Genomic DNA, 57671 nt, shown 5'->3' on the forward strand with positions numbered 1-57671 from the left:
CCCATGCAACTTTCACAACGCACAAAACGAACCCCCTCGCCATCTGGCGAGGGGGTTCGTTCACTTTATTCCAACGTAATGTTGTACGTTACGATATACGATTCCTGTTCCGATTGGTCCACCTCAACATCCCCTTGCAGCAGATGAATGATTTGGAGCAACGGACCGGTCAAGCGACCGTTGTAGATCTTCGTAGGCGTCTCTAATGGCGTCTCGGTGCCGTTGACGGTGGCCATGTCTGCACCAACCGCGACCTTGACCTCCCGGTCGCCTCGGGTTAAACTAGCGGTCTTATTGGCGGCGTCGTAGTTGAACTCGATGCCGGCTGCCAAAGCGAAGTCCTTAAGCGGTACGCGGACTTGATCGTCATCGGCGGGCGGCAGTTCACTGAAAGTGACCTCCTGGCCGTTCACGTTGACGACTACAGAATACACCGGGCCGTCCTCATTGATCACGAGACTTTGCACCTGTTCTTGCAGCAGTCGGTTGTTTAACTCCACGTTTGCCGCGGTGACCTGATGGGTGCCGTCGGCGATTTCTTCAACGATCCGGCGATTGATCGCGGCGGAGTGGTGCGACAAGTCCTTGTATTCGTCCAGATCGTAAGTGATCGTACTATCGCTCTGGAAGTCATACACCCGGACATTGTCATAGGCGCTAAATCGCTCGTACATGTACTTCTTCATCTCCAGCTGGTTGTCGAAGCGCTCAGGGTTCAAGCTATACCACATCTGCTGGCGTAATACCGAATAAGGAGGATAATAGATGATGAATTCGATGTCTGGATGCGCTTCGATGAAGCTCATCGTATTTTCCTCGAAATTTTGTTTTACGACCTCCAAAGCGGGCTCGTAATCTGCCGTCAACTGCTCTGACAATCTGGCTTCCTGCCACTTGGCGTACACCTGAGCCGGACCATAGTTGGCGGAGGCATCCCAATTGTTCAGCAGATCGAGGTTACGCAGTTGGGGCATTTGATCCTTTGGCAGGAGCAATGCGCCGAGGGCATGCTTAACATCGGACACATTGAGCAGATATTTATAATCGTTCCAGACCTTATCGTCGTACAAATAAAACGGGAAATTCGCCTCGTCCCGCACCGCATTGTCCCGGAACGAGAAATAGTCGATCCCCCAAAGCACCTTCTTAACCTGACCGGTGCCTACTGCAACATCGGCGATCATCCGCTGTTCCTTGGCGGTAGAGCCCTCCATCGACAGCTTCATGACCTTGCCGCCAAGTAGCTCGCCTACTTCCGAAGGAACGAAGTTCTCCGTCATGGAGCTGCCGAGAATGATGGTGTCATAAGCGTAACTTTTGGCCAAACCCGGGTTTTGATATCGCTGCTGCTTGGTAAAGAGCGGCGAGTAGGAGGCCTTCCGGTACAGCTGCAACGGATCGACGGCGTAAACGAACGAGCCGACCAGGACCGTAAACAACAGGACAAAGGCCATAAACCAGATGACGAAACGAATATTTTTCAAGGGGATTTCTCCTTTTGCCAACGTCAAAAATTAGAACGTAAAATACAAAAATTCGCTGACCTGGTTGAAATACAGGATCGAGAATACGAACAATCCGGCGATAAAAGCGGCATAACGTAAATTCGGTTTGAACTTTAACTTGAGTTCCATCGAATTACGTGCGAACATCGCCAGGGCGAAGGCAGCGAGGATCAACAGCACTTGACCGGCCAATGTCAGGGACACGTGGATTTCTCCGATGCTGATCATGCCGCGCAAGACCTTAAGCGCATCGTCCCAAGAGGTCGCTCGGAAGAATACCCAGGTGAAGTTGATGAACAAGAAGGTGATTAACCAGCCGCACCAGCGCGGCAGGGCAACCCCTGTCTTTTGCCATAATCGCTGGATAACCTGGGCGACGCCATGCATCAAGCCCCACATGATAAACGTCCAACCCGCGCCATGCCAAAAGCCGCCGATCAGGAAGGTCGCCACCAGGTTGAAATAAGTTCGGAATTTCCCCTTGCGGTTTCCGCCAAGCGGGATATAGATATAATCCTTCAGGAACCGGCTTAACGTCATATGCCAACGGCTCCAGAAATCCTTGATGCTCACGGCTTTATAGGGTGAATTGAAGTTGATCGGCAATTTAATGTTAAACAGCAACGCGATCCCGATGGCCATGTCCGAATATCCGCTGAAATCGAAATACAGCTGGAAGGTATAAGCCAAGGAAGTGATCCACGCTTCGACAAATCCGAGATGCGTCGAAACATCAAAACCCTGGGTGGCAATAGGGGCCAGTGTGTCGGCGATCACGACCTTCTTAAACAGCCCGACACAAAAAACAAAGAAGCCGCGGGCTACGTTGCCCGGGATGATCACTTTGCTCCGAGGCCGGTCGAATTGGGGCATCATTTCCTTATGGTGTAGAATCGGGCCGGCGATCAGGTGCGGATAAAACGTGACGAACAAGACATAACTGACGATGCTGTATTCCTTCGCCTTGCCGCGGTAGGCATCGACGAGGTATGCGATTTGCGTGAAGGTGAAGAAGCTGATCCCCAGCGGCAGTGCCAGTTCCAGCAGGTTAATATGCGAAGCGAACAGCGAATTGATATTTGTAATGAAAAAATCGGCATACTTGTAATAGCCCAGCAGCAGTACGTTGCCGGTGATGCCGAGGGTCAACAGCAGCTTCCGCAGCCGAATCGGCTTGTCAGCGGAATGGCTGATCGATCGTCCCATCACATAGTTGAAGGCGATCGACGCCAGAATCAGCGGCAGCGACTTGATGCTCCAATAGCTGTAGAAGAACAGCGAGGCCGCGGCGAGCCACAACTTACCGAATACGGGCGGGCATAGCCGGTTTAACAGGAAATAAACGATAAACGAGATCGGCCAAAACACAAAAATGAATTCGTAGGAATTAAAAAGCAAGACTACTGGCACCTCTCTCAAGCGAGAATCATAACTAATTAATCATATAATAGAATAGTAGGAGCGGCAATGACATTTCCGCCCAGGTATCGACAAAAAAAGCGGCCCCGCCGGAGCGGAGCCCAAAGTAACGCTATATGAAAAATTAGGAGGAACCACAAAGATAGGAATAAGATGTCGAACCTGGAAGCTTAAAAGTGCAGAACCGCAATAAGCATGGGAGCAACTCCTAATGTAAACAAGGCAGCCAAGATCATAGAGATGCTGGAGATCGTCCCGGTTAAAGAGCTTAGTTCGAACGCTTTGGACGTTCCCGTCCCGTGAGCGCTGGTGCCGAACAGTACGCCTCGAGCGACTTCCCCTTCGATGCGGAACAACTTCATGACCAGCGGCCCCAGCATGGCGCCAAGCAAGCCGGTCAGAATAACGAATACGGCGGTGATATTCGGTACGCCGCCGATGACCTGGGATACGTTCATGGCAATCGGCGTCGTGACGGAACGAGGAATCAAGCTGGTGATGAGCTGATCATCCAGGTGCAGCCATTCGGCCAAGAACGCCGAGGAGAACATGGCAACCACGGAGCCGCTCAGCACGCTAATGAGAATTTCCACAGCGTGTTTTTTCAGCACATTGTAGTATTTGTACAACGGAATCGCAAAGGCGATCGTGGCCGGCTGCAGCATGCTGCTCAGCCATTTGCCGCCGGTATGATAGGTTTCATAGGGAATTTGCGCCCACAGCAAGCCGATGACGAGAACCAACGGGGTGATCAGCAGAGGGGACAAGTAGACCTTTGGCCGAATCCGATACAACCGTTTCGATAAACCGTAAATGAACAGGGTAGTAGCTAAACAAAGTAGGCCTGCAATGATCATGAGATTCGGCCCTCCTTTCGTTTTTCGATACGTGAGGCGATCAGCCCGGAACAAATCATAACGATGACAGTGCTAAGGATGACAACGATCATGATTCGGAAGCCTTCGCTTTCGAGCAATGGGATATATTGCATAACGCCGACGGCGGAAGGAACAAAGAACAGCAGCAGCTCGGCCAGCAGCCAGTTCGCGCCACGTTCGATCCAGTTCAGCTTGACGACGCCTGTTTTCAATAGAGTAAACAAAACGGCAATCCCTAGAATCGAACCTGGAATCGGTAAATGGAGCAGCTCCGCGACCTTGTTCAGGGCCATTGAAACGAAGAACAGAATGGCGATCTGAAGGATCCCAATGCCAATCTCTTTCATCTTTTTCATATGAGCAGCTCCTTTCTGTTTTTGGTTGGTAATGAAATCTTACACCGATTGTTTTCATGAGTAAAATGAATATACTGAATGAGAAGCATTCCATTTGGTTATAGATAAAACGAATTAAAGGAGCGCAGGCTGTTGGATATTAGGCAAATGCAGGTTCTAATTGAAGTTGCCCGGCAACGAAGCTTCACCAAGGCCGCCGAAGTAATGTATATCACCCAACCGACCATCAGCAAAACGATCAAAGCGATGGAGGAGGAACTCGGGGTTGTGTTATTCGACCGGGTTGGCAAAAAGATCGAACTGACCGACGCCGGACGAATCATCGCCACGCAAGCCCAGCAAATCGTGACCTCCTTCCAGAATCTGACCGCGGAGCTCGACGATTTGCGCAATTTGAAGAAAGGACATCTTCGCATCGGGCTTCCGCCGATGGTGGGTGCGAGTTTTTTTCCGAAGGTAATTGGAGAATTCCATCAACGGTATCCCGATATTACGATTCAGCTGTTTGAGGACGGGGCCAAGAAAGTGGAACAGGACGTCGCCGGCGGACTACTGGATGTAGGGGTAGTCGTGCTGCCAACGGTGGAAGCGGAGCTTAGCTGTTTTCCTTTTGTCGAGGAGAAGTTGAATCTGGTCGTACATCCTTCCCATCCGCTTGCAGCGCGGGAATCGGCGGATTTGGCCGAGCTCTCCCAGGATGGATTTGTGTTGTTCCGCGAGGACTTTACACTGCATGACCGCATCATCGGAGAATGTGCGAAAGCCGGCTTTCAGCCTCATGTCATCTACGAGAGCTCCCAGTGGGACTTGATCAGTGAGATGGTGGCCGTCGGCCTTGGCATCACGCTGCTGCCGGAAACAATTTGTCGTGAGATCGACGATGAAGGCGTGCGGATCATCCCACTCGTGAAGCCGGTAATCCCTTGGAAGCTTGGCATCGTATGGCGTGACGATCGGTATCAGTCTTTTGCCACCCGCGAATGGATTCGGTTTGCTCAGGAAGTGTTGAGGCCACATATTGGTTAAAAATAACCAAATTGTCTGAGTTCTGACAAACAATGGGACACCAGACTACTTGTGCAACCGGTGGAGCCTGCCTATAATAGCGAAATGATTCATAAATTGTAGATTAGGGGACAAAGCTTAATGAGTTTGCTGCGAAAAAAATCGATCGCTTCCATGTTACTAGAGAAACAAAAGGCCGGATCCGGCGGAGGTATGAAAAAGGAGTTGGGCGTCTTTGACCTGGCTATGCTGGGCATCGGCTGTATCGTGGGTACGGGGATTTTCGTACTGACCGGAGTGGCTGCCGCCCAACATGCCGGTCCGGGCCTGATCCTATCCTTCATTCTGGCCGGCGTCGTCTGCGCCTTCTGCGCGTTGTGTTATGCCGAATTCGCCTCCATGGTTCCTGTGTCGGGGAGTGCCTACACCTACAGTTACGCCACCTTTGGCGAGCTGATTGCCTGGATCCTCGGATGGGACCTGATCCTGGAATACGGTTTTGCCGCTTCAATGGTGGCGAGCGGATGGTCGGGATATTTCCAAGGTTTGATCGCCGGTATAGGAGTTAAGTTGCCAACCGCGCTTAGCAGCGCCTTTGATCCGGCGAACGGCACCTATGTCGACGTCCCGGCGATCTTGATCGTGCTGGTGTTGACGTTTATCGTGTCCCGCGGTTCCAAGGAGTCTTCGCGACTGAATTCGATTATGGTTATCGTAAAAATCGCGGTCATCCTCCTCTTTATCGTGGTGGGTGCGTTTTACGTCAAGCCGGGCAATTGGACGCCATTCATGCCGTATGGATTCAGTGGAGTTGTGACCGGGGCGGCGACGGCGTTCCTGTCCTATATCGGGTTCGATGCAGTGGCCACCGCTGCGGAAGAAGTGAAGAATCCGCAAAAGGATTTGCCTCGCGGGATTTTATGGTCTTTAGTCGTGTGTTCCCTGCTGTACGTGCTTGTGACGGCTGTGCTGACCGGGATCGTACCATATGCCGAATTAAACGTGAAGAATCCGGTTGCCTTTGCCTTGCAATATATCAACCAGAATTGGGTGGCCGGTTTTATTTCTCTAGGAGCGATTGTTGGAATCACGACCGTGTTGTTCGTGCTTTTGTTTGGGCAGACGCGTCTGCTATACGCCATCGGACGCGACGGACTATTGCCGAAGCCGCTCGCCCGGCTCAATTCGAAAACCGGCGTACCGACAAACAGCACCTGGGCGACCGGCGTGGTTGTAGCGATATTCGCCGGATTGATCCCGCTGCGTAAGCTGGCCGATCTCGTCAGCATCGGGACTTTGTTCGCGTTCATTTCGGTATCGCTGGGCATCATTATTTTGCGCAAGGCTCGTCCGGATCTGGAACGGTCGTTTAAAGTTCCATTAGTGCCATGGATTCCGGCGCTGGCCGTGCTGACCTGTGGGTATCTGCTGATCAGCCTGCCGGCGGTGACCTGGATCGCTTTCCTGATTTGGATGGCCATCGGACTCATCGTTTACTTTGCTTACGGGTACAAACACAGCGAACTTTCGAAGTAAACGACGCTGGATGACGGCTGAATATTTCCCGGGAATTTAGCGGATCATAAAGGGGCATGTCGAAATTTGCATCACCCTATAAGCTACGAAGGAGAGACAGCTGTGAAGTTTGCCGTAATTTGTGCATTGCTGGCCAGTCTGCTGCTCGGAACGGGGATTCCCATCGCGTCAGCTCAAGCGGACGTTGCTCACCATTTCGGATTCAAAAAAAGCGTTGGCGGCCAGCTTCCCTCAATTAACGAGGAAGGTTTCAAAGACATCATCGACAAAAACGGCGCGATCTTCCTCGCAGATCCCTCGCGCAAGGAATTGTTCCTGACGTTCGATAACGGCTATGAGAATGGTTTTACCGCTCCAATTCTCGATACGTTAAAGGTGAAGAAGGTCCCGGCAATCTTCTTTGTCACGGGCCACTATATCAAGGACCAGCCGGAGCTGCTTAAGCGCATGGTTGCAGAGGGCCACTTGATCGGGAATCACTCCTGGAGCCACCCGGATATGACAACGATATCCGACACGCAGATCCGGGAGGAGCTGGAGAAGGTAAAAAGCGCGACCACCCAGGTGACGGGACAGTCCAAGATGGATTATCTGCGCCCGCCCCGCGGGATCTTTAGCGACCGGACGTTACGCGTGACGAAGGCGCTTGGGTATACGAACGTTTTCTGGTCCGTCGCATATAAGGATTGGGATGTCAACGACCAGCGCGGGTCCGATTATGCCTACCAGAAGGTGGTATCCCAGTTGCATCCCGGCGCGGTCATCCTCCTGCATTCCGTTTCCAAGGATAATGCAGCGGCCCTCGGAGCGATCATCGACGAGGCACGACGGCAGGGATACGAATTTAAAAGCTTATATGAGCTGAAACCGGAACAAGCATCTCCACAACCCTAAAATCTAGACCGTTACAGGTGGGCGATATGCCCCGACGTACGGTCTTTTTTTGCCTTATTTGTCTGAACTTTGACGGCGCTTGACTTCGCATTTGCAGGCTCTTATAATTAGGCATGCAAATTAATAGTGGCACTAATTATTAAACAATGAAAATAAATAGGGAGGGATTGGTTTGTTCACCGGTGATAACCCGCAGGCGCAACGGCTGCTGAAGGCTTTTCACCGCTTTCGGAGGCTTGATCTCAGCAAACTGACGCCGTCGGAGTTTAAACCTAGCGAAGTCAGATTGATGTTTTACATCTTACATGGCATGGAGAAGGATGAACGTGGGGTAACCGTGTCAGAACTCAGCGCGATGATGGAGGTTGCTTCTCCAACCGTCACGCCGCTCGTTCGCAGTCTGGAGGAGCGCGGACTGGTCCTGCGTTACAACGATAAGGAGGACCGCCGGGCGGTTCGAGTTAAGCTGACGGGGCAAGGGCTGGACCATGTCAAGAAGACGGCCAAGAAACGTTCGGCCCAAATCCAGGGACTAGTTGAGTTTCTAGGCGAAGAGAAGAGCGGGCAGCTCATTGAGCTGTTGGAGCAGGTGTATGATTACGTGGATATAAAACTTAATACAGACAAAAGCCAAGAGTAGTTCAATGAATAGAACAAGTGGAGTTGATGGGAATTGATTAAACTTTTCCGCAATTTGAAACCATACCGCTGGCTTGTGGCCGCGGTGCTTATCTTCGTCTTCTTCCAGACGTTATCTGAGCTGTACTTACCAACGTTGATGGCGGACATCGTAGACAAAGGGGTAGTGAACGGAGATACGCCGTACATCTGGCGCATCGGCGGGCTCATGCTGTTGGTCGCGCTGGGTGGGATGGCCTGTTCGATCGCAGCCAGCTACTTCTCGTCAAGAGCTGCAACCGGCTTTGGGAAGCTCTTACGCGGCAAGGTGTTCAAGCATGTCTCGAACTTCTCGTTAGAGGAATTTGATACGATTGGCACCGCTTCGCTGATCACCCGCACAACCAACGATATTACGCAGGTGCAGCAAGTATTGATTATGATTCTGCGCATGATGGTCATGGCGCCGATGATGTGTTTGGGCGGCATTATTATGGCCGTTTCCAAGGATGCGACGCTGTCTCTGGTGTTGGTGGTCATCTTGCCGGTCTTAGCTGGGGCGATCTTCCTGATCGCACGCAAAGGGTTGCCTTTATTTAAAGCGATCCAGAAGAAAATCGACAAATTGAATCTCGTCATGCGCGAAAGCTTGACCGGGATTCGCGTCATTCGATCGTTTAATCGGACCGATTATGAAAGCAAACGATTCGACGGAGCGAACCTTGACTTGACGGATACGTCGATCAAAGTGAACAAAGTTATGGCTTTTATGATGCCGATTATGATGCTGGTCATGAACTTGTCTTCCGTGGCGATCATCTGGTACGGCGGATTGCGGATTGACGCTGGGGATATGCAGGTCGGTGACCTGATGGCGTTCCTGCAATACGCGATGCAAATCATGTTCTCGCTGGTGATGGTGTCGATGATGTTCGTGATGATACCGCGGGCGTCGGCTTCGGCCATCCGGATCAACGAGGTGCTGGACATGGTGCCGGTGATTAAGGATTCGACAGTGAGCAGCCAAGCAACGGAATCCAAAGGACTCGTTGAGTTCCAAAACGTCTCCTTCAGCTATCCGGGTGCGGAGCAGCCGGCCGTTCAGGATATTTCGTTTACCGCCAGGCCGGGCCAAGTGACAGCTATCATCGGCGGGACGGGTTCTGGGAAATCCACGATGATCAGCTTGATCCCGCGGTTCTACGACGTGCAGGAAGGCAGCGTACGGGTTGACGGAGTGGACGTTCGCGAGCTGACGCAGGAGGAACTGCGTAACAAAATTGGCTTTGTTCCGCAAATGGCGGTGCTCTTCTCCGGAACGATCAGCGAGAACATCCGCTATGGGAAAGAGGATGCTTCTGATGAGGAAGTACGCCGCGCAGCGGAGATCGCCCAAGCGAGCGACTTCATCGGCAAGATGGAGCAGGGCTTCGAGTCGCCCATCGCTCAAGGCGGTACCAATGTGTCCGGCGGACAGAAGCAGCGGCTATCGATTGCTCGCGCGCTGGTCCGGCCTGCGGAAGTTTATATCTTTGACGACAGCTTCTCGGCGCTCGACTTCAAGACCGATGCGAAGCTGCGGGCAGCTTTGAAGCAGGAAACAAAGGAATCTACCGTTATCATCGTTGCGCAACGTGTGAGTACCGTGCTTGATGCCGATCAAATTATCGTGATGAACGATAGCCAAATCGCCGGAATTGGCACCCATCAAGAACTGATGGAGACTTGCGACGTCTATAAAGAAATCGTCTATTCACAGCTTTCGGAGGAGGAGATCGCATGAGTCAAGAGCAAACCGAGAAGAAACGCGGACTCGGCGGCCCTCGCCGAGGGCATGGCGGTCCAGGCGGACCTGGAGGTCCTGGTATGGGGATGCCGGTGGAGAAAGCGAAGGATTTCAAAGGAACCTTAAAACGGTTAATCCGATACTTAAGACCGCATAAGGTTCAGTTGGCCGCGGTATTGGTCATGGCCATTTTGAGCACCTTATTCAGCATCTTCAGCCCGAAGGTGATGGGGAAAGCGACCACCAAACTTTTCGAAGGGATCGTGGCTAAGTTTCAGGGTGTTCCCGGCGCGGAAATTGACTTCCAGTATGTCTGGCAGATTATCATGATTCTGGTTGGCTTATATGTACTAAGCGCGTTGTTCGGGTATGTCCAACAGTATTTGATGGCCGGCGTTGCCCAGAAGACGGTTTATGACCTGAGGAAGGACGTCAATGCCAAGCTGAATAAGCTGCCGCTGAAATACTTCGACGCCCGGACGCACGGGGAAATCTTGAGCCGGGTCACCAATGACGTCGACAACATCGCCGGCACTCTGCAGCAAAGCTTAACCCAGCTGATCACGTCGATCCTGACGATCATTGGCGTTATCGCGATGATGTTGTCCATCAGCCCGCTGATGACCTTGATCGCGGTACTGACGCTGCCGCTGAGCATCGTGGCGATCACCTCGATTGCCAAACGGTCGCAGAAACAATTCGTCCGCCAGCAAAAGGAACTCGGCCAGCTAAACGGTCATGTGGAGGAAATGTACACGGGTCACAAGATTATCAAGGCGTTTGGCCGCGAGAAGAAGTCATTGGAGCAGTTCGACAATATTAACGAACGGCTGTATGAGGCGGGTTGGAAGGCACAATTCATCTCCGGTGTCATCATGCCAATCATGAGCTTTATCGGGAACATCGGATATGTACTCGTTTCGGTGGTCGGCGGGATTCTCGTGACCAAGAAAACGATCGAAATCGGCGATGTGCAGGCGTTTATCCAATATTCCCGTCAATTTACGATGCCGATCACACAAACGGCGAACATCGCCAACATCATCCAGTCCACCGTCGCTTCAGCGGAGCGGGTGTTTGAAATCCTGGATGAGGAAGAACAGGTGCCGGAAACGGCGAATCCAGTTGTATTGGAACAACCTCGCGGCGATGTGGCGTTCAATCATGTCCAGTTCGGCTACGATCCGGAGCATCTGCTGATCGAAGACATGAACATTGACGTGAAAAAGGGTCAAACAATCGCCATCGTCGGGCCAACCGGCGCCGGCAAAACGACGCTGATCAACCTGCTAATGCGCTTCTACGAGGTGAACGGCGGATCGGTCACGGTGGATGGCATCAACATCGCCGAGATGAAACGCGGCGACCTGCGCAGCTTGTTCGGCATGGTATTGCAGGATACGTGGCTGTTTAACGGCACGATCCGGGATAATATCGCCTACGGCCGCGAAGGTGCAACGGAAGAGGAAGTTGTGCGCGCCGCTAAAACGGCTTACGCCGACCACTTTATCCGTACGTTGCCGGGCGGGTATAACACGGTCCTCAACGAGGAGGCGTCGAACATCTCGCAAGGACAGAAGCAATTACTGACGATTGCCCGCGCCATCCTTGCCGATCCGGCGATCTTAATTCTTGATGAAGCCACGAGCAGCGTCGATACCCGGACCGAGGTGCATATCCAGAAGGCGATGAACGTGCTGATGAAGGGCAGAACGAGCTTTGTCATTGCCCACCGGTTGTCGACGATTCGGGACGCCGATCTCATTCTCGTAATGAACCACGGAACCGTGATCGAGAAAGGTTCACATGAGGAACTGCTGGCACTTGGCGGTTTCTATGCCGATTTGTACAACAGCCAATTCACCAAAGGCGGCTTCGAGCCAGAAGCAGTATAAAACTGTTGATTGATAACAAACGCCCCCGCATGTGCGGGGGCGTTTGTTATTGGACGTGCACTCCTCGCGCCCGGACCGCGGGCGGCGCGAGGGGCCGAGACCGAACCCAGGTCCGGGTGTGCCTTTATGGCTCCTTTGCATCATTATCCCTTTTGTTAAGGTACGTGGGAGGTGGAGTGTGGAGTGTGGAGTGTCGTCTCTCCTCCATCAGTCTTGTCTGTTCGCAGTGAGCTGATCAAACGGGATAATCGTGCAAAGCTCCGGACAGAGGGGGCATCTGCTCGCGAACCGTCCTGGTTACAACTGTGCGTTCAAGCTTCCCCAGCCAGGTGGCGAAGCGCCGCCTCATCACGGAGAAGCAGCTGCCGCCGAGAAACGGTGAGCACTCCGTCATCGCTTAACTGACGCAGCTTGCGGCTGAGCGTTTCCGGCGTGGCGCCGATCAAGCCGGCGAGTTCTTTTTTGGATACAGGCAAGGTGAATTCCCGGGAATTCGGTGCGGCTTTGCGCCGGAAATATAACAGCATTTTGGCTAAACGCCGATCGGCCTCAAGCAAGGTCAGCACGGCAGCCCAAGCATCGGCCTCCTCCAGCTGTGCACTGAGTGCGGTCATAAAGCGGGCAGCGGTATCTGGATCACGGCGTAAGATATCGAGGAAATCGCTGCGGTGAATTCGACAGACGCCTGTCGTATCGGCTGCGATAGCGCTGGCATAATGGGGTTTCTCCTGCAGCAAGGCGAACTGGCCGAAAAAATCTCCGGGAAACAGCAACCGAATGATATGTTCCTTGCCGTTGTCTTCCAGCTTGGTCAGCTTAATGATTCCGCGGTTGACCACAAACAGCGCATCCGAGAGATCGCCTTCACGGAAGATGGTCTCGCCCTTGGGGTACTGGGAGGTCCGCATCACGGAATGAAGCAGCTCGACTTCCGCTTCGCGCAGCTGCGCAAAGACGGGAACATGTGCCAGACAGGACGGAGCATTAGCCGTATCTCTGGCGTGGCAGGCGCAGGAATTCATTAGTAACCCCTTCCTTTCTCAGGTTGACAGTGTATTTTACCTTTAAAATTAACAGTCTATGGATCGAAGGATAGTGATTATTATCACAATATTTCTGTTGAATTCTTGATCCATATCAAGGTGTAGTGTGCGTGGATATGGCAAATTAAACCTATCAACGGCAGCAATAGCCGGTTATCCAAGGATAGGGGGAAGTAGAATGAGAGGATATACGTTTCATGAACTGCGGCAAATTGACCGCTCACGGCTGGGGGACGAGGTGCCGCTGGAGTTGTTCCGGGCGATCCGCTTGATCGGGATGCAACAAGGACTGCCTTTGGAAGGGAAAGGAACCACCGCATCGATCGGTCGCAAAATCGGTGAAAGCCTTCCTGTGAAGACGTTAGACGAGTTGCTTGGCTTATTCGCAGAGCTGCGCATCGGGTTGCCGCGGGTGTTGGAACAAGGCGAACGATCGATTCGGATCGCCATTGACGATTGCTTTTGCAAAGGATTGCCTGTGATCGAGGAAAAGAAGGTGTGTGACCTGGAGGGGGCGATTCTGGAAGGGGCGCTTGGCAAAATACTGAACCGGAAAGTCAGCGTACGGGAGACGAAATGTAATGTTTGTGGGGACGAGCACTGCGAGTATGAAATCCGAATCTACGAGTGATATCGAATAATGTCGAATAAGACGCTAAATTTAGTAAATTATTCTACATAATACGACACGACCTGCCGATATTGATTTCATACGTCAATACTTCTAATGAGATGCGCAGGGGGTTATGGAAATGGCAGGACATGATGTCAGTGATTTTTTGTACAAGGATTTACGAAAGAGGAACCTGTTGATCTGCTCGACGTTAACGACGACGGTGATTCTCAGCCTCGCCATACTTCTGGGACTGCATACGAGCACAAAGATCATTACATTGATCGTGATCCCAAACTTGTTGATCTTGTTTCTGGTTTGGGGGGGATACTTGACCCGGAAGAAAGAACATTGGATTCCTTATACAGCGATCGTGGGCATGTTGATCACTTCGTTGATCACCGTTTTCCAGGGTGGCGGAGGGCCGCTCGGGGCGGTGTCGGCTTTCTTGGTGCTTAGTGTCGGCATTATGTACAACGATTTCAAGGTAGTGATGACCGCGCTTGTTGCGGCTTTGGTAGTCATTGTGGTTAAGTATACGGTATTCCATGAGCCGGCGGGCGAAGGCTCTAATATTGCGGTACTGATGTATTTCTTTATCGTGACGGCCTGGGTGTTGATGGCTCAATCTTCGCTGGGTCGCAAGATGCTGGCTAACTCGGCGAAAATGAACCAGGAGACGACGGAGCTGTTAGCGCGTGAACTGGAACGGGAGAAAATCACATCGGAAGCTACCCAGACAATCGCGGTTAGCATCGGAGAGATACGCGGAAACAGCCAGGATAACTACCACGCGTTTCAGGAGATGGCTACGGCATTTCAAGAGATGGCTTCCGGTGCAGCGGCACAAACGGAAACGATCGGAGGAATTTCGGAGAACATCGTCACCTCCAATGGGTATATCAACCGGATGACGAGCGCTCTGGGTGATCTGGTTACAACGGTGTCGGAGACGAAAGTAGCTTCCGATGAAGGTGCGGCCGTAATCGGGCAATTAACAGGGACCATTGATCGTTTCCATGCGAATATGAATGGTATGAAGGAAGATATCGGAGCATTGATCGGAAATATTCACCTGATTGCCGAACTTACCGCCTCTATCCGTGAAATTGCGGAACAGACCGGGCTGCTGTCATTAAATGCAAGCATCGAGGCGGCTAGAGCGGGTGAGCAAGGTCGCGGTTTTGAGGTGGTGGCGAATGAGATTCGCAAGCTGGCCGATTTAACGAACGAATCCGCGAAGCGGATTACGGACAATGTGGGACAAGCTACACGGCAGGCCGATTTGTCACAGGTACGGCTGGAGGAAAACGTAAACGACATGGAACAGAGCTTGGCCTTGGTGAGGAAAACGGAAGGTGCGTTTATGTCCATCAACGCCAATGTGGAGGAGCTTGCGCAGGGGGCGTCTGATATCAGCAGCGTGGCCGGTTCGGTGCAGGAGAAAACCGATGAAATCGAGCAGGCGGTCAATGACTTTGTGGCCGTGGTAGAGCAGTCTTCGGCCACGCTGCAGGAACTCTTGGCCACGGTCGACACCATGACCTCGCAGAATCTGCCGATGGTTCGTCGGATCGAGGAAACCGACCAGGCGGTCAAACAGTTGGTTGCCACGAAATCACAGGGGGAATAAGGTTAGGCATGTGCCTCGAAAGAAACGGCTTGGTCCAAGGGACCAGGCCGTTTGTGTTTGTTATTTGGCAAGCAAAAATACGCCGAGCAATATTACGGCCACGCCGGCTAGTTTGGTCAGTGTGATCGTTTCGTGGAACAGGAAATAGGCGGGAACCAGCGCCAGGACGTAAGCGAGTGCCTGGAGCGGATAGGCGACGCTTAGCGGAAGCCGAGACAATACGGCGAACCAGAGTAATGTAGCTAGACCGTATAGCGCTACGCCTCCGATCACCGCAGGTGAGGTGGCGAGCTTCCCCCAGTGAAGACCGCCGGAGCGTCCGAGTCCGATCTTGAACAGGATTTGTCCGGTCACGAGCAACAGGATATTGCCGAATAGCAGCAAGTAACTAATGGTTTTGTCCATGTTCGTGGACCGCCTCCCGTTCTTTAAGAATGACGATTTCTTGGGTTAAACGCAGCACTTGGGCCGTTAGTCGGGTGATGACGATCGTTAGATGCAGGATAAACGCAAAGCAGAAGAGCAAGCCGAACAGAAACAACACGGCAGGGGCATATTTAACCCCCAACTGGTTGGCCATCCATTCGACGAGCTGGACGTTCATCGAGCAGATCAGAAGAATCACGCTGAACAGAATCCAAAGCAGGGAATATTGCTCCCGCAGCTTTTGGCGACGAACCAGTTCCAGGACGAATACGAGAAATAACGCGGCAACAGAAACCGAGAGGATATAAATCGTCATTTATTCCGTCACCGCCGTCCGGTTGAGCGGTCGACGCAGTGCGCTCATGAGCACAGACAAAGTCACCTTCACCATGTAATAAGCGGAGCGCCATGGTGTAATGGACGATCTCCCGGTTGTGCGGGGGCGCATTTCGACCGGAATCTCCGCAATCCGGCATCCTTGGCGTTTCAAATACACGATCGATTCCACCTCGGGATAATCGGTCGGATAATATCTGGCATACAATTCAATGACCTTACGCCCTGCGGCGCGATAGCCGCTGGTCGTATCGGTGAAGCGTTCGCCGGTCACCCAGGAGACAAGCCGGGAGAAAAAGGCGATCCCCACCCGTCTCGCCGCAGATGACCGGAAGGAGGCGGCTCCCAGGAATCGGGAGCCAATCACGAGGTCCTGTTCTGCGACTCCGGCAATCAGACTCCGCAATTCGCCAGCCGGATGCTGACCGTCGGCATCCATTTGCACGGCGATGTCATAGCCCATTTCTTTGGCGTAGAGATAACCGGTCTGCATTCCTCCGCCAATCCCCACGTTATAGGGAAGCGTCAGCACCTTCGCCCCGGCTTCCCGGGCACAATTCGCTGTGCGATCGGAGGAACCGTCATTCACGACAAGGATGTCGGCTTCCGGTACATGGTCTTGAATCTCCCGGATCACGGCGCCGATACTGGCCTCCTCGTTGTATGCGGGTATGATGACGAGAATACGCTGTGCGTTCAAGTTCATGAGGCGGCCGCCTCCTTTCGTTCCGGCCGATGATGCGGGCGCCGTAGGAATCGAGAGGTTAGATCGCCGAGAAGGAAAGAACCGAACAGAATGAGTAACGTTATATTCGGATAACCGTAGCGGTTAAACGCAACGAAGGGAATGTAAATGATCGTGAAGTAAGCCAAGGCTAATAATAGCGGCAGCAAGCGGTCCAGCTTCAGGCGGTGCGTTATTACTGCCCACAGGATACCTGCCATGTTCACGTACATCAGTACCTCTTGGGCAATGTTCATCACCGGACGGCTCACCGGCCAAAAGGGCCGTGAATAAAACGGATGGAAATACAGCTCCACCCATCTCCCCAGTGTGTACCAATATAGGTATTTCATCGGCTCATGCGTAAAACCGTAACGGAGAATGTCCAGACCTTTGCGGATGGCCGTTGAATCGGCGCCTTCGAATATCGTCTTGGGATCGTACTGAGGGTAAGTATCGAAGAAGCCGGCTGGCGGCAATTGCCACCGGATGCGTGTGCCGAGCAGAAACGGGCTTCCGCCGGAGTTCGTAAACAGGATGAATTCATGAAACGTCACCCAATTGCGAATCCACCAAGGCGTCAGCAGAAGCGCATAGGTCAACCCCATCAGCAGGGTGTATTTCAGGATCGTCGGCCAGGGCACTTTCATCCGCAGCCACATTACTAGCAGCACAGCCGGATATAAAGAGGCATGCGGCTTCAAGTAAGCCGCCGCAGCAGTCAGGAAGCCGATGAGGAGGTATAGGGCTGGTCCGCGGCGTTCCCTGGCCAGGATCGTACAGCAGACGAGCAGCAGGAGCAGCGTGCGGAAGGTGGTTTCCGAAAGGATAACGCCAGACGAGAAATAATCGGGTGGATATAAGGCCGACACCGTGCAAGCGACCAATGCTACACGGGTATTGAAGATCCGCCGGCCGATCCAGAAGATGAGGTAGATGCAAAACGCTTGCTGAAGACACTGAAATAGGCGAAAAGCGACGATGCCGCCCTGCTCCTGGCCGAACACGGCCATAAACCCGGACAACATCAGCGGCAGCCCGGGCATGATAAAGGCGGACGGCGCCTCCTTGGTATTGTATGCCAGTACGCCTTCGTTCAACAGGAGGCGGGAGGACTGAATGTACTTCACGTCATCGTTGTTTGGGCGAACCGGGTCGCCTAAGAGGAAGTAATCGTTGTACATCAGGACGACAAGACTCGATACAATTCCCACAAATGCCATCAGACCGAGCAGATACCACTTGACCGGACGACGGACTTCGGTTAACGAGAACACAGCGATTCAACCCCACTTTAATTTATTTTTGTCTCTAGAAATAGGCAGGATCCCCTTCTAATTTATATTATATCCAATATCTTCCTGTGACAAGCTTAATCTGCTTGGACGCCGCCCAGCCGTTCACTAAAGGTTTCTCCGGAATCGACATGGCCCTGATTGATGGCTTCCCACAAATAAAGCGAGGCGATGGAACCGTAAGAAGGCCACCGTGTGGCTGCTTGCTGCAAGTATTTTCGATCGTCCCGTTCCTCCATGTCATACACCCATTTGGCCGCTCGCTGTAGACCGGCATCTCCATAGGACACGACATGCTCCCGGCCCAGAGCGAAGATCAGGAACATCTCCGCCGACCAGCGGCCGATGCCTTTGACGGAGACAAGCTTCCCGATGACTTCCTCATCTTCAAGCTCCTGCAGCCGGTCGAGGTCGAGCTGTCCGGACAACACTTTATCGCTTAGATCCTTCAGGTAAGCGACCTTGGAAGCGGACAACCCGGCGGCCCGCAGGTCGGCGTCGCTTTGGGCCAAGAGGGCGGCCGGGGATAATTCCCCGGCCAACTCAATCACCCGGCCGCGAATGGTGGAGGCAGCCTTGACCGAGATCTGCTGGCTGATGATGGATCGAGCCAGCTCCGTGAAGAGGGGGCCTTGCGGTTTGGTCGCAAGGCTTCCAATCAAGGCGATCAGCCGCCCCATCCGGGAATCGGCGCTGGCCAGCGCCTGGGCCCGGGGTTCGTTCGGGTGTAGCTCAAATACGGGTTTCCCGAGGTTCATGGGATAACCTCCTTCAGTTTGGATTCTCCTCCAGCAGGGTCACGTACTGCTGGAGGAGTTCGTCGGAGCGGAGCTGCAGGGCGTCTCGCCGCTCCTGCAGCTCCGCGAGCCGCGCGGCGTCGCAGGCAGCCTCCGGCTCCTGCATCGCCGCGTCCACCGCCGCCAGCTCCGCTTCGGCGGCGGCGTAGTCGGCCTCCAGCTTGCGCACGGAGGCCGGGTGGGCCCCGGGCTTGCGCGCCGCTCCTGCGGCCGCATCGCCTTCTGCGCCGCCGGCGCTGCCGCCTGTGGCGGCCGGGCCCGCTGCGCGGGGCCCTTCTGCCACGCGGCCCGCAGGCCCCGCGTCCCCGGCGGCGGCGGCCTTCCGGGCGAGCTCCGCCCGGTAATCCTCGTAGCCGCCGAGGGTGACGGTCAGGCGTCCGCCCGCCAGCGCCCACACCTGCCCCGCTACTTTATTGATGAAGTAGCGGTCATGGGATACCGCGAGCAGCGTGCCCGGGTACTCCTCCAGCGCCTCCTCCAGCGCTTCGCGCGAATCGATGTCCAGGTGATTGGTCGGCTCGTCGAGCACCAGGAGGTTTGGCTTGCGGTGCATCAGCACCGCCAACCGAAGCCGCGTCCACTCGCCGCCCGACAGGCTGCTCACCTTCTTGAATACGTCGGCGCCGTAGAAAAGGAAGCGGGCCAGCTGCCCGCGGGCTTCACCCGCTTCGAGTCCGATTTCGTCGCGGAAATACTGCAGCACCGTCTCGTCGTGATCGGCGGGGGCCGCCTGCTGGGCCAGGTAACCCGGTTCAATGCGCGCGCCGAGCCGGACCTCCCCCTCCTGCGGCGGTTCCTGGCCCAGGATGTTCTTGAGCAGGGTGCTCTTGCCGGCCCCGTTGTCACCGATCAGTACAGCCGCCTCGCCATAGCGTAGCGTGTGGGTCAGACCGCGGTATAAGACGCGCCCGCCACGGAAGTCACCCACCTCCTTAAAGACGATCACATCCTTACCGGAACGGTCCGCATGATCCAGTTCCAGATCGATGCGTTTACGTTCCAGTATCGGCCGTTTGAGCTTGACCATACGGTCCAACGCCTTTTGCATCGAAGCCGCCCGGCGGTGAAAGCCGGGATTCGGCGGATTGGAACGGTTGCCCCATTCGATCAGTTGCTTAATCGATTCCTGCATCTTCTTGATCTTCTTCTGCTGCTCCTCGTATTCGGCAAACTGCTGAAGCAGGCGGCGTTCCTTCTCCTCCTTGTAATAGCTGTAATTGCCATGGAACGTAAACGCTTCTCCATCCTCCAGCTCAATAACCTTGCCGACAACGGCATCAAGGAAATAACGATCATGGGAAATGATCACACATGTTCCCGGGAAGGCGCGGACGTATCCCTCAAGCCATTCTGTAGCCGCCATGTCCAAATGGTTTGTTGGCTCGTCGAGCAGCAACAAATCCGGCTCCCGCAGCAAAATGACCGCTAAGCCCACCTTCGTTTTCTCGCCGCCGGACAGCGAGGCGAACGGCCGGTCGAACTGTTCCTCCGGGATGCCGAGACCTTCGGCGACCCGAGCGATCGATGCTTCGATTTCGTAGCCGCCGCCGCGCTCGAACGTTTCCTGCCGCCGGCCGTATTGCCGGAGCAGCGAATCTAACGAACCAGTTTCACTAGCTCCTGCCATTTCTGCTTCCAGCCGCCGCATTTCTGCTTCCAAGCTCCGCAAATCCGCAAAAGCCCCCAGCAGGACGTCGTAAACCGTTTCTTCCCGAGTATAATCAGGGATTTGCGCCAAACTTCCGATTCGGGCGTTCTTTCGAACCGACAGCAGACCTTGATCCGGCCGCTCTCTGCCGGATAGCAGCTTCATCAGGGTGGTCTTGCCCGCGCCGTTGCGGCCAATCAGCCCGACAGTTTCGCCTGTTTTAATTTCGAACGTCACATCACTCAGCACCAACTCGGCGCCGTAATACTTCTGTATATTTTGACCTTGGATCATCATGGTAATGTTCTCCTTTAATCCCATGCCGTCCATACAAAAAAAGAAGGCAGCAGAAAATCCTGCTGCCTTCAAAGCTCACGCGTAAGTGAGGTTAAGGTAGGAGCGGCATTTCGCAATTTGGGTTGGATATCGAGTTTCCGAAAAAGGACAGACTTCTCCCGTTGTTGGCTGCTGCATGAACATTGCCAAACATTGCCATCGGCAGTTGGCTCACTCGACTCCACGCAAATTTGCGATCCACTTCCACCCACCTCCTTCACGAAATAATTACGACAATTATATTCGTTCATTTATGGAAAATCAAGTATTCCTCTATTGTGCGTACTAGATGGATTAAAAAAACAATCCCTATGAGTGATGGATGAACGCATTTGGAATATAATCGTGGACTCATTTCTACCTCTGCTTAAAGCAGGGGTAGCCTTTACGGTTCCGCTGACGTTGATTACGTTTGCGCTAGGGCTGGTGGTGGCGGTCCTGACCGCGCTTGCGCGGTTATCGAGCATCGGGCCGCTGCGGCAACTCGCCAGATTCTACGTTTGGATTATTCGGGGGACGCCGCTGCTTGTGCAGCTATTTGTCATTTTCTACGGTCTTCCGTCGATCGGTATTATATTGGACCCGTTTCCGGCGGCAGTGATTGGTTTACGCTCAGCGTCGGCGCTTATGGATCGGAAATCGTGCGGGCGGCAATCCTGTCCATTCACGAAGGCCAATGGGAAGCGGCTTATTCCCTTGGCATGACCCGGCTGCAGGCGCTGCGGCGGATTATACTGCCCCAAGCTTCGCGGGTTTCCGTACCGCCGCTGGCCAACTCCTTCATCAGCTTGGTCAAGGATACCTCACTGGCCGCTACTGTGACATATACGGAGATGTTCCGTACGGCTCAGCAAATTACGGCGACGACCTATGAACCGCTGATTGTCTACACCGAAGCGGGTTTGGTTTATTTATTCTTCAGCACCATCCTTTCGGCGCTGCAAAATCGGTTAGAGAAGCGATTGGATCGCTTCACTGCCCGATAAGGAGGTCTGACCATCTTGATACGAATCCAAGATTTGCATAAATCGTTTGGCGCACAAGAGGTTCTCAAAGGGGTAGATCTTGAGGTCCAGCAAGGGAAGGTGTTGATGATTATCGGCCTTCCGGTTCGGGAAAAACGACCCTGTTACGCTGTTTGAACCTGCTGGAAACCCCGACAAAGGGGACTCTTCGGATCAGCGATGTCCAGCTGGAATTTGGCGATGGCCGTAAGCCGAAGCAAAGCGAAGTGCTGGCCCTGCGCAAGAAGACGGGGATGGTGTTCCAGGCTTATTATTTATTCCCGCATATGACGGCGCTCCAGAACGTGATGGAAGCCCAGGTTCAGGTGTTGAAGAGGAGTAAGTATGAAGCGCGCCGGGTCGCCTTAGAGCTGCTGAGTAAGTTGGGACTGGGCGATCGGGCGGATTTCTATCCGCATCAGCTGTCAGGCGGCCAGCAGCAGCGGGTTGGCATCGCCCGTGCTATGGCGGTCAGCCCGGACGTATTGCTATTCGACGAGCCTACCTCGGCGCTGGATCCCGAGCTGGTCGGCGAGGTACTGAAGGTGATGAAGGAGCTGGCACGAGAGGGTCGGACGATGGTTGTGGTCACCCATGAGATGAAGTTTGCCGCCGAGGTTGCTGACCGTGTGGTGCTCATGGACGAAGGGAAGATCATCGAATCGGGGACGCCGGACCAGGTGCTAAATCATCCGTCCAGTGATCGAGCCCGGACGTTCCTGAACCGGATTGCACAGCGAGAATCGAATAAATAACAAAGAAGGGGCGGAGATCACACGATCTCCGCCTCTCTTTGACGTTCTTAATGAATGCGAATGTTGCCGGAAGTCGTCCGAACCTTGATCAAATCCTGCGTTTGCCGTAAGGAATCGGGAGCGCTGATGTTCCCGGAACCCGTATGCAGATCATAGAAGCCTTTGAACTGCGCATCGGTCGACAGCGTCGCATTGCCGGAGCCCACGGTGATGTCCAGATTATCCGACCTTTGCTCTGACAGGGTGATATTCCCCGAGGTGGACTTAAAGCTGCCGTCTCCTGTAAACCGTTCAAACCGGATATTCCCGGAGCTGACTGTAGCTTGGGAGGTTCCTTGAACCTGGTTTGCAGTGATGTTGCCGGAGGTCGATTTGGCCATCAAATCGCCTTGCAGCGAATCGATCCGGATACTTCCTGAGGTCAATTTGATCTCCGTATTTCCCTGAATGTTCTCTGCCGTAATGTTTCCCGATGTACTGGCTAATTTCAACTGACCTGCCGTGACATTCTCCGCCCGGAGATTCCCTGAGCCAATGGACATATCGATGTCGCCAGCTCGCAGTCCTCGAAATGTCCCATTGCTGGAATTGGACTTGTAGTCAATCCGATCCAATTTGCTCTTGTCGCTTAGCGCTACGGTGATCCGCTGTTTGGTGGACTGGAAGTTCACCGAGAAGAAGGTCCAGTCGAAATCATCCTGCAGATCTAACTTCAGCGTGTCCCCTGAGATTTGAGTTACTTTCAGCGTGTCGATCGTCCTCTGCTCCATATTCCCGTTGATTTCCACGTAGTTCGTCCCATCGGGGCTGTCGATCAACTCCAGCTCGACGTCATAGTCGCTGTCGATCAGCAACTTCTTCAAGGCGCCTTGCTCAAACGTCCATTTCTGCTGATGGGCCGGCAACTGATCGCCGAAATCAAAATGCTGGTAAGCCATGCCGGCAAACCCAGCCAGAATCAGCAGAATCCCAATGAACGACCATCTCTTCGTATTCATGCTTGATGATCCCCTTTCGCTACCCGGACATTCCAGCGCAGGTAAGCAGCGCTCAGCCGGAGCATTCCTTTATAAACGTATCGCGTGACGACAGCGAGCAAAATGCCCAATCCGACGGCAGCGACCGAGGCAAATATTTTTGACGTGAAGAGATCCCCATGCCATACATACTCAAGTCCGAGAAGAAGGGGACTTAATATTCCGGCTGCGGCACTGGCGGCTAGGCTGACGACCACCGCCCAGAAGGAGATCAACAACGGGACAACGATGATATTAAGAAAGAACAGGCCGATGTAAACCATCATGCTGGTAAAACCGCCACGCCGCCGAACTCCGCCTTCGTTCCGATAGGCTGCGGGAGCATCTGGTACTGAAGCAGGCTCTGCACCGCCAAACCAGTACACATGCTCGCGAGGCACGTAGCGATTACCAATGGCCTCCTTGGCTAGCTCCGCCGGGTCGCCCAGCTCCAGAACGATGTCTTCCTCCGTCCGTCCGCTTTCCAAACCAAAGGCGAAGTGGGCCTCGTAATCCTCCAGCAATTCGTTTTGCTCCTCCGGCGGAAGAACCGACAAATGGGCCCGGAGATTCGCCAAAAACTCGCTTTTATTCATAAACGGCTTCCTTTCTCGATTAATGTCGAAACATTATGCACGAACTGTTTCCACTCTACGACAAGTTTCTGGGTGTACGCTTCGCCTTCGGGAGTCAGCTTGTAATATTTACGCGGGGGACCGCCTGTGGATTCCTGCAGGTATGTCGTGCAATAACCTTCACTGACCAGCCTGCGCAGCAGAGGATAAAGGGCCCCTTCGGCCACCTCGATATGCTTCGATACCGATTGGGCCAGTTCGTAACCGTACCGGTCGCGGCCTTGGATCAACACCAGCACGCATAGCTCCAAGGCGCCTTTCTTAAACTGGATGCTGATATCCAACCATGCTTCGCCTCGTTTCCTCTGAAATTGGATGTTCGTTTTGAAATTCCGCTAGTACTGAACATTAATTAGTATCACTGAAAGCATAATATCACACAGTACTGATTAAAGCAAGGTAGTGAATGAAAAAAGGCATCTGTTCCGTTGATCCCCTCACCATTCAAGGAAATCGGGTGGACAGATGCGCTTTCATTTAGGGTTCAGCTTGGCGCTTGTTCGGGCTGGCGGCGGAGAATAGGCAGCGCCTCCGTGGCCGGTCCTTCGATCACTCCGCCCTTGTAATCAAATCTGGATCCATGGCAAGGGCAGTCCCACGAACGTTCCGCCTCGTTCCATTTGACCTCGCAGCCCATATGGGTACAGGTCGTGTCCACCAGGTAGAGCAGACCGTCCTCGTCGCGGTAGGCTCCGGCGCGTTTGCCTTGGTGCTTCACCACACCGCCTTGGCCGGGGACTAAATCCTCCGGTTTGAGGTGGACGAGTTCGATTTTGCCGGTCACGAACTCCTTGGCTACATCCGCGTTCTGCGTCACGAAATGCTTGATCGAAGGGTCCGCTTTAAACCGGGAAGGCGTAAACAGATCGGTATAACGGTTTTCCTTCTCCAAGATAAGGTCGCGGATCATCATCGCAGACAGCGCGCTGGTGGTCATCCCCCATTTATAGAAGCCCGTGGCGATATAGACATTCGGATGACTCGACGTAATCCGTCCGATATAGGGCACTCCGTCCAGCGTGACCAGATCCTGCGCGGACCAGCGAACCGGAATCGATCGAATCCCCAACGTCTCCCGTCCGAATTTCTCCAGAGTTTCGTAGGACTGAATGGTACAGTCGTTCTTACCGGTCTTATGTGACTCTCCGCCGACGAGCACAACCTCCTTTCCGTCCAGCTCGGTGGAACGGAGCGAACGCTTGGGCGAGCCGCAATTGATGTACATTCCGCCAGGGTAGGCTTTCTCCGGTTCAATCGCAACCACATAAGAACGTTCCGCATGCAGCCGGGTGAAAAACAACCCCATTCCGTCAAAAAACGGATAATGGGAAGCGGATACGGCATGGCGACAAACGATGTGGTGCCCGTCTTCTGTGGTTAATCGAAGGCGTCCTTCCGCTTCCGGCTCGGCGGCATCCTGCAGGGTTGTTCTCGCAAAAACGGAGCCGCCGTGGGAGGTGACATACGCCAGCAGTTCTCGCGAGTAGTGCAGCGGGTGGAACTGCGCTTGATCCTTCATCATGATGGCGCCTCGGGCTTGCAGCGGCAAATCGAGAGAGTCCCGCCATTCTGCGGGCAAACCTAATCGTTCGTAGGCCCGCCATTCGGTCTCCAACTGCTTGAGCTGCTCCTCGGAATCGGCATACAAGTAAGCATCCTCCGGGCGGAACTGACACTCGATCTTCCGTTCCTTCACTGTCTCGGCGATCCAACGCAGCGCTTGGTCATTGGCTTCGAAATATAGTCGCGCGCCTTCCTCACCGAAATGGTTGATCAGCTTGTCGTAGATCAGACCGTGCTGAGTTGTGATTTTTGCCGTCGTGTACCCGGTCGTACCATCCAGGATTTGGCCGGCCTCCAGGATGACGACCTTAACCCCGGCTTGCACTAGTAAATAAGCGGTGGTAATCCCGGTAATCCCAGCACCGACCACGGCCACATCGGCCTCGATGTCCTCGCTTAGCTTGCCGAAATCCGGCAAAGGTGCTGTCCTCCGCCACATCGATTCCGGGAACCTCGGAAGTCCACCGGACATGAAGGGAGTTTCCTCCATTATTCGCTTCCTCCTGTCAACTTGATCTCCTAATATAGGGAGCCGTTTCGGATACATTATTTCCCGCTCTAGGTCAGAAAAACCGCCAGACGGACGCAGGTTGTCGATGTCGACTCCTGTCGCATGAAAAAGGCAAGAGAAGCAAATAATGGAGATAAGATATGCAGAACAGGAGTTGCTGACATGCTGCGCCATTTATCCCGAGGCCGTTCCGGCCGGCAGAACAAAAGCAACGAACAATCCCAAATTACCGGTGATCTGCAGCAAATGCTGGACCGCGTCGTAGCGGAGTCCGGGCATAGCCCCGATATCGTCATTCGCCATATCAAGCTGGGGGGGCCTGTTCCGGTTCCTGTGAAGGCCGCGATCGTTTATCTGAATGCCCTCAGCAACCAGCAAATGATCAATAACTTCGTGATCAAGCCGTTAATGGGGCTGGAACCCGAGAAAGTGAACGCTTATCCGACCGATCGACTTATGAAATATATCCTGGAGGATGCGCTTAGCTTGGGGGAAACCTCGGTCGTGAAGGAATGGACCGACGTGATGATGGCGGTCTTATCGGGAGACACCGTACTGCTGGTGGAGGGGAGCGATCAAGGGATCGTTTCGGGTACGGCCGGCGGGGAATGGAGGGCCGTCAACGAGCCGACTTCCCAATTGGTCGTGCGCGGTCCCAAAGACAGCTTCGTCGAGTCCATCTCGACAAATATTTCGCTGATTCGGCGGCGCATCAAATCGCCAGACCTATGGTTGGAGTCCATGAAGATTGGCTCCGTCACGCATACCCATGTGGCGATGATGTATATGAAGGGCTGCGCCGATCCGGATCTGGTAGAGGAAATCCGGCAGCGGCTAAAAGCAATTCGAATCGACGGAATCCTGGAGTCGGCGTATATCGAAGAGTTTATTCAGGATAAGACGATCACCCCCTTTCCGACCATATTTAATACGGAGCGACCGGATGTTGCCGCCGGGAATCTACTTGAAGGCCGAGTCGTTATCCTGGTCGATGGTACGCCGTATACGCTGATTCTTCCGACGGTATTTGCCCAGTTCATGCAGTCGCCGGAGGATTATGCCCAGCGGTTTGATATCAGTATCCTGATGCGCATTATTCGCTACATCTGTTTCGTGATCTTACTGCTCGGGCCGGCGGTTTATGTCGCTCTGACTACCTTCCATTACGAGATGATTCCTACACTGCTACTGGTCAGCTTAATGGCACAACGCGAGGGGGTGCCATTTCCCGCCTTTGTAGAGGCGGTCATCATGGAGGTGGTGTTTGAGATCCTACGGGAGGCGGGGGTCCGGATGCCGCGGGCGATCGGTCAAACCGTGTCCATTGTGGGCGCGTTAATCTTGGGCCAGGCGGTCGTTGAAGCGGGGGTTATCACGCCGATTATGGTCATTGTCGTAGCGCTGACGGGGATCGCGAGCTTTGCTTTGCCCTCTTACAATTTGTCTATCGCAGGCAGGCTGTTCCGGTTCTATTTCCTGGTCCTGTCCGGTCTGTTTGGCTTTTACGGGATTACGCTCGGGTTGATCATGCTGATTGCGCACATGAATAGTATCCGCTCGTTTGGCGTTCCCTACCTGTCGCCGTTTAGCCCGTTTATCCCCCAAGCCCAGAAGGACGCGATTTTGCGCTTACCCATCTGGATGCATGGGTGGAAACCATTGATGTCCTCAAGTCAGCAAGATATGAAGAAAACGGGGGAAATCAAACCGCAGGGTTCCGCTAATTCTGAGGGCGGAGAGCAGACAAGTTCTAACGAGAGACAGAAGGGCCAGAACCAAGGCAGCGATCCTGAATCCAGACAAGGAAAGCAGGAGGAACCGAATGAGAACTAGAGGACTTTGGTTACTTGCCATCCTGTGCGCTATGCTGCCCCTATCCGGCTGTTGGGATGCGGAGGAACTTAATCGTCGGGCCGTTGTTGCCGGAATTGGGATCGATCTGTCCCCCGACAAGAAGGAATACCGGGTGTCCTATCAAGTGATTATTGCCGACGAGATTTCCGGGAAGACCGGGAGAGGCGGAACCCCTACGATGGTATATAGCGCCCAAGGGCGTTCGATCATGGAAGCCACTCGCAAGGTGTCCATGCTTGTGCCGCGGCTGGTCTCAACCGCCCACGCCCGGATCGTTGTCATCTCTGAAGAGCTGGCTCGCCAGGGAATCTCCGATATTGTTGACTTTCTGGACCGGGATTCAGACATCCGCCTGACGGCAAAAATTTTCGTAGCGAAAAATGGAGCTCGGGCACACGATATCCTCTCCGGGCTCTCCGCAATGGGCAAAATTACGGCTTACACGCTTGCTCAAAAAACCGAAATGACCTCCAAGGAATACGGGGCCAATTATCCGGTTGAAATCGATGACGTGATTCGGGATATTCTTGTGCCAAACTCAGGGCCGATCATCAACGGCGTTGATATTTTGGGGAATGTCGAAGATGTTCGAAAACAAAGCAATTTGGAGAAAACGGACGCCCTTGGCATTCTTCGGATGTCTAATATTGCGGTTTTTAGAGGAGCTAGGCTGAAAGGTTGGCTGACGGAGGACGAAAGCGTGGGGCTGCTCTGGGTCAAAGGCAAACTGAACAAGACGTCGATCGTGATCACGCCGGAGGAACAGGGGGAAATCACGCTTGACGTGCGCAGAAGCAAGACCTCGACGCAGGTCCTCCTCAAGGATCCGGAGCACCCGGTCGTCCTGGTGAAGGTCACGGCCCAATTGTCGGTTCGTGAAATGGACAGCACTATCGATTTGCGCGACCCGGCTACCTTAAATGAATTGGAAGTTTACGTCAATAAGGAGATCAGGAAGAAAATGAAAGCCGTCGTCGACAAAGCCCAATCGTTGAACAGCGACATCTTCTGCTTTGGACAGACGCTGGAGCGTCAGCATCCACAGAAATGGAAGTCATTGAAAGGGCAATGGAACGAGCTCTTTCCCAAGCTGGCGGTTGAATACCACGTCGACTCGATCGTTCGCAATTCCCAAATGAGGGATCGCTCCTTCAAATACGACCTCAACAAAGAATAGGAGGCGGGATACGATGGAAACCACGAAATTCAGTCCGCTGCAATTTTTCTCCATGTTGATCATGTTTCAGTTGGGGACCGCTCTGGTTGTGAACCTGGGGATGGAAGCCCGCAAGGACGCCTGGATCGCAGTATTATCCGGCATGATCATCGGGATGCTGCTCTACCTGGGATACGCCTTCCTGTACACTTCGTTTCCGGATAAGCTGCCCACCCAGTACAGCCGTATTCTTTACGGTAAATATGTCGGCTGGCTGATAGGTTTTGCTTACACGGTATTTTATATGAACAAGGCCTCCCGCGATTTAATGGACGGCGGGTTGCTGGTCTTCGCTTCGACCCTGAAGGAAACTCCGCTCTTCATCATCAATACGATGATGATGTTGTCGATCGTCTATGTCCTGCACAAAGGGATCGAGGTGTTAGCTCGGACGGCGTTTATCCTCCTTTGGGTCGTGTTTCTGATCGGAATGACCATATTGCTGCTGGTGTTGTTTTCCGGCATTCTGGATTTCACCCGGATTCTGCCAGTGCTCAGTGATGGAGTCCAGCCTGTGTTGAAATCCGTTTATCGCCAAAACTATCAATTCCCGTTTGGGGAGATTATTTGTTTCACCATGATCATGCCGTTTTTGAATAATCAAAAAGCGGGGGTTCGAGTGGGGCTGTTATCCATTCTGTTGTCCGGACTTATATTGTCGGCCACGGTGGTGACGACGATTTCGGTTCTTGGCGTGGAGATCGCGGAGCGTTCGATTTTCCCGCTCTTGACGATGGTCGGCAAGGCCTCCATTGCCGATTTTATTCAACGGATGGATATCTTAGTGGTGATGGTGCTGATCATCGGCGACTTTTTTAAGATCTCGGTGTACTTCTACGCAGCGGTGATCGGAATATCAGACCTCCTGCAAATTCCCTATCGGAAAATTCTATATCCGTTGGCCTTGATCGTGTTATTCTCATCGTTAACGATCGCCCGAACCTACAGTGAACACGTCAAAAAGGGCGGCGAGGTCCTGTATATGATCGACCCTTTATTTTACGTTATTCTGCCCGCTGCTCTGATTATTGCTGCCTTGATTTACCGAGCCCGCTCCCGTCGGCAAGCCGGGACCTGAATCCTCCAGTGCCGTGGAGGAATCATTGTTCGTCGAGTCAGATAGAGCCCCCTCGTGCATACCGGGCCCTTGGCTGGAGTGTTGCCCACTCCCCTTCCGCTTGCGACTTATGAGATGCTGAATATCCGGCACAACCAGAAACAGGACCAGGATATAAGCAAAGATGCGTTCGGCAGGATCTGTCAGCGAGTAATTCCAATTAATGAGAAAGTTATTCCATGGAAGCCCGATCAGCACATCCACCCAGATGGTATAGCCTATCGTAAACGCGGCGATGAGGAGGGTTGTCAGATATTTACGAATCAGCATGGAGGAACACTCCCTCTTAAATAGTGATGGTACGGTTTTAGTATGAGGGAAAGTACGATGGAACATGCAGGATTTGGGGAGATCAAGGAATTGACGAATCCTAAAATAAGACTTATACTAATTCTAAAAATAACTACAGGGATTGATGATAGATGAAAGCCTTAAATTTAACGACGCAACGCCAAGCGGTTTACGATGTCGTCCGCCATGCCAGCGACCATCCTACGGCGGCAGAAGTCATGAATCGCCTGGTTGAACAAGGATATAATTTTGCTTACGGTACCGTTTATAACTCGCTGCGGTATTTGACTGACAAAGAATTGATTCGCGAATTGAAGCTGGGCGAGGCGGCGAGCCGGTATGATGCGAAGCTCGACGACCATCAACATATCTTATGCGAGGTCTGCGGCCGAGTGGATGAGGTGATGTCTCATGTGCCTGAGGAGTGGAATCGTACGGTGGCCGAAGAAACGGGTTATGACGTGCATCATGCCCACGTCGTATTCGGGGGGGTGTGTCCACATTGCCAGCAGAAGAAGTGATCAAGGAGGGAATCTCCGGTAAAGCCGTGCCTTTCCGCCGGCCGTCGGGTGTCGAAGTTGCCGAGCAAGAGGAACAGACGGCAGAACGAATAGCTTGCCCGGTGACACAGCGCGTCATTCTGATCAGTCCTTTCCCAAGCGACGTTCATGAACTGGTTCGTGATCTATCCGAGAATTGTTTCGACGTGCTCGTGTTCCATCATTGGGAGCAAGGTATCCGCAACGCCTTGGCTGCCGACTTGTTGATCTTCGATCTAACCTCCTACCGGGAAGATGAAGAGATGGCGGCCATCCGTGCGCTTGTGGGGCAGGAAACCGGCGGAACCCCGTCGCTTTTGCTTGTAAGAGAGTCAATGCTGGGGCAATTGGACCAAGGTCTGATGAATCAAGAACTCTTGGTTTGGCCGACTAGACCGATGGAGATCGTGTACCATACCCAGCGAATTATCCGCAGCAGCGGTCCTCGACCATTGTCTTCCCGTTTGCTCGCCGGCACTTCGCCGGCCATCTTCAAAGATCTATGGATCGACCGTAAGAAGATGGCTGTTTATCGGAGCGGCGCAAAGATCGAATTGACTAAAACGGAATACGAACTGCTGATCAAGCTGCTTGAGCAGGAGGGAACTGTGTTGTCCCGTGAAGAGCTGCTGTCCGAGGTGTGGGGGACTTCTTTTCTAGGAGGCAGCAATGTCGTCGATGTTCATATCAAGAGTCTGCGCAAGAAGCTGGGTGACAACGCAGCGAATCCAACCTACATTACCACAGTTCGCGGCGTTGGTTATCGACTGGCGGATTGAGACACAATACCTGATCATAATGAAACCGTCTGTCTTAGGACTGACGGTTTTTTGACATCTATATCCAAGCCCCGGAGGAGCGAGTATAATTTAGGGTATAACCTATTAATCTGTTGAAAGAAGGATCTGCTATGAAGAAACGCGTAAGGCTATCTCTGTTACTGACAACCATTCTTGTGGCGATTATCCCATGTATTCTGGATGTGGTACTGAACGGCGAAATCGAGCCGACCTGGTATCTGATTGCGGGGACTTCTGTTGTACTGGCCGCCGTGGCCGCCTGGTTTACGATTCGTATGATCGCCGTTCCACTGGATCGTTTGACGGAAACCACTCGACAAATCAGCGAAGGGGATTTAACCAAACGCGTAGCTTATTTGAACCGGCCGGATGAAATCGGTGCCCTGGCGACTCAATTTCAGCGGATGGTCGACCATCTTCGGGAGATGATTGTTAACGTTCGAGATACGACGAACCAGGTGGTAACCTCGTCGGAGCAGCTGTCGGCTGGAGCGGAGCAAACGACGAAGGCCATTGAACATGTCCATGAGGCAATCCAGGAGATCGCAGTCAGCAGCGAACGGCAGCTGTCGGAGCTTGAAGCCGGAGCCCAGGGGATGGGAGAGATGTCCAGTCAGGCCAACCTCATGTCTGAGCAAATTCATACCGTTAGCGAATCGATGGAGAAGACGACTGTAGTTGCGGAGGAAGGGAACTCGTCCGTGCTGAGTGTGGTGGAGAAGATGGAACGGATTCAGCAAACGGTTGATGAGCTGGGTGTGGTCATTCAGACCTTAGGCGAGCATACGGCGAATATCGGCGGAATTGTCGAAGTGATTACCGGCATTGCTCAGCAAACGAATTTGCTGGCGCTGAACGCCTCGATTGAAGCCGCGCGGGCCGGCGAGGATGGCCGGGGGTTTGCCGTGGTTGCTTCGGAGGTACGTAAGCTGGCGGAGGGCTCCGAGCAATCCGCGAAGCAGATTGCCGAGCTGATTAGCAGCGTCCAGGCTGAGGTTGAGCGGGCGGTTGTGTCCATGGAGGACGCGAAGCAAGGCGTTCATGAGGGGATTCTCGCCGTCGATACCTCCGGGCGTTCCTTCTCGCGGATCCGCAAAGCGGTTCGCAGTGCCGCTGAGAAGATGGAAGGGATCGTTGCTGGCGCCAAGGGGATGACCATCGGGACTGAAATTGCAAGGAACTCCATTAAGGGGAATCGGCAGGTTTCTGAAGATCTTGTGAGTCAAACGCAGACGATTTCTGCCGCAACGGAGGAACAACTCGCTTCCGTTGAGAGAATCGCGTCGTCTGCAGCCCACCTGACCCAGATGGCCGAACAATTAAAGACGATGGTGGACAAGTTCCATGTAGATCGGAAATAACCAATACCCATTGGATACATCGCTCTTCGGCGGATCGCCGAAGAGCTTTTTTTATCTACATAGATTTCCCAAAATGGTACATTCTACATCATGTCAACGAAGAATCGGCAGAGTGGCAAGGAGTGTTCCCATGAAGACCAAGGAACGTAAACAAGAGGATAAAATCAACCGAGATTTGGCGGAGAATATCAAGCAAGTGAAAAAGGTGTTTCAGGACTGCTCCGACGTGATCTACCGAGAGATTCAATTGTCAGAGCATATCCAAGGGCTGCTGGTTTATATCGAGGGAATCATCAAGGTCGAGGATGTTCAGCAGCATATTCTGCGTCCATTAATTGAGGGACTGGCCCAACACCCGCAAGCGGACGGAGAAATCTACCCCTTGTCGTTCACGCGAGTTTCCTTAAGCCAAGCGCAGTCCGCCACCGATTGGCCGGCGGTGATTAACGGAGTACTGACGGCAAACGTCGCTATTTTTGTCGAAGGCATGGACGAGGTGCTGCTGTTCAGTGTAAAAGGCGGTTCGCGGCGGAGTGTGACGGAGCCGCAGACCGAAGCGGTGATCCGCGGTCCGCGCGAAGGATTTACGGAGTCACTGCGGATCAATACCGCCTTAATTCGGTTTAAAATCAAAACCGAAAAGCTGAAGCTGCTTGATATGGTCATCGGTAAAGTGACCAAGACCGATGTCGCGTTAGCCTACATCGAAGGATTGGCCGAGGAGAATCTGATTGCCGATGTGAAGGAGCGGCTGGAGAACATCGATATCGATGGGATCCTGGAATCCGGATATATTGAGGAATGGATTGAAGATAATCCTTCCTCTCCGTTTCCGCAGATGCAGTATTCCGAACGTCCCGACTCGGTTGCCGCCCAATTGTTGGAGGGACGAGTTGCCATCTTCGTGGACGGTACGCCGTTCGTGTTGATCGCGCCAGTGACGTTATGGCAGCTTCTTCAGGCCAGCGAGGATTACTACGAACGATTCTTCATCAGCAATATGATCCGTTGGATCCGGTTCTTCTTCCTGTTCTTGGCCTTGTTCCTGCCAAGTCTCTATATTGCGGTAACCACGTTTCATCAGGATATGCTGCCCTCGACTTTGATCTTGAGTATCGCGGCCTCCCGGGAGGCGATTCCTTTCCCCGCCCTGGTGGAGGCTTTTATCATGGAAATCTCATTTGAAGCGTTGCGCGAGGCCGGCATTCGCCTGCCTAAGACCGTAGGGCAAGCGGTCAGCATTTTAGGCGCACTCGTGATCGGCCAAGCCGCGGTGCAGGCCGGTATCGTCTCCGCCCCGATGGTCATCGTCGTTTCATTAACCGGGATTGCTTCCTTTACGGTTCCCCGGTTTGGTCTCGCCGTCACGGTTCGAATGCTGCGGTTTCCCATCATGCTGCTGGCCAGTGCATTTGGTCTGTTTGGTATCGTAATCGGGGCGGTTTGGATTGTTGTTCATCTGACGCAACTCAAATCGTTTGGTGTTCCGTATATGAACGGGATTGCCCCCTATGTTCCGGAGGATACGAAAGACATCTTCAGCCGGGTACCGATGTGGAAGATGAAGAAGCGGCCTTCCGACGCTAGCCGGGCCAATATGCAACGGATCGGAAAATCCAGGCCTTTGGGGAGTGATTCCAATGAGGGTTGGTAAACTCATCCCCGCGTTCTTGCTTCCTGCGCTCGTACTGACCGGCTGCTGGGATCGCGTCGAAGTGAACGATGTAGCCTTTGTTCTGGCAACCTCAACGGACCTGGACCAAGGCCAAATCCGCTCTACCGCACAAATCGCCTTACCCAGCTCCTTGGGAGGAGCTGGCAGCCAAGGCGGAGGAGGCGGGACATCGGGAAGCAAAACCTACTTGATGGTTTCCCAGACAGCTCCTACGCCATATCAGGCCAATAAATCAATGCAGGGTAACCTATCCCGGATACTTAACTTCTCGCATCGACGCGTAACGATCTTTGGAGAAGAGTTCGCCAAATCGGGAATCGGAGAGATGGTGGATGTATTTGCCCGGTTTCCGCAAAACCGATTGACGACTTATATCGTGATGGCCCGAGGTCCGGGTTATAAATTGCTGGGGGTCGACGCTCCAATCGAGCAATCGCCTTCGGAAATGATCCGGGAGCTGACCAAGTCGGCGATGAAGGACCCGGTTAGCGTCCAAAGCATGGCCAACACTTTGCTGACGGAAGGGATTGATTTGGCGATCCCGGTCATGGAGACAAAGGAGAGTATTCCGAAGAAGGTCGGGGACGGGCAGAGCTTGGTTAAGCTGAACGGATTAGGTGTGTTCCGCGACAGCAAGCTGGTGGGCTATCTAACTCTGGAGCAAGGTCAGATGGCGATGATGGCAATGGGGCAAGCGATGAATCCCAAAGTGTCTGTCACGGTCGATGAGAAACGTCCGGAGGAGGGGGTTACGGTCGTGCTGAATCAAACCAGCGCAAAAACTCGCCCTCACCTGAGGGGTTCTAACATTTCGTTTGATATTAAAGTGAAGGCCAGAGGGTTGATCCTGGAAAATACGACCCGCCAGGATATTCAATCGACGATGATGGGGATTGTCGAGAAACGCTGCAATGAATACATCACGGAGGGGATACAGGAGGCGGTTAATGAGGCGATACGCAAGAACCGATCCGATATTTTTGGCTTCGGCGTTGCCTTGAATAATAAGTATCCTAACGAATGGAAGAAGATTCATGCCCGTTGGCATGAATTGTTGCCGGAGGTTGAGGTGAATGTCAGCTCAGATATTCGTCTGGAAAGCAGCGGTGAAATTATCAATTCGTTTGGTGTGAGGGAGGATCGTCTCGAAAATGACTAGTACCCATATATCGATGTTGCTGCTGATCGCTTTCAGCTTCTGGCGGGACAAAGAGGCGCTGCGGGAGGGAGGGCCGCTGAGCCGTTATGTGTTCTATACGCTCATGGCGGCTTCCTTCTTGATTCTGATCTATACTTCATGGGAGTCCGCCCCCTTTAATCCTGCAGAGTGGCTGGGCAGGATGTTAGCGCCGATCGCTCACTTCACCAAACCCTAGAGCGCTCGCCCGCATGAAACCTCGAGGAGTGAAGTTTTGTAATGAAAATAACCCAACGGCAAATTTTTCTGCTTGGACTCTTGTGCATCGGGTCGATAACTTATATGCAAACCTTCTCCTTGGTCAGCCAAACGGCGCATCAGCATGCGTTTATCTCTTATCTTGTCAGCGGATCGGTATGTCTCTTCGCGTTGTGGCTCGTTTCGTTTACGTTAAAGCGATTCTCCGACCGCAATTTACTGCAGGCCCTTACGGAACGGTTTCCACTAATGGGCCGGGTGCTGCTGGCACTGTACCTTCTGTTCCTGTTGTTTATCAGTGCGAGGGATATTCGAAGCATCTCCGACTTTACCAATACGGTGCTGCTTAATCGGACACCCATCCCCATTCTCGGATTAATGGTTACCGCGACGGCCGTTTATATCTGCCAAGGGGGAATCCGGGCCTTCTTAGGGCTCAGCGAAGTATATATCCCCGTTTTTATCGTGGTCCTGGGTTGCGTGATTCTAGTACTGGCGAGGGACCTTCACCCTCATTATCTCGTTCCTTATTTCTCACCGGATTGGCCTGGCATCATGAAGGGAGCTTGGTGTGCCTTCCCTTATCAGGCTGAGATCCTTGTGCTCCCACTCGTCATATCCGGCAAATACTTTAAGGCATCGGCGGGTTACATCAGTCTGGCAGTGGGTACAGGGATGATGATTGTCTTGCTGCTCCTTACGCAGCTTGTACTAGGTGTGCCCTTGTCAGGCAAACTGATTCATCCAGGCTATGAGATGATTCGACATATTCAAATTACCGATTTCATCGACCGCTTTGATTTACTTCTGATGGCCCTATGGTATCCGCTGGCGCTCGGGAAAATCGCCTTTGACCTTTATGTGTTCTGTTACACGCTGCAAATGGTTGTTCCCAAGCTGTCCGGCCGTTTGATGACGGCTCCTGTGGGGGCGCTAGCCTTCGCCTGCTCCATCTGGTTCTTCAAAAACGCCTTGCAGCTGTTTGATTTCAATTTTGTTTGGCCGATCATTGCCATCGTTTTTGACTTGGCTTTTCCGATTCTGTTCTTAGCGGTGCTTCGACCACGCCGGGGCAAACCCAAACTGAAGACGGGATAATCCATAATTTACTTCGCCCTCTCCCTCGTATAAGCTGAAGGTAGCAGAAATAGGATAAACCTGGGAGGTAGACGATGGCACGAAGACTGGAAGGAAAAAGAGTAGCACTAACCGGGCCCCGACGGGCGGAGGAATTAGGTAAGCTGGTGGAGAACATGGGCGGCACGCCGCTATATCGTCCGGCACAGGGAACCGTGCTTCTGGACGATGTGGCCTTGCGAAACGGCATTGTCGACTGGGTGGAGCATCCGCCGGATTGGTCCATCTTTACGACAGGAATGGGCCTTGATGCATTGTTTGAGATGGCAGGAGACATGAACGTCGCGGAGCGGTTGCAGGAGCATCTTCGAGCGGGAAAAATTGCGGCGCGGGGCTACAAAACTGTGAACGCGCTGAAAAAGCGAGAGTTAACGCCCATCGTCCGCGACGATGACGGCAGTACGGAGGGATTGATCCGCGGACTGTCGGAACATGAGCTGCGTGGAGCCAGCGTATTGTTGCAACTGCACGGGGATCCAGCACCGCGCCTGGTCGCCTGGCTGGAGGGACAAGGGGCACAATGCCGGCAACTCCTGCCGTATCGGCATATTGCTCCGCCTGCTGAAGAGCTGGAGCAGCTCTTGAGCGATATCCTCGCCGGTGAGGTGGATGCCGTGACGTTTACAAGCGGGCCGCAGGTGCGTTTCTTGATGGAGCACGCAGAGCGTCAGGGCCGACTCGCCGACTTGATGAAAGCGTTGGAGGGTCCGGTGTTGGCGGTGGCCGTCGGCAAGGTGACGGCAGCCGGTTTATACGAAGCCGGGGTGCCCCGGGTACTGGCACCTAAGGAGGAGCGAATGGGCAGCATGATGGTCGAGTTGGCCCGCTATTACGCAGGCGAAGTCAAGCCGCTCTATGGAGCCCATCACGGCGATGAGGAACAACAGGCGTAAATTGGGTAATGATAAGTGTAAGCAATATCCAAACCTCAGATGGAAAGGATGATGGGTAATGAGCGATTTACTGAAAAAAGCGATTTCCCTGGGATGGGGTTTGACAATCATGAGCAAGGAGAAAGTCGAGAGCATCGTAGAGGACTTGGTCAAACGCGGTGAACTGGCCCCTTCTGAATCGAAACAACTCGTGGAGAAGTTGATAGATCGCGGGGCCGAGGAGCAGAGCAAATTCAAAGAACTGGTGAATGAGCAAGTTCGGTCTGCATTGCAAGGGATGGGTTTAGCCTCGGCTAAAGAGGTGGAGGAATTGACGCGGCGGGTAGCGGAGCTGGAGATTAAGCTCGCCGAGATGCAGCAGCCGTAGGCGATGAGCAGCTTTGTTCGTCATACCGGCCGTTATCGTGAAATTGCCATGGCGCTTGGGCGTCATGGCTTTGGCTATTTAGCCGAAGAAGTAGGGCTGACCCGGCTCATTCGGCTGCCGCTGCGCCGACTGCGTAAGTCTGAACCGAGCTCCCGGACCTTGGCCGAACGGATCCGGTTAGTACTGGAAGAGCTAGGCCCTACCTTCGTTAAGGTGGGACAGCTGGCAAGTACACGTTCGGATTTGCTGCCGGAGGCGATTATTCAAGAGCTCGTCAAGCTACAGGATCAGGTGCCGCCTTTTCCGGCGGAGGAGGCCCGCCGGATTCTGGAGGCGGAATTGCACCAGCCGCTGACGGAGTTGTTCCAGGGCTTCGATGAAACCCCGCTGGCCGCCGCCTCCATTGGCCAGGTGCACCGGGCTCGATTGACGACGGGCGAGCGGGTTGCGATCAAGATCCAGCGGCCCGAGATCGTGCCGGTCATCGAGCTGGACCTCGACATTTTGCAGCACCTGACGATGCTGGCAAACAAACGCTGGGCCTGGGTCTCCCGGTTTCAAATTCCGCAGATGGTCGAAGAATTCGCAAGGTCGATCCGCGCGGAGCTGGATTATAGCTTCGAGGGCCGGAATATGGAGAAGATACGCCGGCAATTTAAGGCGGAGGAAGGCATATATATTCCCGGGGTGCATTGGCCCCTGACAACCTCCCGCGTGTTGACGATGGACTTCGTGGAGGGGGAGCATTTGAACCGTTTGCTGGCGATCGATGAGTTGGGATACGACCGCAAGGAGCTGGCGGAGCGATTGGTAAACGCGCTGCTTCGGCAAATTTTCGAGGGAGGCTTCTTCCACGCAGACCCTCACCCCGGCAACCTGCTGGTGACCCGCGAGGGCGAACTTGCCTTCATCGACTTCGGGATGGTCGGGCGTCTTAGCAGCGAGATGAAGGACCATTTATCTTCGCTGGTGATCGCCTTGATGCGGCGAAGCACTGAGGGGATGGTGCGGGCGGTTCTGCGTATGGGCCTCGTCGGAGATGATGCCGATACCGCAGGGTTGCGTCAGGACCTGGAACGGCTTCGCGAACGCTATTATGACATCCCGTTTGCGGAGATTCAGATCGGGCAGGCGCTTCAGGATCTGTTTGCCACGGCTCAGAAGCATCAAGTTGTACTGCCCGCAGACCTCTTATTGCTGGGCAAAGCGCTTTTAACCGTCGAAGGGGTGGCGCTGGCGCTCGACCCTGACCTCCGTATTCTCGATTTGGCGGAGCCCTTTGGGCGCAAGCTGCTGCGGGAGAAATACGCCGCACGTCGGCTTGGTAAGAAGCTGTTTGACGAGGCCGCAGAGCTGACGGATTCGCTGGTTGATCTTCCGCATCAGGTGCGTAAGTTATCTAGTACGCTGGCCCGAGGCAAGCTAAAGATGGACATGAACGTACCGGAGATGGAGCAGTTTCTCCGCAAGCTGGACCAGATCAGTAACCGTTTATCGTTCAGCATTGTGTTGCTGGCGTTCAGCATTATTATGGTCGGACTAATTATCGGCTCCTCTCTTGCACGCATGCCCACTCTGCTCTGGGACATTCCGGCGATCGAGATCGGCTTTATCGTTGCAACGCTGATGTTCTTGTGGCTGCTCTTTTCCATCTTCCGTTCGGGAAGATTCTAACGATGTGTTACAATAAGGAAGCTGAAGAATATGAGGTGAAACCTGTTGACAACTTTTGAAAATTTAAATGTATCGCCCATCCTGCTTCGCAAACTGCAGGGACAAGGGATTGTAACTCCGACACCGGTGCAGGCTGCTGCGATTCCCGTACTGCAGTCAGGCGAAGACGCCATCGTGCAGGCGCAGACCGGTACGGGCAAGACGCTGGCGTTTCTGCTTCCGATCCTGGAGAAAATCCGCCCTGATCGCACCGAGGCGCAGGCGTTGATTATTACCCCGACGCGGGAGCTGGCGATTCAAATTACCGCGGAAGCCCGCAAGCTGGCGGAGGCCCGTGAGGGATTATCCGTGTTGGCCGCATACGGCGGCCAGGACGTGGAGCGGCAGCTGCGCAAGCTGAAGAATGGCACGCAGCTGGTCATCGGCACGCCAGGCCGGCTGCTCGATCATTTGCGTCGAGGTTCCCTGAAGCTGGGCGCGGTCCGCATGCTGGTGCTGGATGAAGCCGACCAAATGCTGCATATGGGCTTCTTGGCCGAGGTGGAGGAGATCATTTCGCTCGTTCCGCGCAGCCGCCAGACGATGTTGTTCTCGGCGACGATGCCGGACAATGTGAAGCGCTTGGCCAAGACCTACATGGACAAGCCGCGCGACATTCGGATCGCCGAAACCTCGCGTGTCACGCTGGACAGCATCCGGCAGATCCTCGTGGAGTGCACGGATCGGACCAAGCAGAGCGCGTTGATCGAGACGATCCGCAGCCAGCGGCCTTATCTGGCCGTGATCTTCTGCCGCACGAAACGCCGGGCGAGCACGCTGAACGAGGCGCTGCAGGCCGCGGGCTTCCAGTCGGACGAGCTGCACGGCGACTTGTCGCAGGCGAAGCGCGAGCAGGTCATGCGCGCGTTCCGCGACGCGAAGCTGGAGCTCCTCGTCGCGACGGACGTCGCGGCGCGCGGGATTGACGTGGAAGGCGTCACCCACGTCTTCAATTACGATATTCCGCACGATGTGGACAGCTACATCCACCGCATCGGGCGGACGGGCCGCGCCGGAGAGAAAGGCGTGGCCATCACGTTCGCGGCGCCGAAAGATCTGGAGGCGCTGCGTCAGATCGAGCGGGGCATCGGCCGCAAGCTGGAGCGGCAGCGATACGAGAAGAGAGGCGCCGGTCCGGGCGCCGAGAAGATCGTCGCCGTAGGCCGCACCGGTACGGGTGCGGACAAGGCGGGGGGCCAGGGCCGCCGCAGCCGCGACGAGCGCGGCGGTGCACAGCGGCCCACCGGCCGCCGCAGCGATGCGGGCGGCGGCCGGGGCCGCTCGGCCGGCAACGCAGGCGCGCCGGCCAAAGGAGGCCGCGGCGCGGGCAGCCGCCGCGGCGATGACGCGCGCGCTCAGCGCGGCTCCGCCGGAGGCGCCTCGCGCGCGCAAGGGCCGGACCGCCGCGGACAAAGCGAACGCGGCGGCGGAGGGCGCGGGCGCCGGGGGCGGTAGCCGGCGCCCCCGCTATTTTCCATGTAACTTCTTGCTGGCCTAATGCGTTTAAAAGGATAGGATCAAAGATCAACATACAGAGGTTGCCTCATGCTGGGTCATGACAGGGCACCCGCGATAGGGGAGGAACCAGGATGTACAGCAAGAAAGGCGCGGTTACCGCGGCGGTTGCGCTGATGGTGGCGGCAATTGTGTTCGCAGGCTGCGGCAATCAAGCGGACAATACTCCGCAGACGCCGGTTCAGAACGGCACGAACGCGGCTGACTCGAACGCCAGTCCAGGGAATAACGCCGTTAACGATGGGGGCGCCAAGGACGATCAGGCGACGGATGGGAATAATGCAGCAACCGGCGGCAATGCCGAAACCGGGGATTCTGCCAATCCAGCTCCGGACTCTGAAGGTTCGGATACCGGCAGCAGCGGAGGGGACCGCGCGGCCATGGCCGACCCGCAGAGCGTTGCGGTGCTGATCAATAAGCAATTCGCGCTTCCGGAAGAATATGAGCCGAAGGATTTGGTTTATCCAGACGTTCGATTCACGTTTAAGGACAAGATTGAGAAACGCATGATGCGCAAAGAGGCGGCTGCGGCGCTCGAGGAGCTGTTTGAAGGAGCCGAGAAAGATGGCATCTACCTGGCAGGCGTGTCGGCATACCGTTCGCACCGTACGCAAACGGCGCTGTTTAACCGTTATGTGGAGAAGGATGGCGAGGAAGTGGCCAAGACCTACAGCGCGGTGCCAGGCCATAGCGAGCATGAGACAGGGCTGGCCATTGACGTCTCGGGCAGCGACGGCAAATGCGCGGCAGAAAGCTGCTTCGGCGACACGAAGGAAGCTGCCTGGTTAGCGGACCATGTGACCGAATACGGTTTTATCATTCGTTATCCGGAAGGGAAGGAAGACATTACCGGCTATAAATATGAGCCATGGCACCTACGCTATGTTGGGAATGAAATCGCTGCAGATATCGGGGAACGGAACATCACGTTGGAAGAATATTATGATGCCGTGCCGGTTTCGGGCCAGTAATTTCTTACACCGCCCGGGCCGTAGGTATAAAGGAAAAGACGCCTGTGGGCGTCTTTTTTTGCTTTTTTGAGCAGGCGATCCACCAGACTTAAATTAACAGTTGACATATGATAATGATTATCAGTATCTTTAAGATGATGAAATTTAAATGAAATTAAGATGAAGCCGTTATTCGGACTCTTTTTTTGATGATACATTTGACAGGTTTATTCAGTTGGACACGGAAAGGAAGAGTGCCATGGTCTCCTTAAAAACTTCACATCTGGACATTGCCTATGAGGATCGTCTGATTGTTGAAGACTTGAATATTTCAATTCCCGAGGGGAAAATCACGGCGTTGGTCGGAGCGAACGGTTCCGGTAAATCGACGGTCTTGAAAACAATGGCTCGGATTCTTCAGCCGCAGTCCGGCAGCGTACTGCTGAACGGCAAGTCGATTCATAAGCAGTCTACCCGGGAAGTAGCCAAACAATTGGCCATCCTTCCGCAGAACCCAACCGCCCCGGAAGGGCTTACGGTTTATGAGCTTGTGTCTTATGGACGTTTTCCGCATCAAAAAGGGTTCGGTGGTCTGAAGTCACAGGACCGGAATATCGTGGATTGGGCGATTGAAGCAACTCGCATGGGCGAATTCAGCGATCGCGCCCTGGAGCAGCTGTCCGGTGGTCAACGGCAGCGGGCCTGGATTGCGATGGCGCTTGCGCAGGAGACGGATATCCTGTTCCTCGACGAACCTACAACGTTCCTGGATATGGCGCATCAACTGGAAGTGCTGCAACTGCTCGAGGAGCTGAACGCCACTTCGAATCGGACAATCGTAATGGTGGTCCATGATTTGAACCATGCCGCCCGCTACGCCCATTACATGATCGCGATTAAGCAAGGCCAGGCGGTGGCTACCGGTACGCCGGAAGAAGTCGTGACATCGCCAGTGCTGCGCGATGTGTTCGGAATTGAGGCGGATATCGTCACCGATCCCCGGAGCGGCGTGCCGCTTTGTCTTCCTTACGAGCTATACCGGGCGGCATCCGAAGGCAAAGTCCGCAAAGGCAAAAATGACGGACCTGAAGAGGCTTCGCCTAAAGTGGTCTCGTTTCTATAGTGGAGGACCCCAATATGAATATGGATTATCAGTTGCTGGAGCAGCAATTGGGGATCGTCACGCAGAACCGGACGGATGCGCTGTTCACGATACCGGCAGCGAAGCTGTTGGATCGTGCGCAACTGATTTCTTTTTTGGAATTGTATCAGGAGAAGATCAAAGGCCTTGACCTTCAGGTATCGGCAACTTATTTTGCTACAAGCTGGCGGGTCGTGTGTGCGGCACTGCAGTATATGGTGTCCATAACATCAAGCAGGCTTCAATTTACGCTGGAAAATATAACGATTCAGCTCGTGATGGTGAACGGTTTTCCTTGGGTTTATTTTGTGCTGAATGATAATGCGGAACAACCCTGGCCCGCGGGGGATCGTTCGTTATGGAGCGGAGTCGAGCTCCGTCGTTTTTACGGGGAGGTGCTTCGTCCAGTCATGGAGAGCATCGCCGCGGTGTCAGGACTACCAGTCGCCCAATTATGGGGACAATTGCCGCTCGGCGTTCAATTTTACGTCGGCGCCATCGCTGGCCGCCTGGAGGATGAAGCCCTACGTTCCCGGCTGATGGAGGATTACGAGCTCGTTAAGCAAATGTCGGCAGAGGAGTTTGGCCTGAAACGCAACCCTTATCAGATCAAGGAAGTGTTGCTGGATGATCCTTACCGTCCGGGAGAGAAGTCGGCGATGAAGCCAACTTGTTGTCTCGCTTACCGAACGGAGACGGGCCATGGCTACTGTTACGGATGTCCTAAGCTCTCCAAGTCAGAGCGGGAGGCCAAATACGCCGAGATTCGGAAGCAACTAACCTCAGCCCAAGCGCAGTAATTCGCTGGATAGTGATTACATATGATTCTTTACGATAGCAAGCACCTGGCAGACCTGAGATCGTTCAGGGGTTCTGGCCAGGTGCTTTTTACTTCCTAAATGATTTCCTCAACCTACCTGCTTAGCCTTCCAAGCTGCCGGGAACTCTATAGTTCAAATTGTGAAATTTTAAAAAAAATCTTCCCACCCCTTGCAATGTGAAAAATGTCACACTATAATAAGAACTATGAGGTGAAACATTTCACAATTGTCTAGATAAATAAGTGATGAATTTCACAAAAGATGAATTAATTATGACAAACTACAAACAAGCAATGACTTTGGAGGAGGAAGAAATCATGAAAGTAGCAGTTATCGGATGTACCCATGCAGGCACGGCAGCGATTGTTAATACAGCAAAACTTTACCCAGACGCGGAAATTACGGTCTATGAACGGAATGACAATATCTCTTTCCTGTCGTGTGGCATCGCCTTATATGTTGGGGGAATGGTTGAGGATCCGCAGGGATTGTTTTACTCCTCGCCTCAGCAATTAGCTGAACTTGGTGTCAATACGAAGATGCGGCATGAGGTGGTGTCGGTCGATACGGATGCTAAAACACTTCAAGCCCGTAACCTGGAGACCGGCGAGGTGTTCGGAGATACTTTCGACAAGCTGATCGTGACGACTGGGTCGTGGCCAATTGTACCGAAGTTCGAGGGAAGCGAGCTGGATAACATCGTACTCTCGAAAAACTTCAACCACTCCAACACGATCATTGAAAAAGCGCAGCAAGCAAACCACATCGTAGTGGTTGGAGCCGGCTACATCGGCGTAGAATTGGTTGAAGCGTTCCAATTGAATGGCAAGCAAGTAACGCTGATTGATGCGGAGGACCGCATTTTGAGCAAATACCTTGATCCGGAGTACACGGATAAGATCGAGCAATCGCTCCGTGAACATGGTATCGAGTTAGCCTTGGGCCAAAAGGTCACACGTTTCGAAGGCGAGAATGGCAAAGTGACTAAAGTGATCACTGACAAAGGCACTTACGCGGCAGATCTCGTAATTATGTGTATCGGGTTCCGTCCAAACACGGATCTGTTGAAAGGGCAAGTCGACATGCTGGGCAACGGTGCGATCGTCGTAGACGAATACATGCGTACTAGTAAATCGGACGTTTATGCGGCGGGAGACAGCTGCGCGGTATTCTACAATCCAACAAGCAAACATGCATATATCCCGCTGGCCACGAACGCCGTTCGCATGGGGACGTTGGTCGCACGTAACCTGGTAGCGCCAACCGTGAAATATATGGGCACCCAAGGCACTTCGGGAATAAAGATTTACGAGGATAATATCGCAGGCACCGGGTTGACGGAAACGGCAGCGAAGGATGCCGGGCTGGACGCCGAAGCGGTATTGATTACCGATAACTACCGGCCGGAATTTATGCCGACCCACGAACCGGTCATGCTAAAGGTGGTCTATGAGAAGAATACCCGCCGAATTCTTGGTGCGCAAATCATGTCGAAGGTGGATCTGACCCAATCGATCAATACGATCTCGGTGTGCATCCAAAACAGCATGAAAATGGAAGAGCTCGCCTTCGTCGATTTCTTCTTCCAGCCGCATTACAACAAACCGTGGAATTTCCTGAACAGCGCTGGTTTAGGGGCTCTGCCGGAAGTTCCGCAGCGGGAGACCGCTCACGTTTAATGGCAACGATGCAGATGTAAGAATCCAACTTTCCAGCCGGTCAAACGGGGCGTTCGCCTCTTTGGCCGGTTTTTCAGTTTGATGTGAAATATTTCACCATATGAAAACGTTATCGTGATCTATGTTACTTATCCGAGATAAACCGTCACGCTACAATAGACACGGATCAAAGGATCAGGTAAGGATGACATGCAACAAGTCAAGCTACTTAAAAAGGAGACTGGATCATGGCTTACTATAAACCTGCGCAAATTGCCGAAGTTACTGTAGAGAATGGCATCAAAAAAGCGCATAATCCATTGCTGACTGTACTCATTCTCGGTTTTTTGGGAGGGGCGTTCATAGCGCTCGGCTTTCTGCTCGATATTCGCGTCATTAGTAGCGCTCCGGCGGAGTGGGGAAGCTTCGCTACCTTCATCGGCGCCGCTGTGTTTCCAATCGGTCTGATTCTCGTGTTATTGGCCGGCGGGGAGCTCTTGACCGGCAATATGATGGCCGTACCGCTGGCACGGATGGCGGGGCGCATTTCCACGGGGGAAATGTTGAAGAACCTCATCCTCATTACCTTAAGCAATTTTGTTGGCGCTTTGTTCGTCGCCTACTTTTTTGGCCATGTGGTCGGTTTGACGGCCAGCGGCCCTTATCTCGAAAAACTGGTTGATATGGCCGGTCACAAGCTGGACGATAACTTCTTGCAGGCATTTGTGTCCGGGATTGGTTGTAACTGGCTGGTTGCGTTGGCGGTATGGCTATCGTACGGCGCAGACAATATGAGTGGTAAAATTCTTGGCATCTGGTTCCCGACAATGGCCTTCGTCGCCATCGGCTTCCAGCACGTGGTCGCCAACATGTTCCTGATTCCAGCGGCCATTTTTGAAGGCTATTATTCTTGGGGCGAGTACTTGAAGAACTTTGTTCCGGTTTGGCTGGGCAACTTGACCGGCGGCGCCATCTTCGTAGCCGCAGCGTATTGGACCGCCTATTTGAAGGACAAAGGACAAACAGCCGCAGCCGCTCCAGCTACCGAGCATGCTGCCACAACTTCACACGCAACGGTAAGCAAAACTATATAACGCGAAAAGTACTCAACAGGCCTTTTTAACTGCTTCTCCATTTGGAGGAGCAGTTTTTTTGCTGGAACTGAGGGTGCTGGGTCATGGCTGGATGGCAACGGGGCGGCTATGTGCTGTATAGGCCCTTTGCACGATTATCCCGTTGGATCAGTTGATAAGAGAATACAGCCATACAAGCTTGCGGGGAGCAAATAGGTCACATAGAAGCGTTCGAAAGAGCAGCATTAGGTAAAAAAGCAGATAGGTTGAGTAGCAGAACGAAAGAGAAGCAAGTAGATCGTGAAGCTGATGGGTCGATCAGCAGACGAATAGAGAAGCTAGTAGACCGTGAAGCTTTTAGGTTGAGCAGCAGAATGAAAGAGAAGTAGGTAGATCGTGAAGAAGATGGGTCAATCAGAAGATAAACAGTAAAGAATAGAGTATCGATAGGTAGAGATAATTATAGGGTAGAGAAGCAGAGATCAGGCGGCGATTGCCAAAGGCAATTTCGGTTGGCGCGTGATCAGTTGGTTGTAAGAGATGGCTGGAGTCGCCATACACATGGTCACCAATTTCTGGTGCATTGTCATCCTTGCCGCAGGCAAGTGCAATCGACGGCGAACGGTGTATTCGTTCAGATACGCTTGCAGATACTTTGGTCCCAAGGCTACATATGTACTCTTCAGCGACTCCCACGCGTCTCTCACCACTCTCCGCAAGGGCAAATACAGTTTATAGGCAAGGGGGAACGCATCAACTGTGGCTGTTTCGACATCTACATGCTCGTTGATGAAAGCGGCGAGTTCGTGACGGGTTGCCCTATTCCCAGTACCTCGTTTATGTAGTAGCAGGTGAATTTTGATCTGGTCCAGATCGCCTGACTCCGTCACCGTACAACCAACTACGACTGCCGAAGCAAATGGATTGGGAAACTGACAACGGGATGGATTAGTGCCATATTGGTCGCAGTTGACCTTTACGTCACCGCTCAACCGTTCACGGGCATCGAATTCGCCAACGGCATGACGTATTTTGTGCAGCATCAACCAAGCGGTTTTGTAGGTGACCCGGATCGCCTTGTGCAACCGCATAGCAGAGATACCATCAGGGAGTAGAAACAATTCTATCGTCTGGAACCACTTCAACAAGGGCAGATGCGTTCCTTCAAAAAGGGTTCCTACCAAAGGTGATGTTTGATGCCCGCAACACCCGCACTCAAATAAGGGGATTCGCCGGGAGGTCAGGCGGCTGCAGCCGGTGTGATTGCATTTAGGGCAGACAAAGCCGCTTGGCCACTTCGCAGCGATCAGCGCATCCATGCAATCTTGCTCGCTCTTATAATGTTTACTGAATAGGTGATGAATCGTATCCAAATTGCCCTCCATATTCATGCAACTGGCTCCTACGTATAAGAATGTATGTTCTTATGATTCCATTATATACCAAACATGTGTTCGGTGCAAGCTTAATTTATCTATATCACTTAACAACTGAATAGCCCAAAGCCTAGCTGAACGAAAGGGATAATCGTGAAAAGGAGTGAACAGGACACTGGACACCGGACCAGACACTGGACGCATGAAACATGACACTGGACCGGACATTAGAGATTGTATCGGACATGAATGCACTATGGGGATCCACACAACCTTTCGATAGGAAATTACAGCCGGGGGTTTACGCCGGGGAACGTTTTTCCTTACAATAAGCTAGAGATAGGAGGGGTGGAACATGATCCATGAACCAAACGGGGTGTTTCCTGCGGTGTGCCCGCTGGATTGCCCCGATACGTGCAGTTTGCTGCTTCATAAAGAGAACGGGAAAATCGTCAAGGTGACCGGCAACCCCGATCACCCGATAACGCAAGGCGCGATCTGCAACAAGGTTCGCAATATGGCGGAACGGGTCTACCATCCCGAGCGGGTGCTGTACCCCTTGAAGCGCGTCGGAGCCAAAGGGGAAGGGAAGTTTGAACGCATCACCTGGGAGGAAGCGGTCAAGGAGATCGCCGATCGCTATCAAACGCTAATTCGCAAGCACGGGGCGGAGACGATCCTGCCGTACAGTTTTTACGGCAACATGGGGATTTTGAGCGTCGACGGCATGGACCGTCGGTTCTTCAACCGTTTGGGCGCGACGCAGTTGCAACAAGGCATATGCAATTCCGCGGGCAACGCGGGGTGGAGATATACGATGGGATTCGGCGGCGGGACGAGTCCGGAAGAGACGGTCAAGGCGAAGCTGATTATCGTTTGGGGCGGCAATCTCGTCAGTACGAACATGCATCAGGTCGCCCTGATCGAAAAAGCCCGTAAACAAGGCGCGCAGCTTGTTGTGATCGATGTGCATCGGAATCGAACAGGACAGCGGGCGGACTGGTTTATCCCGCTCTATCCCGGCACGGACGGGGCATTGGCGCTTGGGATGATGCATGTGCTGTTCGAGCGTGGCTTGGTGGATGAGGCGTTCATGGAACGCTACACGCACGGTCATGCCGAGCTGCGCGAGCATGTGAAGCAATACACGCCAGAGCGTGTGGCGGCGATCACCGGCGTACCGGCTGAGAGCATTGTGAAGCTGGCCGTGCTGTACGGCGAAACCTCGCCTGCCTACATCCATATCGGCAATGGCCTGCAGCATCACGATAACGGCGGCATGACGGTTCGCACGATTAGCTGCCTGCCGGCGCTCACCGGGCAATGGATCGTGCCAGGCGGCGGGGCCTTTAAGTCCAACGGCGCCTACGGCAAGATGAATTCAACTGCGCTGGAGCGGCCTGACTTGAGACCGAATCCGGGAGCTCGCACGGTGAGCATGAATCAGTTGGGGGATGTGCTGCTGACACTGGACCCGCCAATCCATGCGCTATACGTCTATTGCTCAAATCCAGCGGTGGTGGCTCCGGATACGGGCAAGGTGGAGCAGGGCCTCTTGCGGGAGGATTTGTTCACCGTCGTACACGATCTGTTTCTGACAGACACGACAAAGTATGCGGATATCGTATTGCCGGCGACGTCCTCTTTTGAAAATACGGACTTATACAGTTCTTACTGGCATCATTATATCCAGCTCCAGGAGCCGGTCATCGCGCCTCGGGGCGAAAGCAAGAGTAACGTTGAAACGTTCAAGCTGTTGGCGGAGGCGATGGGCTTCGAAGAGGAGGCTTTCCGTGACACGGAGGAAGATATGATTCGGCAGGCGCTGGAGTTCCGGCACAATCCGTATCTCGAAGGCGTGACGCTGGAGAAGTTGAAGGAGCAGCGGGCGGTGAAATTGAACATGGAGCCGCAGCAAACCTGGCTTGACCATCTGTCGACGTCTTCGCAGAAGATCGAGCTGTATTCGGCCACGCTGGAGAGGGCCGGACTTCCGCCGCTGCCAACCTATGTGCCGTTGGTTGAGGGCTACGACGGCGAACGCCGTCCCGGCAAGGACACGCCGTACCCTCTGATGTTCGTTTCGCCGCCAAACCATAGCTTCCTCAATTCGACTTTTGGCAATGTGGAGAAGTTGACAGCGCTGGAAAAAAGCCCGCTGTTGCAAATTCACCCTGACGATGCGGCGGCACGCGGGATCGTAGACGGCGATGATGTCACGGTGTGGAACGACCGAGGCAGCTACGAGGTCAAGGCGTCCGTGACCGACAGAATGCTGCCGGGTACGGTCGTCAGCCAAGGGCTATGGTGGCAGCAGGAGGAAAGAACGCGCTCACGTGCTAATGCCTTAACGCCGGATCGATTGGCCGATATGGGCGGCGGTGCGGTATTCTTTTCCACTGCCGTTGATGTAAAGCGGCGATAGATGTACTTGCCTGGCTTACACTTTTAGGCGATACTATTGTAATCTGGTAACAGGAGAGCCCTGTCGGCTCTCCTTTTTTTGTACATAATACGCCGATGTCTTGCAGCAAAGGGGGAGAACACAGTGAGATGGCTGCAGTCCTATCCGCGAGAAGTGAAAGTGTTTCTGGTCGCTAGCTTGATTAGCTCGGCCGGCGGTTCTTTGATGTGGCCTTTGGTCACGATGTTTGTGTTCAAGGTGCTGGGTCGGACCGTGACGGATGCCGGTCTGGTGATTCTGGTTATGTCGGTTGGCGGGATCGCCGGTCAGTTATTGGGCGGAGCCCTGTACCATCGGCTGGGCGTGAAGCGTTTGATCGTGGGAGGACTAGCGATGAACGCCCTGTTCCTGATGCTGCTGCCTTACGGGAGCGGCAACTGGCATTTGTTCATGCTGTTCATGCTGCTCGTTGGTTTCTTCAATGCGACGTCGATGCCGGCGATCCAGGCGTTTATCGGCTTTCGTTTCGCGGAGCGACGTGGAGAATTATTTAATGTCATTTATGTGGCCAATAATATTGGCGTAGCGTTGGGGACGGCGATCAGCGGATTTTTGGCGCAGATTTCGTATGATCTCAGCTTTATTTTGAACGGAGTGACTTCGGCTGCGTTTGCGTTGTTTTTTTGGTTTTATTTGAACAGGGTTCAAAAAAGCCAAGGCGAGCTGCACGTGCAGAAGCGCAAGAAATCAGTGGATGGGCAAAGCGTCTGGTCGCTGCTGCGTAGCTACCCGGTCTACCTGTTTATGGGCGTAGGGTCATTTTTTCTCTGGCTCGGAAACTGTATTTGGAATAACGGCGTATCGCCATTTACCATATCTCAAGGGATGCCGGAATGGAATTATAGCATTCTCTGGACGTTGAATGGCCTGCTGATTTTTGTGGGACAACCGTTTATTTTGTGGGTAAAACGCACGTTCGCGGGCTCTCCGCAAGCACAAATGACGGCCAGCGCGTTATTCTATATGTTGGGCTACGCAACGATATTGGGCTTCCATACGTATCCGAGCATGGTGGCGGCGATGGTGCTGACGACCTTCGGGGAGATGCTGATCTCGCCGGCGATCCCATCATTTATCTCCGACCGGACGGGGAAGGCCGCACCGTTCTACCTCGGCTTGGTCGGCGGAATGGGTGCGGCGGGCCGGGTTGTCGGGCCTTATGCGATGGGCGTACTGTTCGACTGGAACGGATTGGTTCCAGTCGCCTGGCTGGCGGTAGGCATCGCGGTGCTGTCGGTCGTTTCCTTCCTGGTACATGCCGCCATGAATCGGGATGACCGTCCGGAACCATCCGGTTTGCCGACCTGACGGGCGGCTAGAGCTTACTATGTTGAATATGCGAAGGGATGGATACTATGAATCATCGTGATATCCAGACGCGTCTTTCTGAAATGCGCGACGCGGCTAGGTTGATGGAAATCGACAACTTGGTTTGGGACCGCCTAAATACCCCTGCGGAGAAAATGGAGTGGGAGTCGCGGGAGAAATACCTGCAGAGCTGTCCGCCGGGCAACCAGATCGTGGCTGTTATCGGCGATGAGATTGGCGGCTACATCGGATTCAAACCGCCGACTCCGCTGCCGAGCAACGCCCATGTGCTTGAGCTGAACATCGCCATTCACCCGGCGTACCAGCGGCAGGGCATCGGGCGGGTGTTGATGGACGCTCTGGTGCGGCTGGCGGCCGAACGAGGCGTTCGCAAGCTGTCGCTGCGCGTGCTGGCGAGCAACCCTGGCGCCGTCGCCTTCTACGAAAGCTGCGGATTCGCGGAGCAGGGACGGTTGGTCGAGGAGTTTTGGCTGGACGGCCAATATGTCGATGATATTTTCATGTGGAGAAAGGTTTAGCGGATGAAGTTCTAAGGCATTGAACTATTCGGAAGATATCGGTATATTTAGAAGAAGAAAAATCGGGGAAGAACTCGAATGGAAAGGTTGATTACCCGTGGAGAACAACTTCACCCCTCCCAATTTCATAAAAAACATCATTACAGAAGATTTGAAATCCGGCAAGGTTAATACCGTCATCACACGGTTTCCGCCGGAACCAAACGGCTATCTACATATCGGGCATGCTAAAGCGATCTGGATCAATTTTGCGCTGGCGGACGAGTTTGGCGGACGCACCAACCTACGGTTCGACGACACCAACCCGGTTAAAGAAGACGTGGAATATGTCAATTCGATCAAGGAAGACGTCAAATGGTTGGGCTTCAATTGGGAAGAGCTGCATTTCGCGTCGGATTATTTTGAGGAGATGTACAACCGCGCGGTGCTGCTGATCAAGAAAGGTAAAGCCTACGTCGACGATCTCAGCGCCGATCAAATCCGCGAGCTGCGCGGGACGCTGACCGAGCCTGGTAAGAACAGCCCGTACCGCGACCGCTCCATCGAGGAGAATCTCGACCTGTTTGTGCGGATGCGCGCCGGGGAATTCAAGGACGGGGAAAAGGTGCTGCGCGCCAAGATCGACATGGCTTCGCCGAACATCAATCTACGCGACCCGGTCATCTACCGCATCGTACATGCGTCTCATCATAACACCGGTGATCAATGGTGCATTTATCCGATGTACACGTTCGCCCATCCGCTGGAAGACGCCATCGAGGGCGTGACCCACTCCTTGTGCTCCACCGAGTTCGAGGATCAACGCCCGTTCTACGACTGGACGATCGCAGAAACCGAAATGCCAAACGTATCCCATCAATACGAATTCGGACGGCTGAATTTAACGCAGACGGTGACCAGTAAGCGGAAGCTGAAAAAGCTCGTGGACGAAGGCATCGTTGACGGTTGGGACGACCCTCGTATGCCAACGATTTCCGGGCTGCGTCGCCGCGGCTATACGCCGGAGGCGATTAAGGCGTTCATTTTCGAAACGGGGATTTCCAAGAACTTCGGCAACATCGATCCGAAGATGCTGGAGCATTTCATTCGTGAGGATCTGAAAATGAAAGCTCCACGTACGATGGCTGTACTGGACCCGCTGAAGGTCGTCATCACCAACTATCCGGAAGGGCAAGTCGAATGGTTGGAGGCGGAAAATAACAGCGAAAACCCAGACATGGGCAGCCGTCAAATTCCGTTCTCGCGTGAGATTTACATCGAGCGTGATGATTTTATGGAAAACCCGCCAAGTAAGTACTTCCGTTTGTTCCCGGGGAACGAAGTCCGTCTTAAGAATGCATACTTCGTAAAATGCAATGAGGTGATCAAGGATTCGGATGGCAACGTGGTGGAGATTCACTGCACGTATGATCCGGAGACGAAGAGCGGCACCGGCTTTACCGGCCGTAAAGTCAAAGGCACGATCCATTGGGTGGAAGCGACTCAGGCGGTGCCTGCCGAATTCCGGCTGTACGAGCCGCTGATTCTGGAAGAGGAAGCAGAGGAAACGGCAAACGTAGGGTTGGAAGAAACGGTGGAAGGTCTGGTCGACGGCGCAGCTACTGAAGCTGCGGAGGCGGTTGTTGAAACCGCTGAGGAGAAAACGTTCCTTGATCTCATCAACCCGAACTCGCTGACGATTGCTCACGGCTTCGTAGAGCCGAACATGAAGGATGCGAAGCCGCAGGATAAATTCCAATTTTTCCGGCATGGGTATTTTAACGTTGATACGAAATATTCGAAGCCTGGATATCCGGTGTTTAACCTGATCGTTTCGTTGAAAAGCTCGTTCCAGCTGCCAAAAGCGTAGGACGGCAGTAACAGCCATGATGGCAGTGTCCGAGTGGCGGCACAACATAAAAGGAGCCTTGCAGACAAACTGCAGGCTCCTTTCTTTATTTCACACCGAGCTGCGCTCAATAAACCGGAAGCCAAGCTCCTCGGAGGCGGGTGTACCACCGCCGGCGGTAATTTGCGTGTGAACGATGGAAAAAGCGCGCTCCCCGATCTCCGACAACCGATTATCGATCGTGGTGATCCCGAGCAAGCTGGAGATCGGCTGATTATCGAAGCCGATGACGGCGAAATCGTCCGGCACGTCTAGTCCCCGCAGGCGTGCGGTGAGGATGAACCCGGCGGCAACCTGGTCGCCGGTAATGAGCAGGGCATCCGGGCGCTCGTTCATCGCGAGCAGCCGGTCCACCAGCGCGGCGCCCTCTTCCCAATCGATGCAGCCGTCCAGCACCCAATCCTCCCGGGCCTGACCGCCCAAGGCCGTGAGGGTGTCGGTATAGGCCAGCAGTCGGCTGCGGCTGCTGGGGCTGTTGCGGCGGCTGATCGTAAACGCGATGCGGCGCCGGCCCTGCTCCCATAGATAGCGGATCGCGGTTTGAAAGCTGGCGTAATGATCGATATACACCGAGGAGAGGTTGCGGTCACTCACCCGCTCGCATAACGCGATCGGCCCGTAGCCGGCATACGTCTCGATCTCGCTGAGCGGTAGCGCCCTCGAACAGATGATCAGCCCATCCATCTGTTTATTGCGCAGCATCTCCAGCACCTTCCGTTCCTCATTGGGACGGTAATCGGTTTGGCAAAGCATCAGCTGGTAGTTGCACTTCAATGCTTCCTGGGCCATTCCCTCCATGATCCGGGCAAAGTAGTAATGGTTAATGTTCGGCAGAATCACACCAACCGTTTGCGTAATGCCTTTGATCAAATGGACGGCATTCATATTCCGCGAATAGTTAAGTCGGCGCACAGCGTCCTCAACCGCAGCCCGCTTGTCTGCGCTGACGTAAGGGTGGCCGTTCAGAACGCGGGATACGGTGGTGACCGAAACGCCGGCAGCCTCGGCGATCTGTTTGATGTTCGGCAAAGCAAAACGCTCCTTTCCCGGCAGAGAATAAAAAATATCTTGCTATGGAATGCATTTCATATTTTACACTGGAGATGCAGCAAAGAAAACAATGTCCTCAGCCGGCGTTACCTCGTAAGCGAACGAGGGCGTTACGGCATCAGGCATTGTTTTCTTTCGTTTTACGGAGCGGCGAAGCCGTCCCTTCTTATTGCTCATCGCGTCCAATTTTCGGTGAGTATCCGTGATGACGAACTTGGTACCAAATCGCGGCGAACCCAAGCGCTCCGATCAGCGTTAATGCGACGCCGGAGCGGTACATCACGACCGAACCGAAATTTTGAAACAGCCAGCCGCCCCAGAACCCCGCAATCACGCCAGCAAGGCCGCTGGCGGCAAATGCATATACCGCTTGTCCCGCTGATCTTAGCGGTCGCGGCAACAACAGGGTGATGAGTTTGGTGCCGACGTAGAAGAATCCGCCAAACGTTACGGAATGCAGCAGTTGTATCAACATGATTTGTATCGGATGCGTTGCTTCCGACATCAGATCCCAACGGATGGCGAACAACAGGCTGACGATCGTGATACAAGCGAGCAAGTAAGACAGTTTGCGTTTCAAGAAGCGATCCAGCAAGATGAACGCCAACAATTCAAAAACCGTCGACAAGAATACAGCGCCGCCGACCGCAAGCTTCGACCCGCCGAGATCGGTCATGAACAACGGCATGAAGATGCTGTTCATTGCGTTCGGAATCGCTACCAGCATGCTGAATATAACGAAAGCGAGTAAGTATTTGTTCTGCAGCGCTCGGCTTAGTTCTCTGCCGCTCAGCCAAGGCGTCTGTGATGATTGCTGAATGGAGGGAAGCAGCAGTGTTGCCCCGATGGCGAGCATCAAGGTGACACTGAACAGCAGGGAGATCCCGTTGTGGCCAATGGAGTCGATGATCGGTCCGGCAGCCAGCGCGATAAAGGTCCACCCGAGAGAACCCCAAATACGGTACGTTCCGAATTGGTTCTCCGTCCCCACAGTATAGCCGAGTATCAGGGTATTGCTCTGAGATAGTAGCGGGCTTAGGAAAAAATAGAGCAGAATCATCGTCAGATACAACATGGTAAAGGTGTTGACCTTAAACATCATATGGCCCATGATGAGCAAGCCCAGCATCATAGCCAACAGAACGGCGCGCGGGTTTTGCCTCCGATCGCCGAGGTATCTCCAGAACGGATGAGCCAGCAGCGAGATTAATGGCCCAATCGCCATGAGGCTGCCGATTTCGAGCTTGTCCATGCCGATATCCTGCAAATATAATTGAAAAAAGGCGGCAAAAATGACCATGG

At 53.7% G+C, this 57671-nt stretch carries 50 protein-coding genes and 2 pseudogenes (1 of these 52 only partly in view); 33 read left to right on the forward strand and 19 right to left on the reverse strand.

The annotated features are described in order from the left end of the window. Window positions 1-65 precede the first annotated feature (65 nt). From M0651_RS13275 to M0651_RS13290, 4 genes are all read right to left on the reverse strand, one after another. Window positions 66-1484: a copper amine oxidase N-terminal domain-containing protein gene (locus M0651_RS13275; RefSeq protein WP_248552230.1), complete on the reverse strand. Its 1419-nt coding sequence runs from the start codon at window positions 1482-1484 to the stop codon at window positions 66-68. Between the two features lie 30 nt (window positions 1485-1514). After that, on the reverse strand, window positions 1515-2903 hold the full coding sequence (locus M0651_RS13280) for an MBOAT family O-acyltransferase (protein ID WP_248552231.1): 1389 nt from the start codon (window positions 2901-2903) through the stop codon (window positions 1515-1517). 191 nt (window positions 2904-3094) lie between these two features. Beyond that, window positions 3095-3775 carry a CidB/LrgB family autolysis modulator gene (locus tag M0651_RS13285; protein ID WP_248552318.1) on the reverse strand — a complete coding sequence of 227 codons (681 nt, stop codon included), beginning with the start codon at window positions 3773-3775 and terminating at the stop codon, window positions 3095-3097. Between the two features lie 2 nt (window positions 3776-3777). Continuing rightward, the gene (locus M0651_RS13290) at window positions 3778-4149 is read right to left on the reverse strand and encodes a CidA/LrgA family protein (RefSeq protein WP_372490957.1); all 372 of its coding nucleotides are present in this window, start codon (window positions 4147-4149) and stop codon (window positions 3778-3780) included. 141 nt (window positions 4150-4290) lie between these two features. On the opposite strand from M0651_RS13290, the gene cidR reads away from it, so the two are divergent. The 6 genes from cidR (at window position 4291) to M0651_RS13320 (ending at window position 11892) form a co-directional block, all read left to right on the forward strand. Further along, window positions 4291-5184: a cidABC operon transcriptional activator CidR gene (cidR, locus tag M0651_RS13295; protein ID WP_248552233.1), complete on the forward strand. Its 894-nt coding sequence runs from the start codon at window positions 4291-4293 to the stop codon at window positions 5182-5184. Between the two features lie 120 nt (window positions 5185-5304). Beyond that, a complete protein-coding gene (gene bcaP, locus M0651_RS13300; RefSeq protein ID WP_248552234.1) occupies window positions 5305-6699 on the forward strand; it encodes a branched-chain amino acid transporter BcaP in 1395 nt (464 codons plus the stop codon). Between the two features lie 102 nt (window positions 6700-6801). Further along, window positions 6802-7593, forward strand: coding sequence for a delta-lactam-biosynthetic de-N-acetylase (gene pdaA, locus M0651_RS13305; protein WP_248552235.1), 792 nt, complete (start codon window positions 6802-6804; stop codon window positions 7591-7593). A 172-nt stretch (window positions 7594-7765) separates the two neighbouring features. Then, complete coding sequence (locus M0651_RS13310; RefSeq protein ID WP_248552236.1) at window positions 7766-8233, forward strand: MarR family winged helix-turn-helix transcriptional regulator; 468 nt, start codon at window positions 7766-7768, stop codon at window positions 8231-8233. Between the two features lie 33 nt (window positions 8234-8266). Next, entirely contained in the window at window positions 8267-9994 is a 1728-nt protein-coding gene (locus M0651_RS13315; RefSeq protein WP_248552237.1) for an ABC transporter ATP-binding protein, read from the forward strand. Then, window positions 9991-11892 (forward strand): ABC transporter ATP-binding protein, encoded by a 1902-nt coding sequence (locus tag M0651_RS13320; RefSeq protein WP_282577906.1) that lies wholly within the window; start codon window positions 9991-9993, stop codon window positions 11890-11892. Before M0651_RS13315 ends, M0651_RS13320 begins: the two co-directional genes overlap by 4 nt. A gap of 311 nt (window positions 11893-12203) precedes the next feature. On the opposite strand, the gene M0651_RS13325 is transcribed toward M0651_RS13320, so the two are convergent. Then, window positions 12204-12914 (reverse strand): Crp/Fnr family transcriptional regulator, encoded by a 711-nt coding sequence (locus tag M0651_RS13325; RefSeq protein WP_248552238.1) that lies wholly within the window; start codon window positions 12912-12914, stop codon window positions 12204-12206. Between the two features lie 199 nt (window positions 12915-13113). Between M0651_RS13325 and M0651_RS13330 the strand changes: the two genes are divergently transcribed. Both M0651_RS13330 and M0651_RS13335 read left to right on the forward strand, forming a co-directional pair. Then, window positions 13114-13566 (forward strand): V4R domain-containing protein, encoded by a 453-nt coding sequence (locus M0651_RS13330; RefSeq protein ID WP_248552239.1) that lies wholly within the window; start codon window positions 13114-13116, stop codon window positions 13564-13566. Window positions 13567-13687: 121 nt separating this feature from the next. Beyond that, window positions 13688-15181 (forward strand): methyl-accepting chemotaxis protein, encoded by a 1494-nt coding sequence (locus tag M0651_RS13335; protein ID WP_248552240.1) that lies wholly within the window; start codon window positions 13688-13690, stop codon window positions 15179-15181. A gap of 60 nt (window positions 15182-15241) precedes the next feature. Here M0651_RS13335 and M0651_RS13340 read toward each other — a convergent pair whose 3' ends face one another. The 6 genes from M0651_RS13340 to abc-f all read right to left on the reverse strand — a co-directional run bounded on the left by M0651_RS13340 (window position 15242) and on the right by abc-f (window position 20704). After that, the gene (locus tag M0651_RS13340; RefSeq protein WP_248552241.1) at window positions 15242-15586 is read right to left on the reverse strand and encodes an EamA family transporter; all 345 of its coding nucleotides are present in this window, start codon (window positions 15584-15586) and stop codon (window positions 15242-15244) included. Beyond that, window positions 15570-15923: a DUF2304 domain-containing protein gene (locus tag M0651_RS13345; RefSeq protein ID WP_248552242.1), complete on the reverse strand. Its 354-nt coding sequence runs from the start codon at window positions 15921-15923 to the stop codon at window positions 15570-15572. The genes M0651_RS13340 and M0651_RS13345 overlap by 17 nt, the downstream gene beginning before the upstream one ends. Further along, a complete protein-coding gene (locus tag M0651_RS13350) occupies window positions 15924-16649 on the reverse strand; it encodes a glycosyltransferase family 2 protein (RefSeq protein WP_248552243.1) in 726 nt (241 codons plus the stop codon). After that, window positions 16646-17944 (reverse strand): ArnT family glycosyltransferase, encoded by a 1299-nt coding sequence (locus M0651_RS13355; protein ID WP_248552244.1) that lies wholly within the window; start codon window positions 17942-17944, stop codon window positions 16646-16648. The genes M0651_RS13350 and M0651_RS13355 overlap by 4 nt, the downstream gene beginning before the upstream one ends. 95 nt (window positions 17945-18039) lie before the next feature. Continuing rightward, window positions 18040-18720, reverse strand: coding sequence for a DNA-3-methyladenine glycosylase family protein (locus M0651_RS13360; protein WP_248552245.1), 681 nt, complete (start codon window positions 18718-18720; stop codon window positions 18040-18042). A 13-nt stretch (window positions 18721-18733) separates the two neighbouring features. Continuing rightward, on the reverse strand, window positions 18734-20704 hold the full coding sequence (abc-f, locus tag M0651_RS13365) for a ribosomal protection-like ABC-F family protein (RefSeq protein WP_248552246.1): 1971 nt from the start codon (window positions 20702-20704) through the stop codon (window positions 18734-18736). Window positions 20705-21061: 357 nt separating this feature from the next. Between abc-f and M0651_RS13370 the strand changes: the two are divergent. Together M0651_RS13370 and M0651_RS13375 are read left to right on the forward strand one after the other, a co-directional pair. Beyond that, window positions 21062-21729: pseudogene (locus M0651_RS13370) on the forward strand (amino acid ABC transporter permease). 15 nt (window positions 21730-21744) lie between these two features. Further along, window positions 21745-22502 (forward strand): annotated as a pseudogene (locus M0651_RS13375) (amino acid ABC transporter ATP-binding protein). Window positions 22503-22549: 47 nt separating this feature from the next. Here M0651_RS13375 and M0651_RS13380 read toward each other — a convergent pair. The 4 genes from M0651_RS13380 to M0651_RS13395 form a co-directional block, all read right to left on the reverse strand. After that, the gene (locus M0651_RS13380) at window positions 22550-23500 is read right to left on the reverse strand and encodes a DUF4097 family beta strand repeat-containing protein (RefSeq protein ID WP_248552247.1); all 951 of its coding nucleotides are present in this window, start codon (window positions 23498-23500) and stop codon (window positions 22550-22552) included. Then, on the reverse strand, window positions 23497-24114 hold the full coding sequence (locus M0651_RS13385) for an HAAS signaling domain-containing protein (protein ID WP_248552248.1): 618 nt from the start codon (window positions 24112-24114) through the stop codon (window positions 23497-23499). Before M0651_RS13385 ends, M0651_RS13380 begins: the two co-directional genes overlap by 4 nt. Further along, complete coding sequence (locus M0651_RS13390; RefSeq protein WP_155608870.1) at window positions 24111-24437, reverse strand: PadR family transcriptional regulator; 327 nt, start codon at window positions 24435-24437, stop codon at window positions 24111-24113. The genes M0651_RS13385 and M0651_RS13390 overlap by 4 nt, the downstream gene beginning before the upstream one ends. Window positions 24438-24637: 200 nt before the next feature. Continuing rightward, window positions 24638-26206 carry an FAD-dependent oxidoreductase gene (locus M0651_RS13395; protein ID WP_248552249.1) on the reverse strand — a complete coding sequence of 523 codons (1569 nt, stop codon included), beginning with the start codon at window positions 26204-26206 and terminating at the stop codon, window positions 24638-24640. A 183-nt stretch (window positions 26207-26389) separates the two neighbouring features. Here M0651_RS13395 and M0651_RS13400 point away from each other — a divergent pair, with 183 nt between their 5' ends. Genes M0651_RS13400 through M0651_RS13410 form a run of 3 tightly spaced genes read left to right on the forward strand, consistent with a single transcriptional unit; the run spans window position 26390 to window position 30375 of the window. Beyond that, complete coding sequence (locus M0651_RS13400) at window positions 26390-28060, forward strand: spore germination protein (RefSeq protein ID WP_248552250.1); 1671 nt, start codon at window positions 26390-26392, stop codon at window positions 28058-28060. Next, entirely contained in the window at window positions 28050-29258 is a 1209-nt protein-coding gene (locus M0651_RS13405) for a Ger(x)C family spore germination protein (protein WP_248552251.1), read from the forward strand. The genes M0651_RS13400 and M0651_RS13405 overlap by 11 nt, the downstream gene beginning before the upstream one ends. 13 nt (window positions 29259-29271) lie before the next feature. Next, window positions 29272-30375 (forward strand): GerAB/ArcD/ProY family transporter, encoded by a 1104-nt coding sequence (locus tag M0651_RS13410; protein ID WP_248552252.1) that lies wholly within the window; start codon window positions 29272-29274, stop codon window positions 30373-30375. On the opposite strand, the gene M0651_RS13415 is transcribed toward M0651_RS13410, so the two are convergent. Further along, window positions 30292-30684: a YczF family membrane protein gene (locus M0651_RS13415; RefSeq protein WP_248552253.1), complete on the reverse strand. Its 393-nt coding sequence runs from the start codon at window positions 30682-30684 to the stop codon at window positions 30292-30294. The two genes, M0651_RS13410 and M0651_RS13415, sit on opposite strands and share 84 nt — an antisense overlap. 152 nt (window positions 30685-30836) lie before the next feature. Here M0651_RS13415 and M0651_RS13420 point away from each other — a divergent pair, with 152 nt between their 5' ends. The 16 genes from M0651_RS13420 (at window position 30837) to M0651_RS13495 (ending at window position 47765) form a co-directional block, all read left to right on the forward strand. Next, window positions 30837-31226, forward strand: coding sequence for a Fur family transcriptional regulator (locus M0651_RS13420; RefSeq protein ID WP_248552254.1), 390 nt, complete (start codon window positions 30837-30839; stop codon window positions 31224-31226). Continuing rightward, on the forward strand, window positions 31199-32023 hold the full coding sequence (locus tag M0651_RS13425) for a winged helix-turn-helix transcriptional regulator (protein ID WP_372490954.1): 825 nt from the start codon (window positions 31199-31201) through the stop codon (window positions 32021-32023). Before M0651_RS13420 ends, M0651_RS13425 begins: the two co-directional genes overlap by 28 nt. Window positions 32024-32154: 131 nt before the next feature. Next, complete coding sequence (locus M0651_RS13430; protein ID WP_248552256.1) at window positions 32155-33405, forward strand: methyl-accepting chemotaxis protein; 1251 nt, start codon at window positions 32155-32157, stop codon at window positions 33403-33405. Between the two features lie 130 nt (window positions 33406-33535). Continuing rightward, entirely contained in the window at window positions 33536-35059 is a 1524-nt protein-coding gene (locus tag M0651_RS13435; RefSeq protein WP_248552257.1) for a spore germination protein, read from the forward strand. Next, complete coding sequence (locus M0651_RS13440) at window positions 35046-36239, forward strand: Ger(x)C family spore germination protein (protein WP_248552258.1); 1194 nt, start codon at window positions 35046-35048, stop codon at window positions 36237-36239. Before M0651_RS13435 ends, M0651_RS13440 begins: the two co-directional genes overlap by 14 nt. Then, a complete protein-coding gene (locus tag M0651_RS13445; RefSeq protein WP_248552259.1) occupies window positions 36232-36456 on the forward strand; it encodes a hypothetical protein in 225 nt (74 codons plus the stop codon). The genes M0651_RS13440 and M0651_RS13445 overlap by 8 nt, the downstream gene beginning before the upstream one ends. A gap of 41 nt (window positions 36457-36497) precedes the next feature. Further along, window positions 36498-37574: a GerAB/ArcD/ProY family transporter gene (locus M0651_RS13450; protein ID WP_248552260.1), complete on the forward strand. Its 1077-nt coding sequence runs from the start codon at window positions 36498-36500 to the stop codon at window positions 37572-37574. A gap of 74 nt (window positions 37575-37648) precedes the next feature. After that, window positions 37649-38506 carry a uroporphyrinogen-III synthase gene (locus M0651_RS13455; protein WP_248552261.1) on the forward strand — a complete coding sequence of 286 codons (858 nt, stop codon included), beginning with the start codon at window positions 37649-37651 and terminating at the stop codon, window positions 38504-38506. Between the two features lie 58 nt (window positions 38507-38564). Then, window positions 38565-38873, forward strand: a complete 309-nt coding sequence (locus tag M0651_RS13460) for a phasin family protein (RefSeq protein ID WP_248552262.1) — start codon at window positions 38565-38567, stop codon at window positions 38871-38873. Window positions 38874-38876: 3 nt separating this feature from the next. Next, entirely contained in the window at window positions 38877-40547 is a 1671-nt protein-coding gene (locus M0651_RS13465; protein ID WP_248552263.1) for an ABC1 kinase family protein, read from the forward strand. Window positions 40548-40592: 45 nt separating this feature from the next. Further along, the gene (locus tag M0651_RS13470) at window positions 40593-42041 is read left to right on the forward strand and encodes a DEAD/DEAH box helicase (RefSeq protein WP_248552264.1); all 1449 of its coding nucleotides are present in this window, start codon (window positions 40593-40595) and stop codon (window positions 42039-42041) included. Between the two features lie 134 nt (window positions 42042-42175). Further along, a complete protein-coding gene (locus tag M0651_RS13475) occupies window positions 42176-43072 on the forward strand; it encodes a M15 family metallopeptidase (RefSeq protein WP_248552265.1) in 897 nt (298 codons plus the stop codon). Window positions 43073-43310: 238 nt separating this feature from the next. After that, on the forward strand, window positions 43311-44174 hold the full coding sequence (locus M0651_RS13480) for an ABC transporter ATP-binding protein (RefSeq protein WP_248552266.1): 864 nt from the start codon (window positions 43311-43313) through the stop codon (window positions 44172-44174). 14 nt (window positions 44175-44188) lie between these two features. Further along, on the forward strand, window positions 44189-44992 hold the full coding sequence (locus M0651_RS13485; RefSeq protein WP_248552267.1) for a hypothetical protein: 804 nt from the start codon (window positions 44189-44191) through the stop codon (window positions 44990-44992). A 338-nt stretch (window positions 44993-45330) separates the two neighbouring features. After that, window positions 45331-46692, forward strand: a complete 1362-nt coding sequence (locus M0651_RS13490; RefSeq protein WP_248552268.1) for an FAD-dependent oxidoreductase — start codon at window positions 45331-45333, stop codon at window positions 46690-46692. Window positions 46693-46919: 227 nt separating this feature from the next. Beyond that, entirely contained in the window at window positions 46920-47765 is an 846-nt protein-coding gene (locus M0651_RS13495; protein ID WP_248552269.1) for a formate/nitrite transporter family protein, read from the forward strand. A gap of 461 nt (window positions 47766-48226) precedes the next feature. Here the strand turns inward: M0651_RS13495 and M0651_RS13500 are convergent, their stop codons facing one another. Continuing rightward, a complete protein-coding gene (locus M0651_RS13500; protein WP_248552270.1) occupies window positions 48227-49135 on the reverse strand; it encodes a transposase in 909 nt (302 codons plus the stop codon). 340 nt (window positions 49136-49475) lie between these two features. Between M0651_RS13500 and M0651_RS13505 the strand changes: the two genes are divergently transcribed. The 4 genes from M0651_RS13505 to M0651_RS13520 all read left to right on the forward strand — a co-directional run bounded on the left by M0651_RS13505 (window position 49476) and on the right by M0651_RS13520 (window position 55280). After that, window positions 49476-51545, forward strand: coding sequence for a molybdopterin-containing oxidoreductase family protein (locus M0651_RS13505; protein ID WP_248552271.1), 2070 nt, complete (start codon window positions 49476-49478; stop codon window positions 51543-51545). Window positions 51546-51668: 123 nt separating this feature from the next. After that, entirely contained in the window at window positions 51669-52892 is a 1224-nt protein-coding gene (locus tag M0651_RS13510) for an MFS transporter (RefSeq protein WP_248552272.1), read from the forward strand. A 47-nt stretch (window positions 52893-52939) separates the two neighbouring features. Beyond that, window positions 52940-53431 (forward strand): GNAT family N-acetyltransferase, encoded by a 492-nt coding sequence (locus M0651_RS13515; protein WP_248552273.1) that lies wholly within the window; start codon window positions 52940-52942, stop codon window positions 53429-53431. A gap of 97 nt (window positions 53432-53528) precedes the next feature. Further along, on the forward strand, window positions 53529-55280 hold the full coding sequence (locus M0651_RS13520) for a glutamine--tRNA ligase/YqeY domain fusion protein (RefSeq protein ID WP_248552274.1): 1752 nt from the start codon (window positions 53529-53531) through the stop codon (window positions 55278-55280). Between the two features lie 90 nt (window positions 55281-55370). Here the strand turns inward: M0651_RS13520 and M0651_RS13525 are convergent, their stop codons facing one another. Next, entirely contained in the window at window positions 55371-56348 is a 978-nt protein-coding gene (locus tag M0651_RS13525; protein ID WP_248552275.1) for a LacI family DNA-binding transcriptional regulator, read from the reverse strand. 187 nt (window positions 56349-56535) lie between these two features. Then, on the reverse strand, window positions 56536-57671 hold the 3' portion of the coding sequence (locus M0651_RS13530) for an MFS transporter (protein ID WP_248552276.1). It continues 82 nt past the right edge of the window; the window shows 1136 of its 1218 coding nt (coding positions 83-1218); its start codon lies beyond the right edge, outside the window; the stop codon is at window positions 56536-56538.

Source organism: Paenibacillus mellifer, assembly GCF_023195895.1.
In the GTDB taxonomy this organism is placed as follows: domain Bacteria; phylum Bacillota; class Bacilli; order Paenibacillales; family Paenibacillaceae; genus Fontibacillus; species Fontibacillus mellifer.

Excerpts from the sequence above, each read along its gene's own strand:
- M0651_RS13485 (WP_248552267.1), top strand. The coding sequence starts at position 44,189 with ATGAATATGGATTATCAGTTGCTGGAGCAGCAATTGGGGATCGTCACG.
- M0651_RS13430 (WP_248552256.1), top strand. The coding sequence starts at position 32,155 with ATGAAGAAACGCGTAAGGCTATCTCTGTTACTGACAACCATTCTTGTG.
- abc-f (WP_248552246.1), bottom strand. The coding sequence starts at position 20,704 with ATGATGATCCAAGGTCAAAATATACAGAAGTATTACGGCGCCGAGTTG.
- M0651_RS13515 (WP_248552273.1), top strand. The coding sequence starts at position 52,940 with ATGAATCATCGTGATATCCAGACGCGTCTTTCTGAAATGCGCGACGCG.
- M0651_RS13415 (WP_248552253.1), bottom strand. The coding sequence starts at position 30,684 with ATGCTGATTCGTAAATATCTGACAACCCTCCTCATCGCCGCGTTTACG.
- M0651_RS13385 (WP_248552248.1), bottom strand. The coding sequence starts at position 24,114 with ATGAATAAAAGCGAGTTTTTGGCGAATCTCCGGGCCCATTTGTCGGTT.
- M0651_RS13445 (WP_248552259.1), top strand. The coding sequence starts at position 36,232 with ATGACTAGTACCCATATATCGATGTTGCTGCTGATCGCTTTCAGCTTC.
- M0651_RS13505 (WP_248552271.1), top strand. The coding sequence starts at position 49,476 with ATGATCCATGAACCAAACGGGGTGTTTCCTGCGGTGTGCCCGCTGGAT.
- M0651_RS13495 (WP_248552269.1), top strand. The coding sequence starts at position 46,920 with ATGGCTTACTATAAACCTGCGCAAATTGCCGAAGTTACTGTAGAGAAT.
- M0651_RS13405 (WP_248552251.1), top strand. The coding sequence starts at position 28,050 with ATGAGAACTAGAGGACTTTGGTTACTTGCCATCCTGTGCGCTATGCTG.
- M0651_RS13360 (WP_248552245.1), bottom strand. The coding sequence starts at position 18,720 with ATGAACCTCGGGAAACCCGTATTTGAGCTACACCCGAACGAACCCCGG.
- M0651_RS13330 (WP_248552239.1), top strand. The coding sequence starts at position 13,114 with ATGAGAGGATATACGTTTCATGAACTGCGGCAAATTGACCGCTCACGG.
- M0651_RS13395 (WP_248552249.1), bottom strand. The coding sequence starts at position 26,206 with ATGGAGGAAACTCCCTTCATGTCCGGTGGACTTCCGAGGTTCCCGGAA.
- M0651_RS13450 (WP_248552260.1), top strand. The coding sequence starts at position 36,498 with ATGAAAATAACCCAACGGCAAATTTTTCTGCTTGGACTCTTGTGCATC.
- M0651_RS13435 (WP_248552257.1), top strand. The coding sequence starts at position 33,536 with ATGAAGACCAAGGAACGTAAACAAGAGGATAAAATCAACCGAGATTTG.
- M0651_RS13475 (WP_248552265.1), top strand. The coding sequence starts at position 42,176 with ATGTACAGCAAGAAAGGCGCGGTTACCGCGGCGGTTGCGCTGATGGTG.
- M0651_RS13350 (WP_248552243.1), bottom strand. The coding sequence starts at position 16,649 with ATGAACTTGAACGCACAGCGTATTCTCGTCATCATACCCGCATACAAC.
- M0651_RS13340 (WP_248552241.1), bottom strand. The coding sequence starts at position 15,586 with ATGGACAAAACCATTAGTTACTTGCTGCTATTCGGCAATATCCTGTTG.
- M0651_RS13400 (WP_248552250.1), top strand. The coding sequence starts at position 26,390 with ATGCTGCGCCATTTATCCCGAGGCCGTTCCGGCCGGCAGAACAAAAGC.
- M0651_RS13345 (WP_248552242.1), bottom strand. The coding sequence starts at position 15,923 with ATGACGATTTATATCCTCTCGGTTTCTGTTGCCGCGTTATTTCTCGTA.
- M0651_RS13410 (WP_248552252.1), top strand. The coding sequence starts at position 29,272 with ATGGAAACCACGAAATTCAGTCCGCTGCAATTTTTCTCCATGTTGATC.
- M0651_RS13440 (WP_248552258.1), top strand. The coding sequence starts at position 35,046 with ATGAGGGTTGGTAAACTCATCCCCGCGTTCTTGCTTCCTGCGCTCGTA.
- M0651_RS13460 (WP_248552262.1), top strand. The coding sequence starts at position 38,565 with ATGAGCGATTTACTGAAAAAAGCGATTTCCCTGGGATGGGGTTTGACA.
- M0651_RS13320 (WP_282577906.1), top strand. The coding sequence starts at position 9,991 with ATGAGTCAAGAGCAAACCGAGAAGAAACGCGGACTCGGCGGCCCTCGC.
- M0651_RS13380 (WP_248552247.1), bottom strand. The coding sequence starts at position 23,500 with ATGAATACGAAGAGATGGTCGTTCATTGGGATTCTGCTGATTCTGGCT.
- M0651_RS13480 (WP_248552266.1), top strand. The coding sequence starts at position 43,311 with ATGGTCTCCTTAAAAACTTCACATCTGGACATTGCCTATGAGGATCGT.
- M0651_RS13420 (WP_248552254.1), top strand. The coding sequence starts at position 30,837 with ATGAAAGCCTTAAATTTAACGACGCAACGCCAAGCGGTTTACGATGTC.
- M0651_RS13325 (WP_248552238.1), bottom strand. The coding sequence starts at position 12,914 with ATGAATTCCTGCGCCTGCCACGCCAGAGATACGGCTAATGCTCCGTCC.
- M0651_RS13455 (WP_248552261.1), top strand. The coding sequence starts at position 37,649 with ATGGCACGAAGACTGGAAGGAAAAAGAGTAGCACTAACCGGGCCCCGA.
- M0651_RS13335 (WP_248552240.1), top strand. The coding sequence starts at position 13,688 with ATGGCAGGACATGATGTCAGTGATTTTTTGTACAAGGATTTACGAAAG.
- bcaP (WP_248552234.1), top strand. The coding sequence starts at position 5,305 with ATGAGTTTGCTGCGAAAAAAATCGATCGCTTCCATGTTACTAGAGAAA.
- M0651_RS13490 (WP_248552268.1), top strand. The coding sequence starts at position 45,331 with ATGAAAGTAGCAGTTATCGGATGTACCCATGCAGGCACGGCAGCGATT.
- M0651_RS13290 (WP_372490957.1), bottom strand. The coding sequence starts at position 4,149 with ATGAAAGAGATTGGCATTGGGATCCTTCAGATCGCCATTCTGTTCTTC.
- M0651_RS13465 (WP_248552263.1), top strand. The coding sequence starts at position 38,877 with ATGAGCAGCTTTGTTCGTCATACCGGCCGTTATCGTGAAATTGCCATG.
- M0651_RS13500 (WP_248552270.1), bottom strand. The coding sequence starts at position 49,135 with ATGAATATGGAGGGCAATTTGGATACGATTCATCACCTATTCAGTAAA.